The 56,728-nt window shown below is 63.5% G+C and carries 51 protein-coding genes (1 of these 51 cut by a window edge); 18 read left to right on the forward strand and 33 right to left on the reverse strand.

From position 1 onward, the window contains the following. The first annotated feature begins 191 nt into the window (after positions 1-191). A complete protein-coding gene (locus tag ACERIT_RS10960) occupies positions 192-2,882 on the forward strand; it encodes an AAA domain-containing protein (protein ID WP_373674897.1) in 2,691 nt (896 codons plus the stop codon). 94 nt (positions 2,883-2,976) lie between these two features. Continuing rightward, the gene (locus ACERIT_RS10965) at positions 2,977-3,915 is read left to right on the forward strand and encodes an alpha/beta hydrolase (protein WP_373674898.1); all 939 of its coding nucleotides are present in this window, start codon (positions 2,977-2,979) and stop codon (positions 3,913-3,915) included. 125 nt (positions 3,916-4,040) lie between these two features. Here ACERIT_RS10965 and ACERIT_RS10970 read toward each other — a convergent pair whose 3' ends face one another. The 4 genes from ACERIT_RS10970 to ACERIT_RS10985 all read right to left on the reverse strand — a co-directional run bounded on the left by ACERIT_RS10970 (position 4,041) and on the right by ACERIT_RS10985 (position 7,115). Next, a complete protein-coding gene (locus ACERIT_RS10970) occupies positions 4,041-4,682 on the reverse strand; it encodes a hypothetical protein (protein ID WP_373674899.1) in 642 nt (213 codons plus the stop codon). Positions 4,683-4,742: 60 nt separating this feature from the next. Then, a complete protein-coding gene (locus ACERIT_RS10975) occupies positions 4,743-6,104 on the reverse strand; it encodes an aspartate aminotransferase family protein (protein WP_373674900.1) in 1,362 nt (453 codons plus the stop codon). 233 nt (positions 6,105-6,337) lie between these two features. Beyond that, the gene (locus tag ACERIT_RS10980; protein WP_373674901.1) at positions 6,338-6,670 is read right to left on the reverse strand and encodes a hypothetical protein; all 333 of its coding nucleotides are present in this window, start codon (positions 6,668-6,670) and stop codon (positions 6,338-6,340) included. 160 nt (positions 6,671-6,830) lie between these two features. Next, entirely contained in the window at positions 6,831-7,115 is a 285-nt protein-coding gene (locus tag ACERIT_RS10985; protein WP_373674902.1) for a ubiquitin-like small modifier protein 1, read from the reverse strand. A 191-nt stretch (positions 7,116-7,306) separates the two neighbouring features. On the opposite strand from ACERIT_RS10985, the gene ACERIT_RS10990 reads away from it, so the two are divergent. Further along, entirely contained in the window at positions 7,307-7,873 is a 567-nt protein-coding gene (locus tag ACERIT_RS10990; protein ID WP_373674958.1) for a CinA family protein, read from the forward strand. A gap of 69 nt (positions 7,874-7,942) precedes the next feature. On the opposite strand, the gene ACERIT_RS10995 is transcribed toward ACERIT_RS10990, so the two are convergent. Genes ACERIT_RS10995 through ACERIT_RS11005 form a run of 3 tightly spaced genes read right to left on the reverse strand, consistent with a single transcriptional unit; the run spans position 7,943 to position 9,613 of the window. Beyond that, entirely contained in the window at positions 7,943-8,845 is a 903-nt protein-coding gene (locus ACERIT_RS10995) for a hypothetical protein (protein ID WP_373674903.1), read from the reverse strand. A gap of 50 nt (positions 8,846-8,895) precedes the next feature. Further along, positions 8,896-9,294 carry an LWR-salt protein gene (lwrS, locus tag ACERIT_RS11000; protein WP_373674904.1) on the reverse strand — a complete coding sequence of 133 codons (399 nt, stop codon included), beginning with the start codon at positions 9,292-9,294 and terminating at the stop codon, positions 8,896-8,898. A gap of 43 nt (positions 9,295-9,337) precedes the next feature. After that, the gene (locus ACERIT_RS11005; RefSeq protein ID WP_373674905.1) at positions 9,338-9,613 is read right to left on the reverse strand and encodes a 4a-hydroxytetrahydrobiopterin dehydratase; all 276 of its coding nucleotides are present in this window, start codon (positions 9,611-9,613) and stop codon (positions 9,338-9,340) included. A gap of 189 nt (positions 9,614-9,802) precedes the next feature. Here ACERIT_RS11005 and uppS point away from each other — a divergent pair, with 189 nt between their 5' ends. After that, complete coding sequence (gene uppS, locus ACERIT_RS11010) at positions 9,803-10,732, forward strand: polyprenyl diphosphate synthase (protein ID WP_373674906.1); 930 nt, start codon at positions 9,803-9,805, stop codon at positions 10,730-10,732. 101 nt (positions 10,733-10,833) lie between these two features. Then, positions 10,834-11,913, forward strand: a complete 1,080-nt coding sequence (locus ACERIT_RS11015) for an aminopeptidase (RefSeq protein WP_373674907.1) — start codon at positions 10,834-10,836, stop codon at positions 11,911-11,913. A 34-nt stretch (positions 11,914-11,947) separates the two neighbouring features. On the opposite strand, the gene ACERIT_RS11020 is transcribed toward ACERIT_RS11015, so the two are convergent. Continuing rightward, positions 11,948-13,225 (reverse strand): RNA-guided endonuclease InsQ/TnpB family protein, encoded by a 1,278-nt coding sequence (locus ACERIT_RS11020; protein ID WP_373674908.1) that lies wholly within the window; start codon positions 13,223-13,225, stop codon positions 11,948-11,950. Between the two features lie 215 nt (positions 13,226-13,440). Then, positions 13,441-13,905 carry an HTH-type transcriptional regulator Lrp gene (gene lrp / locus ACERIT_RS11025; protein WP_373674909.1) on the reverse strand — a complete coding sequence of 155 codons (465 nt, stop codon included), beginning with the start codon at positions 13,903-13,905 and terminating at the stop codon, positions 13,441-13,443. A gap of 126 nt (positions 13,906-14,031) precedes the next feature. Here lrp and glnA point away from each other — a divergent pair, with 126 nt between their 5' ends. Continuing rightward, on the forward strand, positions 14,032-15,399 hold the full coding sequence (gene glnA, locus ACERIT_RS11030) for a type I glutamate--ammonia ligase (RefSeq protein WP_373674910.1): 1,368 nt from the start codon (positions 14,032-14,034) through the stop codon (positions 15,397-15,399). A 377-nt stretch (positions 15,400-15,776) separates the two neighbouring features. Here glnA and ACERIT_RS11035 read toward each other — a convergent pair whose 3' ends face one another. Continuing rightward, complete coding sequence (locus ACERIT_RS11035) at positions 15,777-16,232, reverse strand: 30S ribosomal protein S19e (RefSeq protein ID WP_373674911.1); 456 nt, start codon at positions 16,230-16,232, stop codon at positions 15,777-15,779. Between the two features lie 138 nt (positions 16,233-16,370). Here ACERIT_RS11035 and thiL point away from each other — a divergent pair, with 138 nt between their 5' ends. Further along, on the forward strand, positions 16,371-17,327 hold the full coding sequence (gene thiL, locus ACERIT_RS11040; protein WP_373674912.1) for a thiamine-phosphate kinase: 957 nt from the start codon (positions 16,371-16,373) through the stop codon (positions 17,325-17,327). A 24-nt stretch (positions 17,328-17,351) separates the two neighbouring features. Here the strand turns inward: thiL and ACERIT_RS11045 are convergent, their stop codons facing one another. Continuing rightward, complete coding sequence (locus tag ACERIT_RS11045; protein WP_373674913.1) at positions 17,352-18,494, reverse strand: site-2 protease family protein; 1,143 nt, start codon at positions 18,492-18,494, stop codon at positions 17,352-17,354. Between the two features lie 47 nt (positions 18,495-18,541). Continuing rightward, positions 18,542-19,576 carry a succinylglutamate desuccinylase/aspartoacylase family protein gene (locus ACERIT_RS11050; RefSeq protein WP_373674914.1) on the reverse strand — a complete coding sequence of 345 codons (1,035 nt, stop codon included), beginning with the start codon at positions 19,574-19,576 and terminating at the stop codon, positions 18,542-18,544. Positions 19,577-19,795: 219 nt separating this feature from the next. Between ACERIT_RS11050 and ACERIT_RS11055 the strand changes: the two genes are divergently transcribed. Next, on the forward strand, positions 19,796-21,145 hold the full coding sequence (locus ACERIT_RS11055) for a RimK family alpha-L-glutamate ligase (RefSeq protein WP_373674915.1): 1,350 nt from the start codon (positions 19,796-19,798) through the stop codon (positions 21,143-21,145). Positions 21,146-21,178: 33 nt separating this feature from the next. Here ACERIT_RS11055 and ACERIT_RS11060 read toward each other — a convergent pair whose 3' ends face one another. After that, positions 21,179-21,946 carry an MBL fold metallo-hydrolase gene (locus ACERIT_RS11060; RefSeq protein WP_373674959.1) on the reverse strand — a complete coding sequence of 256 codons (768 nt, stop codon included), beginning with the start codon at positions 21,944-21,946 and terminating at the stop codon, positions 21,179-21,181. 174 nt (positions 21,947-22,120) lie between these two features. On the opposite strand from ACERIT_RS11060, the gene ACERIT_RS11065 reads away from it, so the two are divergent. Genes ACERIT_RS11065 through ACERIT_RS11075 form a run of 3 tightly spaced genes read left to right on the forward strand, consistent with a single transcriptional unit; the run spans position 22,121 to position 24,425 of the window. Beyond that, complete coding sequence (locus ACERIT_RS11065) at positions 22,121-22,969, forward strand: translation initiation factor eIF-2B (protein WP_373674916.1); 849 nt, start codon at positions 22,121-22,123, stop codon at positions 22,967-22,969. A 55-nt stretch (positions 22,970-23,024) separates the two neighbouring features. After that, positions 23,025-23,306: a hypothetical protein gene (locus ACERIT_RS11070; RefSeq protein ID WP_373674917.1), complete on the forward strand. Its 282-nt coding sequence runs from the start codon at positions 23,025-23,027 to the stop codon at positions 23,304-23,306. Then, the gene (locus tag ACERIT_RS11075) at positions 23,307-24,425 is read left to right on the forward strand and encodes a hypothetical protein (protein WP_373674918.1); all 1,119 of its coding nucleotides are present in this window, start codon (positions 23,307-23,309) and stop codon (positions 24,423-24,425) included. 79 nt (positions 24,426-24,504) lie between these two features. Here the strand turns inward: ACERIT_RS11075 and ACERIT_RS11080 are convergent, their stop codons facing one another. From ACERIT_RS11080 to ACERIT_RS11100, 5 genes are all read right to left on the reverse strand, one after another. After that, entirely contained in the window at positions 24,505-25,566 is a 1,062-nt protein-coding gene (locus ACERIT_RS11080) for an isocitrate/isopropylmalate dehydrogenase family protein (RefSeq protein WP_373674919.1), read from the reverse strand. Between the two features lie 55 nt (positions 25,567-25,621). Next, positions 25,622-26,770 (reverse strand): ABC transporter ATP-binding protein, encoded by a 1,149-nt coding sequence (locus ACERIT_RS11085; protein WP_373674920.1) that lies wholly within the window; start codon positions 26,768-26,770, stop codon positions 25,622-25,624. Between the two features lie 127 nt (positions 26,771-26,897). Further along, positions 26,898-27,740, reverse strand: a complete 843-nt coding sequence (locus ACERIT_RS11090; RefSeq protein WP_373674921.1) for a carbohydrate ABC transporter permease — start codon at positions 27,738-27,740, stop codon at positions 26,898-26,900. 11 nt (positions 27,741-27,751) lie between these two features. After that, complete coding sequence (locus ACERIT_RS11095) at positions 27,752-28,699, reverse strand: carbohydrate ABC transporter permease (RefSeq protein WP_373674922.1); 948 nt, start codon at positions 28,697-28,699, stop codon at positions 27,752-27,754. A 171-nt stretch (positions 28,700-28,870) separates the two neighbouring features. Then, entirely contained in the window at positions 28,871-30,484 is a 1,614-nt protein-coding gene (locus tag ACERIT_RS11100; RefSeq protein WP_373674923.1) for an ABC transporter substrate-binding protein, read from the reverse strand. A gap of 143 nt (positions 30,485-30,627) precedes the next feature. Here ACERIT_RS11100 and ACERIT_RS11105 point away from each other — a divergent pair, with 143 nt between their 5' ends. Next, positions 30,628-32,187: a TCP-1/cpn60 chaperonin family protein gene (locus tag ACERIT_RS11105; RefSeq protein ID WP_373674924.1), complete on the forward strand. Its 1,560-nt coding sequence runs from the start codon at positions 30,628-30,630 to the stop codon at positions 32,185-32,187. Positions 32,188-32,226: 39 nt separating this feature from the next. On the opposite strand, the gene ACERIT_RS11110 is transcribed toward ACERIT_RS11105, so the two are convergent. The 3 genes from ACERIT_RS11110 to ACERIT_RS11120 form a co-directional block, all read right to left on the reverse strand. Then, entirely contained in the window at positions 32,227-33,882 is a 1,656-nt protein-coding gene (locus ACERIT_RS11110) for a TCP-1/cpn60 chaperonin family protein (protein WP_373674925.1), read from the reverse strand. 51 nt (positions 33,883-33,933) lie between these two features. Further along, positions 33,934-34,179 (reverse strand): DUF5816 domain-containing protein, encoded by a 246-nt coding sequence (locus ACERIT_RS11115; RefSeq protein WP_373674926.1) that lies wholly within the window; start codon positions 34,177-34,179, stop codon positions 33,934-33,936. A 91-nt stretch (positions 34,180-34,270) separates the two neighbouring features. Then, positions 34,271-34,642 (reverse strand): HesB/IscA family protein, encoded by a 372-nt coding sequence (locus ACERIT_RS11120; protein ID WP_373674927.1) that lies wholly within the window; start codon positions 34,640-34,642, stop codon positions 34,271-34,273. Positions 34,643-34,783: 141 nt separating this feature from the next. Between ACERIT_RS11120 and ACERIT_RS11125 the strand changes: the two genes are divergently transcribed. Then, the gene (locus ACERIT_RS11125; protein WP_373674928.1) at positions 34,784-35,113 is read left to right on the forward strand and encodes a ferredoxin family protein; all 330 of its coding nucleotides are present in this window, start codon (positions 34,784-34,786) and stop codon (positions 35,111-35,113) included. Positions 35,114-35,138: 25 nt separating this feature from the next. Here the strand turns inward: ACERIT_RS11125 and ACERIT_RS11130 are convergent, their stop codons facing one another. Further along, positions 35,139-36,341 carry a cystathionine gamma-synthase gene (locus ACERIT_RS11130; RefSeq protein ID WP_373674929.1) on the reverse strand — a complete coding sequence of 401 codons (1,203 nt, stop codon included), beginning with the start codon at positions 36,339-36,341 and terminating at the stop codon, positions 35,139-35,141. 47 nt (positions 36,342-36,388) lie between these two features. Next, a complete protein-coding gene (gene rqcH, locus ACERIT_RS11135; RefSeq protein WP_373674930.1) occupies positions 36,389-38,533 on the reverse strand; it encodes a ribosome rescue protein RqcH in 2,145 nt (714 codons plus the stop codon). A gap of 496 nt (positions 38,534-39,029) precedes the next feature. Here rqcH and ACERIT_RS11140 point away from each other — a divergent pair, with 496 nt between their 5' ends. Both ACERIT_RS11140 and ACERIT_RS11145 read left to right on the forward strand, forming a co-directional pair. Next, positions 39,030-40,751 (forward strand): nitrite/sulfite reductase, encoded by a 1,722-nt coding sequence (locus ACERIT_RS11140; protein ID WP_373674931.1) that lies wholly within the window; start codon positions 39,030-39,032, stop codon positions 40,749-40,751. 16 nt (positions 40,752-40,767) lie between these two features. After that, positions 40,768-42,294, forward strand: coding sequence for a Coenzyme F420 hydrogenase/dehydrogenase, beta subunit C-terminal domain (locus ACERIT_RS11145; protein ID WP_373674960.1), 1,527 nt, complete (start codon positions 40,768-40,770; stop codon positions 42,292-42,294). A gap of 146 nt (positions 42,295-42,440) precedes the next feature. Here ACERIT_RS11145 and ACERIT_RS11150 read toward each other — a convergent pair whose 3' ends face one another. Further along, positions 42,441-44,144: a tRNA uridine(34) 5-carboxymethylaminomethyl modification radical SAM/GNAT enzyme Elp3 gene (locus ACERIT_RS11150; RefSeq protein ID WP_373674932.1), complete on the reverse strand. Its 1,704-nt coding sequence runs from the start codon at positions 44,142-44,144 to the stop codon at positions 42,441-42,443. 88 nt (positions 44,145-44,232) lie between these two features. After that, positions 44,233-46,311: a DHH family phosphoesterase gene (locus tag ACERIT_RS11155; RefSeq protein ID WP_373674933.1), complete on the reverse strand. Its 2,079-nt coding sequence runs from the start codon at positions 46,309-46,311 to the stop codon at positions 44,233-44,235. A gap of 137 nt (positions 46,312-46,448) precedes the next feature. Here ACERIT_RS11155 and ACERIT_RS11160 point away from each other — a divergent pair, with 137 nt between their 5' ends. Further along, positions 46,449-47,138, forward strand: a complete 690-nt coding sequence (locus tag ACERIT_RS11160) for an O-methyltransferase (RefSeq protein ID WP_373674934.1) — start codon at positions 46,449-46,451, stop codon at positions 47,136-47,138. A gap of 25 nt (positions 47,139-47,163) precedes the next feature. Here the strand turns inward: ACERIT_RS11160 and ACERIT_RS11165 are convergent, their stop codons facing one another. From ACERIT_RS11165 to ACERIT_RS11185, 5 genes are all read right to left on the reverse strand, one after another. Continuing rightward, positions 47,164-47,781, reverse strand: a complete 618-nt coding sequence (locus tag ACERIT_RS11165) for a YIP1 family protein (RefSeq protein ID WP_373674935.1) — start codon at positions 47,779-47,781, stop codon at positions 47,164-47,166. A gap of 76 nt (positions 47,782-47,857) precedes the next feature. Then, entirely contained in the window at positions 47,858-48,094 is a 237-nt protein-coding gene (locus ACERIT_RS11170; protein WP_373674936.1) for a hypothetical protein, read from the reverse strand. Positions 48,095-48,207: 113 nt separating this feature from the next. Continuing rightward, positions 48,208-49,188, reverse strand: a complete 981-nt coding sequence (fen, locus tag ACERIT_RS11175; RefSeq protein ID WP_373674937.1) for a flap endonuclease-1 — start codon at positions 49,186-49,188, stop codon at positions 48,208-48,210. A gap of 126 nt (positions 49,189-49,314) precedes the next feature. Next, positions 49,315-49,956 (reverse strand): GNAT family N-acetyltransferase, encoded by a 642-nt coding sequence (locus tag ACERIT_RS11180; protein ID WP_373674938.1) that lies wholly within the window; start codon positions 49,954-49,956, stop codon positions 49,315-49,317. A gap of 89 nt (positions 49,957-50,045) precedes the next feature. Then, the gene (locus ACERIT_RS11185) at positions 50,046-51,683 is read right to left on the reverse strand and encodes a spermidine synthase (protein WP_373674939.1); all 1,638 of its coding nucleotides are present in this window, start codon (positions 51,681-51,683) and stop codon (positions 50,046-50,048) included. 118 nt (positions 51,684-51,801) lie between these two features. Between ACERIT_RS11185 and hisD the strand changes: the two genes are divergently transcribed. Further along, positions 51,802-53,103, forward strand: coding sequence for a histidinol dehydrogenase (gene hisD, locus ACERIT_RS11190; RefSeq protein ID WP_373674940.1), 1,302 nt, complete (start codon positions 51,802-51,804; stop codon positions 53,101-53,103). Between the two features lie 104 nt (positions 53,104-53,207). Next, complete coding sequence (locus ACERIT_RS11195; RefSeq protein WP_373674941.1) at positions 53,208-54,596, forward strand: NAD(P)/FAD-dependent oxidoreductase; 1,389 nt, start codon at positions 53,208-53,210, stop codon at positions 54,594-54,596. Positions 54,597-54,796: 200 nt separating this feature from the next. Here the strand turns inward: ACERIT_RS11195 and rpl12p are convergent, their stop codons facing one another. The 3 genes in view from rpl12p to ACERIT_RS11210 are tightly spaced (at most 18 nt apart) and all read right to left on the reverse strand, a layout consistent with a single transcriptional unit that may run on beyond the window. After that, positions 54,797-55,129, reverse strand: a complete 333-nt coding sequence (gene rpl12p / locus ACERIT_RS11200; protein WP_373674942.1) for a 50S ribosomal protein P1 — start codon at positions 55,127-55,129, stop codon at positions 54,797-54,799. An 18-nt stretch (positions 55,130-55,147) separates the two neighbouring features. Continuing rightward, positions 55,148-56,194, reverse strand: coding sequence for a 50S ribosomal protein L10 (locus ACERIT_RS11205; RefSeq protein ID WP_373674943.1), 1,047 nt, complete (start codon positions 56,192-56,194; stop codon positions 55,148-55,150). Then, on the reverse strand, positions 56,191-56,728 hold the 3' portion of the coding sequence (locus ACERIT_RS11210) for a 50S ribosomal protein L1 (RefSeq protein ID WP_373674944.1). The gene runs 101 nt beyond the window's last position; only the last 538 of its 639 coding nucleotides appear in the window; the start codon falls outside the window, past its right edge — the gene reads right to left on this strand; it ends in the stop codon at positions 56,191-56,193. The genes ACERIT_RS11205 and ACERIT_RS11210 overlap by 4 nt, the downstream gene beginning before the upstream one ends.

The raw sequence follows: 56,728 nt of genomic DNA on the forward strand, positions 1-56,728 counted from the left end.
ATCAACTATTCCCCTTCCTTGTGTATCGTCAAGTCGCCGGAAATACCCGTCGATGGAACGGGCGAAACGCAGCCCGTATCCGCCAGTTCGACTCCGTCCGGCGAGGTCGTCACTCGCTGAGCGTCCGCGCCGTGCCGTGGGTCGTCTCGACGACCGACAGCGTTTTTCGCCGCCGTCACCCACACGCGGTCGTGAACCTTCGGGGACCGATCGTCGACGTGGGCGACGTCCGCTCCGTCTCGACGAAATACGGCGATCGCGACTGCTGTACGATCGAGGTTCGTCCGGACGGGGGGACTGGAGACCCGGTCCCAATCACGCTGTGGGGAAAGTGGACGCACACGGCTGACCACGCGGAGCCGGGAATGGAACTGCTCGTCACTGACGCCGATGAGGGCGAATACCGCGGCGAGACGACCTACTCGACGACCGGCGATTCCTCAGTCGTCCTCCAGCCGGAGTTCCTCGTCGACGTTACGGGGATCCGATCGTGGGTGCAATGCCCCAGAATGTACTATCTGAACAAGCTATCGGGAGTTCCGCTGAACTACCCCGTCGTCAAGGGAACGATCGTTCACGAGGTGTTCGGCGATCTGCTTCGCGGGGTCGACCTCGAGGAGTCGATCGCGGACCGCGTCGCGGAGGCAGGCCTCGAACTCGGCATTCTGGGGTACGAGTCGGAGGCAGTCCAAGACGAGGTTCGACGCAACGCGGCCGCGATCGACGGCTGGCTCGCACAGGGAACGCTCTCCGGCGAGGACGAGTGGCGATCCGAGCAGACGTTAATCTCGCCGACTTACGGACTGAAGGGACGTGCCGACGCGCTCCGTCGCGGGATGCCAGTCGAGTTGAAGACGGGGAAAAACACCAAACGGGAGCCGCGGTTTCACGACAAGATCCAGGCGGCCTGTTACGCCCTCATGCTTGCCGACCGCGGGGAACGCCCCGACACCGGTACCCTGCTGTACACGAAGAACACGGCGCTTGACCGTTCGGAGGCGACCGGCGATCTCTCGCCGGCCAAGGAGTTCTCGATCGGCGACGGGCTCCTCGCGTTCGTCATCCGCACGCGAAACGAACTCGCCGCCATGGAGTGGCGGGCGCTGAACGGAACGGGCGGTCAGCCGGGTATTCCAACCGGCTACGAGGCCGATGCGACCTGTGAGTACTGTTTCGAACAGGACACCTGCATGGTCGTTTCGGGGCGACTGGACCAGGAGTCGAAAGCCGGTTCGATCGGAACCGCGTTGCCCGCCGAGGAGCGCGAGTACGTCGACCGGCTCTACCGGGCCATCGAGGAGGAGCGCCGCCAGACCCACGCCGAATACCGGAAGCTGTGGGAGCAGTCGGCCGCCGAACGGGCCGACGACGATCGAGCGCTCGTCGACCTCGAACCGGTCTCACGGACCGAACTCGCGGGCGGCCGATGGTGTCTCGAAGCCCGAAAGCCCGACGACGCGGTCTCGAAGCTCCGGGAGGGCGACATCGCGCTCGTCTCCGCCGGGGATCCGATCGGTGGGCACGCGGAACTCGGACGGATCAAGACGCTTGGAGAGACGGTCGTCGTGGAGACCGACGAGCCGGTCGCGTGTCGGCGTATCGACGTCTATCCCTCGGAGATATCGGTCGATCGCATGCTCACCGCCGTCCACGACGCGATCCTGAAGGGCGACGAACGTCGCAAGGACGTGCTGTTTGGCCGTCGTGACCCGGCCTTTTCGGGTCCCGAGCGAGAGTACGTCGCCAACAACGACGGTCAAAACGAGGCGGTGAACCTCGCGACGACCGCCGAGGATCTGGCGTTGATCCACGGACCGCCGGGAACCGGGAAGACCCATACGATCGCGCGGACGATCCGTGCGCTCGTCGCCGACGGCGATCGCGTGCTGCTTGCCGCGTTCACGAACCGCGCGGTCGACAACGCGCTTTCGGCGCTCCGCGAACAGGGGCTTATGGGAAGCGACGACGAGGACGGGATCATCCGAGTCGGCACCGAGACGGGCGTCCACGGCGACATGATGGACCTCCGATTGGTTCGACGCGGCGACCCGAACGATCGCGCGGCTGAACTCGGATCCGCGTCCGTGGTGGCAGCCACCACCGCGGCGTGCGGATCGCGGGTGATGCGCGAACAGCAGTTCGACGTCGCCCTCGTCGACGAGGCCTCACAGCTCACCGAGCCGAGCACGCTCGCCGCGATCTCGCTTGCCGACCGATTCGTTCTCGTCGGCGATCACGAACAGCTCCCGCCGGTGGTGCGGGCCGAAAACGACCTCCAGCGATCGCTTTTCGAACGGCTCGTGGAGCAATATCCCGACGCCAGCGTGATGCTCGACCGGCAGTACCGAATGAGCCAGCGCATCCAGGCGTTCGCCTCCGCGGAGTTCTACGACGGTCGATTGCGCCCGGCGACCGCCGGGGTCGCGACGCGGACGGTGAGCGATCTCGTGGCGGATGTGACGGACCTGCCTGCTGCGCTACAAGCCGACGTGACGGTCATCGATCCGGACGGGAAACGCGACGGCAATCGAAACGTCCGCGAGGCCGAGCGGGTCGCAGAAATCGTCGACGCGTACCTCAAGGCAGGCGTCGCTCCCGACGACATCGGCGTGATCGCCCCGTTTCGGGCGCAGGTCGCCGAGATCGGCCGCCGGACCGACGTAACCGTCGACACGGTCGACCGGTTCCAAGGGTCGAGCAAGGAGATCATCGTGGTCTCGTTCGTCGCGACTGGCGATCTCGAAGGACCGATATTCGAGGACCATCGACGAGTCAATGTCGCGCTCACGCGAGCGAAACGGGGACTCGTGCTCGTCGGTGACGAGAGGGCGCTCGCCTCCGAACCGTTTTACGCCCGAATGCTGGCGTGGGCCGATCGATAGTCGTGGAGCGGGGCGAATTACCCGGGACGGATGACCCGCAATCTCAAGGAGTCCGGACGGTAGTTCTATATCGGATCGTGTTAAATCCTCCCGCGTGACACGGAAGCTCCATCCGGACGTGCGATCGCTTCTCGATCGGGTTGAGGCGCAGGGAAATCCGGACAATGCCGACCTCACGGTGGCGTGTGCGCGAGCGATGTTTCGGGAGTTCCTCTCGGTTCCGAGCGAGGATCTCGATCCGGTCGATCGAGTTCGCGATTTCGATATCCCGGGGCCGAACGGACCGATCCCGATCCGGGTCTACGATCCCGATACGTCGGGCCCGCGACCCGTCTTCGTCTACCTTCACGGCGGCGGCTGGGTCTTCGAGACCGTGGACGCCCACGATCAGACCTGTCGAGCGCTGGCGAACGCCGGCGAGTGCACAGTCGTCTCGGTCGACTATCGACTGGCTCCCGAACACCCATTTCCGGCACCGCTCGAAGACGCGTACGCGGCCACCGAATGGGTCGTGGACAACTGCGATTCGCTCTCGGGGGATCCCGACCGGATCGTGGTCGGCGGTGACAGCGCGGGCGGGAACCTGACCGCCGCGATCACCCTGCTGGCCCGTGAGCGGGACGGTCCCGAGATCGACCACCAGGTGCTCATCTATCCCGTCGTCGACCACTCCTTCGAGACGGACTCCTACGAGGAGAACGCGGAGGGATACCTGCTTACCCGCGAGAGCATGCGCTGGTTCTGGAACCATCACCTTGAGACGCCGATCGACGGTGCAAACCCCTACGCGTCACCGCTTCGTGCGCCGGATCTCTCGGGACTTCCGCCTGCGACGGTCGTCTCCGCGGAGTTCGATCCGCTACGCGACGAGGACCGTGCCTACGCCGAGCGGCTCGAATCCGCCGGCGTCGAGGTCGAACACCGACATTACGAGGACATGATCCATGGGTTCGTTCCGTTCCTGGCCGAGCCGGAACTCGATGCCGCACGCGAGGAGATCGAGGCGATCGGCGCGACCGTTCGAGAACTCTGACGGCGCTCGAATCAGGAGAGGGCATGCAGTCGACGTGAACGATCGATTCGGGCCGAGAACCGAGGCCGCAGTCTGAACACTCCCGGCCAAACTGATGTCGTGGCCGACAGACAGCAGTCGTCCGATTATCGCTGTGATTCCTCGACGGCCCGTTCTCGCGCCTGCTCGCTTTCGTTGACCCGGCGAACGAATTCGTCGACGTGTTCGGTTATCGATTCGCGCGTCTCGGTGGGGGAGAACGCATCGGACATCGACAACAGCCGGACGAACGCCCGAAGCTCCTCGTCGGTAAGCTGGGCAAACTCGTCGTTTTCGATCTTTGCCACGACCTCGTCGACGTCGATCTGGCCGACCGGATCGACGTTGAACTCGACGTTCACCATTCGGTAATCCGATCCGGCGAGCCGCTGTTCGGCCTTGCCCACGCCCTCCGAAAGCAGCTCGTTAAACGGGGTGTGATACCCCATCAAACCGAGATGCAGGAATCCGAGCATGTCGACGATCCCCTGGCTGTACGCCTCCCGGTCGTCGTCTGGATCGAAGATCGTCTCGCGATCACGGGATTCGAGATACTCGAAGAGGATGGAGAAATCGATGACCGCGTTTCGGACGCGGCGTCGGATCCGGTTTCGCTTCTGTTTTTTGGAGTGATCGGTGTAGTCGGTCTTCCGGCCAAGGAGGAACTCGCGGTCGGACGGCGTCAGGATTCCGCGCGGTCGATCGGAATCCGCGGCGGGCTCAAGCGCCTTCGGAACGTCCTCGCTCATACACGAATCAGGGGAACACCACGAATTAACGCTTGGGATGAGCGAAGTCGGGGGAGAATGTCAAGCTGCGTGTTCGTCGATGGCGTCCGCGATGATATCGAGAGCGGTCTCGGCGAGCTCCTGGGTCAACACGAGCGGTGGAATGATCCGAATGATGTTGTCGTGGCGGCCGGCCTTCCAGACGAGGACGCCATGTTCGAAACAGTACTCCTGGATGGCGTCAACGGCGTCGCCGTCGGGTGTACCCTCCTCGTCGTAGAACTCCACGCCGATGAACAGCCCCTTGCCCCGAACCTCGGCGATCGACTCGGTCGTCTCGGACATCTCGTAGAACCGCGCTCGGATGTCCTCGCCCAACTCGCGAGCGTGTGCGAGCAGGTCGGTGGCCTGAATGTATTCGATCGCGCGAATGCCCGCGCGCATCGCCACTACGTGCCCCCGGTAGGTTCCGGCGTGGTCGCCGGATCCCCACGTGTCGAGGTCCTCGTGGTACATCATGCCCGAAAGCGGGAAGCCGACGCCGCCGAGCGCCTTCGCCGTAGTCATCGCGTCGGGCGTGACGTCGTACCACTCGTTGGCCCACCACTCGCCCGTCCGGCCGAACCCGCTTTGGATCTCATCGAAGATCAGCGGGACGTCGTTGTCGGTCGCCAGGTCGCGAAGCCCCGTGAGGAATCCCTCCGGGGGGGTGATGACGCCGCCCTCGCCCTGAATGGGTTCGACGATGATCCCCGCGGGATTCGCAAGTCCACCGTAGGGATCCTCGAGGATGGCCTGAACCTCGCTCAAGGCGTGGTCGACGGCCTTCTCCGGCGATCGGTCCTGTCGGAGGGGATGCGGATAGGGCGCGTGGACGACGTCGCTCAAAAGCGGCGTGTAGTGACTCTTGAACTTCTTGCTGCCGGTGACGCTCATCGCACCGGAAGAGGTCCCGTGGTAGGCGCCACGGAAGGCAATGAGGCCATCGCCGTCCGTGTTGTACTTCGCCAACTTGATCGCTGCCTCGTTCGCGTCGCTACCGGTCGGCCCGCCGAAGACGAATCGATTCTCGTCTTTCAATCCGGGCGGTGCGATATCGTTGAGACGTTCGATCAGATCGAGGCGGGCCTCGGTGGGAAAGTCGATCGAGTGAACGAGTTTGTCTGCCTGTTCGTGGGCGGCCTCGAGCACGTACGGGTTCGAGTGCCCGACGTTCAACACGCTGATGCCGCCGAACAGATCGATGTAGGTGTTACCGTCGACGTCCCGGACGGTCGCCCCCTTGCCCGCCGCGGGGACGAGCGGGATGTCCTCGGGATAGGCGACCACGCTTGAGTCGATCCGTCGCTGTTTCTCGAGCAGTTCACGCGATCGGGGTCCGGGAACCGCATCCACGGACGGTGCATCCTCGAAGTGAAGCGTCTCGATCGGCGGAACGTCCATACGGACACCAACGGAGAACTCGACTAAAAGCCTTATCTACAAAATATGAATTGGTTATGAACAGTTTCTGATTCGGGATGCCGGTGGGCGGTTCACACCGCAGGTCGATTCATCCCAAGGATCTGACACTCGTTTCGAATCCTCAATGCCGACACCCAACGTCGAACTCGGAAGCCGCCGACGCCTGAACGCCGACGCCTGAACGCCGAAGCATGAACGCCGTCGATCGATCCTCAATCGGTGGATCCGCCAGCCGAGGATTCGTCCGAGTCTCCGGTCAAACGCCCAACCGAGCCACCGAGGATCCGACAGACGGAACACCGGCCTGAACCGTCAATTGATCCCTTTGACCCCTCGGATCGATCGGACGATCGATACAGCCCGAAAAGCGCGAGGAGAACGAAGGCGGCCCCCTCGATCCGAGCGGCGGTATAGACCCACTCGCGGATCTCAAGGGAGTCCGGAGCGCGATACGCGAGCCGGGTTGCAACCGCAACGACCGATCTCGGACAGAGGAGTTCGATCAGCCCGAAGAGGCCAACAACCAGTTGGACGTGTCGCTTCATACGTAAGGATAGGTTCCCGGAGGTCAAAAGAACGCGGGTCAAATCGGAACGTCGATTTCCGGGAGCCGGACGGAGCGCTGGCGAGCCGAGATGCTGACGAGTCGGAGCGCATAGCGAACGACGGCGACGGGGTTCGTCGGAAAAGTGAGACGGGAGGGGGTCAGCGGAGGGTTCCGCCTTGGATCGAAGGAGTCAGCCGGACCACATCGCCGTCCTCGACGACCGTCTCGAGACCGTCGATCTGACGGATGTTCCGTTTGTTTCGGGTCACCGAGACGTCCCCGGAGACCTCATCGTCCGCGAGGAGCCGCCCTTCGAGCTCCGGATAGGTACGTTCGAGTTCCGCGAGGAGGTCGCCGTAGGTTTCCGCGTCGGTCGAGAGCCGAACCGATCGCTGGCCGACGTCCTCACGAAACGGTCCGAAGAATCGGCATTCGACCTGCATGAAATGCGGTAGGCATGGGAGGGATTTTTACCCGTCGATCGCGGCGAACGTTTCACGACCCATCCGCTCCGACGAGTCATTCGTCTCGGGTCCGCGCAGCTCCCACACGTGGATGTACGTGGATGTTTAAGTTGGATGGCGAGGGAACGACCGATATGTACGAGACATCGGGCGACGAGACCAGTCCCGAAATGGCGCTTCCGGAACCGCTCGTCGATGGACGGTGGACGGGCGAGGAGCCGATCGAGGCGATCGTCGGGGAGTTGCTTCGCGAGCGAGAGGAGACGATCGCGACCGCGGAATCGTTGACCGGCGGCCTGATCGGCTCGACGATCACCGATGTTCCGGGGTCGAGCGACTACTTCGATCGGGGATTTGTGACCTACGCCTACGACGCGAAACGTGAGGAGTTGGCCGTTCCCCGCGAGATCCTCGACGCGCATGGATCCGTAAGTGAATCCGTTGCAGAGGCGATGGCCCGCGGAGCACGGGATCGGTCGGATACGACGTGGGGTGTCTCGTCGACCGGAATCGCCGGGCCCGGTGGCGGACGCGAGGGGAAACCCGTCGGACTCGTGTACGTCGGCGTGGCGTATGCAGCACCCTGGGGGAGCGAGGCATCGTACGCCAGAGCGCGCCGATTCGTTTTCGACGGCGATCGCGATGCGGTCAAACGCCGTACCGTGGACTCCACGCTCGCCCTGCTCTATGCAGCACTTCAGTCCCATGACTCGGGCTCGCGGAACGGGGAGCGTTGAGCACGAGTCCAGCCGGATGCTTCCCGGCGATCACGTGGCCCCTCCGCGGATCAGCCGACCAGCAGCAGATCAGTCGACTCCCTCCGCGGATCGGCCGACCACCAGCGGCGGTCGTACCTCCCTCGCGTCCTCACCCACGATCACGACGATCGTCGGCTCCTCTCGCGAGACGTCACAGTCGTCCCCGCGCTCGATCGCGAACGTCATCGATCCATCGTCCGTCGCGTTCGTCTGCACGGGAATCTCCACGTGGATCTCGTGTTCCAGTTCCTCGCCGCCGGCGAGCCGGTCGGCACGCTCGTAGCTTGGCGGCTGGTAGCGGAACCGAACCCTGACGTCATCGGAGACGGCATCCGTCCCGACGACGCAGCCACCGATCGAGGGAAGGGTGAGCGGTCGAGTGAAGACGCCCTCGTTTCTCGCGGTGAGCGTTCCGATACCGCCCTCAAGGGGGACCACCTCCGGTCCATCGGCGTCGAGCGCCCCCTCGGGAACCGTAAACGTCGCCTCGTCGTCCAGTTCCGCGGTATAGGTGACCTCGCCACTGACGACGTCAGCACCCACGAGAACGAGTCCGACGGCCACGAGTGTAAAGAGGACGTACCCGACCGTTCGATCCGGGATCGAGAGTTCCCCCTGGCGGACCACATATCCGAGCCCGACGAACAGGGCCGCCGAGACCGTAAACAGGAGGAATACGCCAGTCTCAGAGGGATCGTATCGGGTGATGATGTACGCCAGAAAGACGAAGTACGCGAGCGCCGCGAGCGCGTAGGCGACGACGTCAAGCGCGCCACGCTCGATCCAGAACCCGACGACGAGGAACGCGAGAAAGGTCACGAACAGCAGGGCAGCTTTCACCGTGATCGAGAGGCCAAACACCACATCGCGGACGAAGTAGGCGAACGCGCCGAGCGCGAAGGCGATACCCAGCGCGTAGAGGATCTTTCCGCCGTCGATGTCGAGATTCATGCGGGGATGGGTGAGGGATCATCGCCCATCCGCATCAGTATTGTGGCAGACTATCCACGAACGTGGATCGACGATCCGAGATACTTGTGCAGGGCTTCATCGACGTTCTCGGCGTTGTACGGCTCCAGGTCGTCGGCAATCGCCTCCCGAAGCGTCTCCAGGTAGGCCGGATCGGTCCGGAGTTCACGAAAGTCGACCGTGAGGACCTCAAGGCTTGAGGCTGAGTCAAATCCCAATCGCTCATTTGCAACCCGTCGAAATCGTGATTCGTCCGTGACCTCGCCGTGCCAGAGCCAGTCCCGAAAGAATCGCCATCCCTCGGATTCGGGAGGTTCTGCGGGGATCGCCATCGTGGTCTCGAACTGATCCGGCGAAACGTCGACGTCGACAGGGGCGAGCCGAAACGTGACGCCGAAGACGTATTCGGCGGAGCCCTCCGTGTCGGTCATTGATGATCAACGTCCATCGGGGATCGGGATCGGTCCATGGCGATCAGTACTCGTCGTTTACGAGGTGGGCTAGCCGAACGTCGCTGTCGGTGATCCCGCCGGCCTCGTGGGTCGTAAATCGAACCTCGACCTCCTCGTAGTCGATTCGCATCACCGGATGATGAAACTCCTCTTCGGCGACCTCGCCGACGGTGCTCGCGAAGGCGATCCCGTCGAGGTAGTCGTCGAACGTGTAGTGGCGAACTATCTCGTCGCCTTCCCGTTCCCATCCGTCCGGAAGCTTCCTGTCGATCTCCGCGTCGGATAGCGCGTCACCCATGATCGGATAGTCGTCCCCCTCTCTGTTAAGTGTTAGCGCGGTGAATGTGATCATTGAACGGATCATACGGTGATAGATCGAGGCCGTCGTCCGTCGGGAAGCAAGCAGGAGAGACGACAGGAACGCGACCTCCGCACTCGGCGACGCGCACGCAAAAGACACATATCACCGGCTCGCTTCATCCCGTACGTGTTGGAGAGAGCGAGATCGTGGTTCGAGTCCGCTTACGAGCGGTTGCTCCGCCGCGAGATCGGCGATCCGCCGACCCACGTAGCGATCATTCAGGACGGCAATCGTCGATACGCCCGCGAACACGGCGACGAGGCGCCGGAGGGTCACAAGGCGGGCGCCTCGACGACCGAGCAGGTACTCGAGTGGTGTGGCGATCTCGGGATCGAGGAGCTGACGCTTTATGCCTTCTCGACGGAGAACTTCGATCGCCCTGAATCGGAACTCGATCCCCTCTTCGATCTCCTCGCGGAGAAGCTCTACGAGTTCGCGGACGCGGAGCGGATCCACGAGGAGGGCGTTCGCATCCACGCGATCGGCGACGTTGAGCGCCTCCCCGAACGGGTACGCGAGGCGGTTCGATACGCCGAGGACCGGACCGCCGCGAACGACGCGTTCAGGCTCAACGTCGCGCTCGCCTACGGCGGTCGAAACGAACTCCTCACCGCAGCCCGCGAGGTCGCCGAGGACGTGGCCAACGGGGATCTCGATCCGGACGCCGTCGACGTCTCGGAGATCGAATCGCGACTCTACCGTCGGCCAGTCCGAGACGTCGACCTGATCGTCAGGACGGGCGGCGACGAGCGCACCTCGAACTTTCTGCCGTGGCACGCGAACGGCAACGAGGCGGCAGTATACTTCTGTGCGCCCTACTGGCCGGAGTTCTCCCGAATCGACTTTCTGCGGGCCGTCCGCACCTACGAGTCCCGTGAGGAGTCCTGGCAGCGCGCCCGAACCGATCGTGCGGTGGCGCTCGTTCGGGCCGTCGCCGAGATGGAACTCGTGGAGGCACGCGCGGTGACGGGACGCCTTACCGAGCAGCTTCCGGGTGTCGGAGCCGAGGAGCTCTCGGCAGAGGTCGCGCGTCAGGACCCGGAATCGGCGGATTAAGAGGGCTATCAGGCCCGGATTCGAGGTGTACGAGGACTACGAGATCGAACGGGAGCGAGCCGGTCCGAAACCGGTATTGATGCCGAGGAACTGCCCTCGGTATGGACCCACGGATCCGTGAGCACGCGGAAGTGATCGTCGACCATTCGACCGGGATCGAGTCGGGCGAGAACGTCATCATCCAACTGCCGCCAGCGGCAGAGGATCTCGCAGTCGCTCTCCACGAACTGTGCGGGGATCGGGGGGCAAACCCCGTCTGGATCTCGAATTCCGATCGTGCGAGCCGGGCGTTCAAACGCGCGACTGACTCCTTCGAGGAACCGGACCACGAACTCGCGTTCTACGAGGAGACGGACGCGTTCATCATCGCTCGCGGCGGCGCAAACGTCACTGAGGGCGCCGACGTTGCCCCCGAGACGAACGCGGCCTACAACCGGGCCAGACGGGACGTCAAAGAGGAGCGACTCTCGAAGACGTGGTGTCTCACGCAGGCACCGACCGCCGGCCACGCACAACTGGCCGGAATGAGTACGGAGGCCTACGAGAACTTCGTCTACGATGCGGTCTCGCTCGATTGGGACGCCCAACGGGAGTTCCAGGCACAACTCGTGGAGCGACTCGAGGACGCAGAGGAGGTTCGGATCCGATCGGGCGAGGAGACCGACGTACGGATGTCGATCGCCGGCAACACGGCATTGAACGACTACGGCGAGGCGAACCTTCCGGGCGGCGAGGTGTTCACGGCACCGGTTCGCGAAAGCGTGGCAGGGGAGGTGTACTTCGATCTGCCGCTGTATCGTTACGGCCGTGAGATCGAGGGCGTCCGGCTCCGGTTTGAGGACGGACGAGTCGTCGATCACTCCGCCGAACGCAACGAGGATCTGTTGGCGTCGATCCTCGATACCGACGAGGGATCGCGATATCTCGGCGAGTTGGGGATCGGGATGAACCGACAGATCGACCAGTTCACCTACAACATGCTCTTCGACGAGAAGATGAACGAGACGGTACACATGGCCGTCGGATCCGCATACGACGAGTGCGTCGGGGAGGAAAACGACCGCAACGAATCCGCAGAACACGTCGACATGATCGTCGACATGAGCGAGGACTCGGTCATCGAGATCGACGGCGAGGTCGTCCAGCGTGACGGCACCTTCGTCTTCGAGGACGACTTCTAGACGATCGAACCAGCGTCATGTAAACTACCCCACCCTACTCGCTCACGGCTTCGCCGTTCGCTTCGTTGAGGGTGGGGCTTTCGCGTGGACTCCCGCTCTGGCCGGAATCCCCGGCAGGAGGGTCATACTCTCCGTTTGCGTTCAACGTCCCGCGATTCAAGCGCACGCCTACGGGTGCGCCTCCGCCGTCCCCAGTTTGGTTCCGGCGGAGATACCGCAGTCCAATGTTCTTCGCGGCATTGTAGTCGGCGTGGTTCTCGTAGCCACATTTCAGGCACACGAAGTCCTCACCATTGCGGTTGTCGGGATGAGTGAACCCACACGTCGAACACCGCCGTGACGTGTTCTCCGGGTCCACCTGCGCTACGTCGATGCCATACAACTCGGCCTTGTATTCGACGTACTCGTACAACCGCTCGAAGGCCCACTTGTGGCCCCACCAGGCACTGGAGAGTCGGTCGCGGATGCCGGTCAACGCCTCGAAGCCGATGACCGTACAGCCGTTCTCGACGGCTTCCTCGATGATGCCGTTCGCAATCCGGTGGAGCATCATCTTGAACCGGCCCGTCTCTTTCCGACCAACTGCCTGTATATTCTCGTGGGCGTGACGGCTCCCACACTGTTGGAGCGAACCACGTCGGTTTCCGTACTCCCGTCGCCAGTGGTCGAACTCGTGACCACTCCAAAACGTGCCGGTCGAGGTGACGGCGAGTTGGTTCACGTTGAGGTCAACGCCGAGGACCGTCGGGTGCCCGGTCGTTGCCTGTTCCACCGTGTCAGTCTCCACCTCCGCCTTTGTGCGGAGATGAAGGAACCACTCGCAGTCCTTGTTGTGGAGTTCTGCCCCCGTCACTTCGTAGTCGTCGTTGTCGAGATATCTGCTGTGTGGTGTGTCGCGGTCGTCGTCGGGCAGGACGTACTCGACTTCGATACGTCCGTCAACGGTTGCCAGCGACACGTACTTGTCGTGGAAGGTCGCACACCGTTTGTCGTACACCACGGTCGGGTTCGAGAAGCGTGGTTTGCCAGCGTACTCGTCCTGCTTCCAGCGAGCGACGACTCCCTGCACGGCGTCGGCGGCCTTGTTGCGGGCGTTCTGGACGAGATTCGCGTGCAAGCGCGTCTGCTCACGCACGTCGTCGTAGGTTTCTTCCTGCAACTGGGCCTTACTCGTGGTCTTGTATTCGCCCTGCCATGCGTGGTCAACGACGTAGTTGGCGGCCCACAGAAACTCATCAACAGTCTCGCGGAGAAGTGCGGCGTCGTCGCTGTCTACGTCAAGTTTGACCGGAACAGTACGCCGCACTTCCATACGTCAGATGTATGCCCGATAGTTTATTAACGCTGGGGAGAAAAGACGGCTACAGTCCTGGCCTGTGGAGTAGTTGTCGGCTTCCTCTCCGGCCTACTCGCGTCGTGCGTCCGACTGGGCGTCGAAATCCCTCGCTCCTTGAGGCCGGAGGCTCCGCCTTGAAGACGCTGATCGTCCGTCCACAAGATATCGTTCGGCTACCCGTCCGAAATCGACTACTCGTCGGGGTCGAGTTCGAGTTCGAACTGTTCGTTCTCCGTCACGGCGTTCAACACGACGGAGGTGTTCGACTCGCGAATGTTCGCGTCGGTGAGAAGCGACTTGATCTGGTCGTTCATGTCGTCGGTGTCCTCGAACTTTCCGACCGCGATCACGTCGTAATCACCCGTCACCTCGTAGACGGTGATCATCCGTTTTTCGTCTTGGAGCCGATCGGTGATGTCGGGAAGCGACTCACCCTCGACCTTGAGTTGAATGATGGCCGTGACGTCGTACCCGAGTTCGCCGTAATCGACGGTTGGGGTGTATCCGCGAATGACACCCTCCTCCTCCAGATCCCGGAGATGATTGGAGACGGTCGTTACGGAGACGTCAAGCTCCTCGCCGAGGCTGCGGAGACTCTCGCGTCCGTTTCCCAACAGCGCGTTTATCAGCTTGGCATCCAGGTTTTCGTACGTCATTACACTGACCCACGTCCTTGGGGGTGAATAACTTTACGAACATCCAGTTTCGAAACCTCCTTGGCGTCTTATGCACCAATCGACAAGGCCTTTATACTAGGGATATTCGAATGGGATGTCCAGAACATGACGGACGAACACAGCATATCGGACGGCGGCCTTACGGCCGAAGACCAGGCAGTTCTCGACCGCATCGAGAAGGAGAACATCGACTTTCTCCGCCTTCAGTTCACCGACATCCTCGGAGTCGTCAAAAACGTCTCCATTCCGGCCCACCAGGCCGAGAAGGCGTTAACTGAAGGGATCTACTTCGACGGCTCCTCGATCGAGGGATTCGTCCGGATCCAGGAGTCGGACATGCGACTCATTCCCGATCCGGAGACGTTCGCCGTGCTCCCGTGGCGCGGCGACGACGAGGGCGGAGCCGCTCGCGTCGTCTGTGACATTGTCGATATCAACGGCGATCCGTTCGTCGGCGGCCCGCGGCAGGTCCTCAAATCGGTACTCGAGAAGGCTCACGAGATGGGATATACCGTCTCGATCGGCCCCGAGCCGGAGTTCTTCCTCTTCGAGAAGGACGAGAACGGTAACGCGACGACGATCCCCCACGACAACGGCGGCTACTTCGATCTGGCGCCGAAGGATCTCGCCTCCGACGTCCGCAAGGAGATCATCTTCACGCTCGAGAAGATGGGCTTCGAGATCGAGGCCAGTCACCACGAGGTCGCCGAGGGGCAACACGAGATCAACTTCAAATACGACGACGCGCTCTCGACGGCCGACAACATCGTGACGTTCCGCGCGGTCGTTCGTGCGGTCGCCGAACAACACGACCTTCACGCGACGTTCATGCCCAAACCGATCGCCGAGATCAACGGCTCGGGCATGCACAGCCACATCTCGCTTTTCGACGAGGACGGCAACAACGCCTTCGCGGACGACGCGGACGAGTTCAACCTGAGCGAGACGGCCTACCAGTTCATGGGCGGCGTATTGAACCACGCGCCCGCGTTCACGGCCGTCACCAACCCCACCGTGAACTCCTACAAGCGACTCGTTCCCGGCTACGAGGCGCCGATCTACGTCGCGTGGTCCGACACCAACCGCTCGGCGCTGATCCGGGTTCCGGACGCCGCGGGCGTCTCCGCGCGCTTCGAGGTCCGCAGTCCCGATCCGTCGTGTAACCCCTACCTCGCGCTGGCAACCCTCATTGCCTCCGGTCTCGACGGCATCGAGAACGAGGCGGATCCGGGCGAACCGGTTCGTGAAGACATCTACGAGTTCGACGAGGAGAAACGCCAGGAGTACGGCATCGAGACGCTCCCGCCGAACCTCGGCCGGGCCGTCGACGCTCTCACGGACGACGACGTCGTCCTTGACGCGCTTGGTCCCCACACCGCAGAGAAGTTCCCCCAGGCGAAATCCCAGGAGTTCAGCGACTACCTCACCCAGGTCTCGGAGTGGGAAGAGGATCGCTACCTCGAGACGTTCTAAGAAGGAATCGACCGCTGGCGGCTCGGTGCCGCATCTACGAAGGTCGTCTTCTTATCCGTTTTTTGCCTCCCGTCTTTCGAGTAGCACTGGATCGACGGCTCCGCCCGGTTCGTGTCACCACGTTCACACCGCTCTTCAAGCGATGTCACCGCAATCGGCATGTTCGACGCGACGTTTCAGCCTCACGGAACGAACGAAGCGATGTCGTCAGCCCGAGCGAAGAAGGGGGCGTAGTTTATGGCCAAAACGCAAGCACGAACGCTGCAACTATCACTAACGCCAACCAGACTCCGGAGATGATCCCCATCTGTCGCGGCGTGAGCGATTCTCCTTCGAGTAGTTCTCCGAGTTTCATTATGCGCTCGTCTCGTGGTTGGTTACGCGTAGCGCTCGAGTTCGGGACGGTCGATCGCTTCGAAGGTGGCCTCCGCGGCCTCGTTCAGGAAGGTGTGGCCCGTCTCAGTGATACGGCGGCCCTCGCCCTGGGCGGTCTCGACGAGGTCCTCCTCCTCAAGCGCCTGAAGCGCTGCGCGGATGATCTTTCTCGAACCGGGGGCGTGGGATCCCGGAGCGACGCTATAACGGTTCGATCCACTCTTTTTGCCGCCGTATTCGGTCGCCAATCGTTCGAGACCGATCGGCTGGTTCTGTGCGACCTTTCGAAGCACGCTTGCCGTTCGGACGTGCCAGAAGTCGTCCTGTTCGGGAGGAAGTTCTCGGTTCGAGCCGCTTTTCGTGAATTCGACCCACTCGGGCTCGTCGATCCGCTCGGCGAGTCGCTCGGCGATCTCCTCAATGAGGGCGTCCGCCGGGACGTCGTAGATGTTTACCATTGGAGACGAATTCTCCCCTGTGAGGGTTAAAGGCATCGTCTTGGAGAAATCGCCGTGCGGCGTGCTGTCAAATCGCCAGCCCCCTCGCCGTTTCGTCGGTCTCGATGTTTTTTATCCGGTGGACTCGAACGACGCCCGATGGACGAACTCGAGGCGCTCGCACGGATCGCCGCGGACCTGCCACACGCCGGTGACGACGCGGCGATCGTGGACACCACGGTGATCACGACCGACATGCTCCACGACCGAAGTGATTTCCCGACCGGAACCACGCGCTATACTGCCGGTTGGCGCTCCGTCGGCGCCTCGCTTTCCGACGTGGCGGCGATGGGGGCCGAGGCGACCGCAGCCGTGGCAGTCTATGCGGACATCGAGTTCGAACCCGATGCGCTTGAGGCGTTCATCCGCGGCGCCGACGACGTCTGTAAGTCGGTCGGCACGTCCTACGTCGGCGGCGATCTCGATCAGCACTCGGAGTTCACCGTGGCGACGACGGCGATCGGCGAGACCGACGACCCGGTTTTGCGGTCCGGGGCGAACGCGGGCGAGGCGGTCTGTGTGACCGGAACCGTCGGTCGAACCGCAGCGGCGATCCGACTCTTCGAACGCGCGAACGAGGCGACTGGAGAGGGCGTCGCCAGAACGGACATCGATGAGGGCGATACGGAAGACGCCGAAGAGGACGTCGAGCGGGCGAACGACCTCTTCCGATTCCCGCCACGCGTGGCGACCGGTCGGCAGCTCCGACCGTACGCGACCGCGATGATGGACTCCTCGGACGGGCTCGCACGCTCGCTCCACCAACTCGCGGAGGCAAGTGACGTGGGATTCGCGATCGATCGGAGAGCGGTCCCGGTCGATTCGGCGGTCGAGTCGGTCGCGACTGACCCCGACGACCGATGGGATCTGGCGGCACACTTCGGAGAGGACTTCGAACTCGTGGTCACGATCCCTGAGGCGAAACTCGAGAATGCCCGTCGACGGTCACCAGTATCGATCACCCGTATCGGATCGGTCGTTCCGGCCGATCAGGGCGTTACGGCCGACGGCGATCCTCTTGCGGATCGGGGATACACGCACGGGAGAACCGAGTGAGTCGTCTCGACGCCGCGATCGGATTCATGCCCCAACTATTTGGACCGGAACGAGCATGAAACACGTCGCCCCCAGAAGGAACGTGAGAATACCGATGAGCAGCCGGGGGCAGCCGAGCTCGGATTCATCGAGTGGGCTTGCCGGGCCGTTGACCGCGATGAACGCGGCGAACACGCCCCAGAACGCCCACAGTCCGACGGACTCGTTGAGTCCGTAATCGAGGACCCAGTAGAGGTAGCCGGCGAACACGAAGAGCACGCCGGGGACGATCGAGGCGAGCGTTTCCTGGCGTCGCCCGATCATCGCTCGCATCATGTGTCCGCCGTCGAGTTGGCCGACCGGGAGGAGGTTCAACAGGGTGAAGAACATGCCGACCCAGCCGCCGATCACGACCGGATGAACCGACTGATTCGGGTCCCCGTACTCGGTCGGTCGACCGAGCGCCTCGGCGATCCACGTGAGAAGCGGCGGATCGTTAAAGACGATCATTTCGCTCGATCCCTGGATCACGCGTTCAGGAACGGTGATCGGATCGAGAGACAGTCCGATGATCGTCACGATAACGGTCGCGATCAGCCCCGCGATCGGGCCAGCCGCCCCGATGTCGAAGAGTGCCCGTCTCGAAGGCATCTGTCCTCGCATCCGGATGATCGCCCCGAGCGTCCCGAACGGGAAGATGAAGGGGATCACGTAGGGTAACGAGACGTTCACCCCGTAGTAGCGTCCGGCGACGTAGTGGCCCAGTTCGTGGGTCATCAACACGCCGAGGACCGCGGCGGTGAACGGCCAGGCCTGCAGGAGAACGAGCGGGTTCGATCGGATCGCGGAGATCGGAACGTAGTACCACCCGTAGGCACCCACGAACAGCGTCGAGACGATCGTCGCGAGGAACATCGCGACGTTGAGCCAGGGGATCCCGGACGGCCGGGTCCCGATCGGCCGTGCCACGAGGACGTCGCCGTCCCGATTCCTCCGAAGATCGACCTCATAACCGGCCTCATAAAACGCGGGAGTGACCTGCTGCAACAGCGCCCGTTCCGGCACGAGCGACTCGCCGAGATATCGGATCGTCTCGCCGTCGGTCTGAACGTCGACGAGATAAAAGAAGGACTCAAGCGCCTCCGGTCGTGGGACGGAGGTGGGCGTTTCGTCCTCGATTTCTGCCATCGACAGAGGTACGCCGTCGGGTCGTATAAATCCCGCGTCGTCGGATCTCAGGACAGTTCCGAATCGTAAAGCGCATCCGTGGACTGCTCGCGTTCGAGAATCCGGCGGGTCTCGGCGTCAAGTTCGAGCAGGTGACAAAGCGGGTTTCCGGGATAGACTACCGGATTTTCCAACACGCCGACGAGAAGCCCGGTAAAGGGTGCCTCAACCAGGGTGTCATCGTTTTTGAACGGATTCGTGATCGTTGCGATCCGGTCGCCCTCGTGGACGAGCGCGCCCCGCTCGTGAAGCATATCGACTATCCCGCCGGTGTCCGCGCGAATCCACGTCTTTTCGCTGGATCCGGTGATGATCGTGCGCCAGCCGGGCCATCGAACGGCCGTTTCGTCGGTCAATTCGTACTCGGCGAACGACGATCGCACGCCCGCAAGCGCCTCGTCGATCAGCCCCCGCTGGAATCGGTGTGCTTCGCCCATCTCGATCGTGATCGTCGGAATACCGTCGTCGGTCGCCTCGCCCCGGAGCGTCCCGCTCGGTCCCTCGCTGTCGATCACCACGTTCGATCCGAACGAGAGTGCCAGCCGATGGGCCTCCGGGTCGGTCATATCCGCACGGACGTGGAGCATGTTCGTTCGTCCGCGGGTGGAGGTGTGGAAATCCAGTCCGAAATCGCACGGTTCGATGAAGTTCGTGTAGATCTGGTGGGCCATCCGCTTGGAACTCGTCGAGCCCTCCTTGCCCGGGAACGACCGATTGAGATCGCGGTCGTAGACCGGGAGGTACCGCTGTTGGGCCAAGAACCCGGGAACGTTCAACACCGGTAAACAGATGAGCGTTCCGGCAAGTTCCGAAAGATCCCACTCGTGGGCGACCTCCCGGACGACCTCGATTCCGTTGAGTTCGTCGCCGTGGGCCGCAGCGGAGAGGAACGCCGTCGGACCGGGGTGCTCGCCGTTGATGATCGTAACCGGGATGCGTACGGGATCGCCGAGATACGTCTCACTGATACCGTATCGAACGTTCTGTCGCTCTCCGGGACCAACCCGGCCCCCGTTGTAGGTGAACGCCTCCCCGTCTCCCATACCCCACCGAGCGTCGGCGGGTGTATATATATGCCGACGCGCACTCGAGTTCGAGGCGTCATGATCCGGACGTTCACAAGTCGATCCACTGTGGTCGCCTTGAGTTGGACGATCGGCAGGGAAAATCAATGATCGGGAGCGATATTCAACAGCGTTATCGATCGTGGTATCGGGATCGATATCGGACGTTTTTACCCGCACCGGATGGATCATCGAACGATGACCGAGGACACCGCACGGGTGGGCGTGTTGTCGCTACACAACAGCAAGGAAACGAAGGCGATCCTGAACGCGATCGAGGACCTGGGCCATGAGCCCTCCTGGTTGCGCCGGGAGAACGCAGCGATCGAGATCGAAGACGGTGAGGTACGCATGGAGCCCAACGTCGACGTCGTCGTCAACCGGCTGTTGGTCTCGAATACCGACCAGCCGGCGGAGCTGCTCGGGTTGGCGGCCACCTTCGAGCGTATCCGACCGATGTTGAACGATCCCGACGCCGTCCTCACAGCGATACACAAATTCGCCGCGGCCGCCACGCTCGCCGACTGGAACATCCGCGTCCCCGACGCGCTGCTTGCCCTGTCGAACGACCGGCTCAATCAGGGACGGGAGCGGTTCGGCGACGTCGGTGTGTACAAGACCGCGATCGGAACCCACGGTGGCGGGACCTGGAAGGTCGATCTCACGGAACCGGTCAACCCGAAGGTCGGAAACCGGCAGGCGTTCTTACAGAAGCTGATCGAACGCGACTCCGAGGAGCATCGGGACCTCCGCGTCTACGTCGTCGGCGATTCGATCGTCGGCGCGATGTACCGCTATGCGCCCGATGGCGACTGGCGGACGAACGTGGCTCTCGGGGGTGCCGTCGAGAACGCGCTCGACGACATGCCCGAGGAGGCGGCCGAGACCGCGCTGTATGCCGCCGAAGTGATGAACCTCGATTACGCCGGCGTCGATCTGGTGGAGGGCTACGACGGCTGGTACGTCCTGGAGGTGAACCCGACCGCCGGGTTCAAGGGACTCTTCGAGGCGACCGGCGTTTCGCCTGCCCCACACATCGCCAAACTCGCGATCGAGGAGGCCGGCGGCGAGGTCGACGACGACCGTGTGGCCAAACTCGCCGGGACGCTCGACGATACGCGTCCGGCGTGTGCCCCCGATCTCCGACGTCCGGCCATGGAGGACACGCCGATCATCGGCTACATCGAGGAGGTCGTCGCGACCGGAACGTCCGGTTCGGTTCAGGCGCTCGCGAAATCCGATACCGGCGCGACCCGGACCAGCATCGACACGAAACTCGCCGCGGAGATCGGTGCGGGTCCGATAAAGAGCATGACACGGGTGAAATCCGGCAGCGTCAAATCCGGGAAGGCGAGACCGGTCGTCGATCTCGTCATCGGGATCGGCGGCACCCAACACACCGTGACCGCGAGCGTCGAGGACCGAAGCCACATGGAGTATCCCCTGCTTTTGGGTCGGGACATCCTGGAGGACTACCGTGTCGACGTGCGGAAACGGGTCGACGAGGAGAGAGAGGAACGTGAGAACGGCGAAATCCTCGAAGAGTAGACCCACCAGGGTCCACGCGATCGACGCGATGGATCAGATCGAGACCCGCAACCCATCCTGAGCGATCGCGACCTCGCCGTCAAAGCCGGCCTCCCGAACCGCGCGTTTCATCTCGGATTCCCTGCCGCGGGTGTGTGGATAGAGGTGGGTGAGGTAAAGTCGCCCGACGTCGACGTTCGCCAACGTGGCACCCAGCTGTGTGGGGGTGGGATGATTCGAGACGTCAACGTCGTCGGGGAACGAACAGTCGTGAACGAGGATGCTGGCGCCGTCGGCGAACCGGGCCATCCCCTCGAATGCCTCCGTATCCCCCGAGAAGGCGATCGGCCCATTCTCGGCGTCGATCTCGTCTTCTGCAGGGGCAAACCGGTAGGCGTGGCCGTCCATCGAGTGACGCGTCTCGATCGCCGCCACGTCGAAGCCGCCGACGGAGAACGACCGCTCCGGGCCCACCTCCCGAACCGCCAGATCGATGCGACCATCGAGGTATTCGTGGACGTCATGGAGGTCGTCGAGGAGGGATTTCGTCCCCGGTGGACCGACGATCTCCAGGTGTTCCCTGCCGGCGAGCCAGCGGGCCTTGATCAGCGCCATCAGGTCGGAGACGTGATCGAGGTGGTGATGAGTCAAAAGGACCGATCCGACTCCCTCGTACCCGACGTCGGTCCCCGAGAGGCGACCGAGAACGCCGCTTCCACAGTCGACGAGCAGCGATCGATCGTCGGTTTCCAACAGCAGCCCGGTCTGTGCACGGTCCGGAACCGCCATCGCGCTGCCGGAGCCGAGGATCGTCAGCCGCATCGACCGGCCGGTATCGGACATGACCGGATCGATGGGTGCCGATGATTTATAAGTCGTGGACCCGGCTCCCCCTGTCATCCGCCGACAGCGAGGGCGACGGCCGCCCGGTGCTATGGGGATGAATCGGACTGGCGCCCCGGAACCCCTTTTTGATCGGCCGTCGACCGATCGAACATGATCGACGAGACCGTCGCCGAGATACGGGAGATGCAAACCCACAGCTCATCGGTCGTCGCGGTGAAAGCGACCGAGGCGCTCGCCGAGTTGCTCGATCGCGAGTACGTCTCCCTCGAGGAGTTCGAACGGGATCTCGAACAGAACGCGGGGGTGCTCCGTCGATCGGACACCTCACACGCGAGCCTTCACAACGCGATCCGAGAGGTCGAACGCTCCGTCGTCGGGGAGGCGACCTCGATCGAGGAGGCAAAACGACTCCTGAAAGAGACGATCGATCGAGTCGTTACGGAGGTGGAATCCGGCAAACGAAAAGCGGCCTCGAAGGCCGCAGAGACGTTTTCCGACGGGGAGACGATCCTGACACACGACTACTCCACGACGGTCCTCAAGGCGATCGAGACTGCGACTGCCGAGGACATCTCCCTTTCCGTGTACGTCACGGAGGCGCGCCCGCGGTTCCTCGGCCGACGGGCGGCCCGAGTGCTTGCCGACAACCCCCACGTCGAGACGACGATCGTCGTCGACGGGGCGATGGGTCACGTCCTCCGACACTGCGACCGGATCGTCCTGGGAATGACCTGTATCAGCGATCGGACCTACTACAACCGTATCGGAACGTTCCCGCTTGCGGCCACCGCGAACCATCTCGACGTTCCCGTCACCGTGGTCGGATCGAGCAGCAAGATCATCGACGAGTTCCACTTCGAGAACGACGATCGCGCGCCGGTCGAGGTGATGCGCGAGCCGATCGAAGACGTGGCCGTTGAAAACCCCGCCTACGACGCGACGCCGATCGAACTCATCGACCAAGTAGTTACTGACGAGGGCGTCCAGTCGTTCGAATGACCGTTCGCGACGGCGTGACGATGTCTTTATGCGTTCGGATACCTGTCGTGAGAACATGAACTACGGGCCCGACGCGGTGCACGAACTCATCGTCGAGTCCGGGTGGTCGTATCCGGTATCGACGCGACGGCTGGAGCGATCGATGCCGATGGAGAACGTCGTCATCGACGAGGACGGGAACTCGATGATGCTCTCGGAGCTCCTCCAGAAGGCGGACGTCGAGCGATTCGAGGACCGTGAGGACCTCGAACGGAAGCTCGGGCCCGTCTGTCGAAGCGAGAGTGATGCCCGCCATATCGGCATCCTCGGGCGGGTTAAACGGACCTTTTTCGGCTAAATGAACAAACTTCGAGCGCTCTCGTGGGGCGGTGGCGCCGCGGTGATCCTGTTTGCGGTCTGGGCGATGGTTCACTATGGCACCCCGTCCCGGTTTTTCGCGGCGATCGCGACCGGGATCGTGGCTGCGGGACTCCCGTACGGCATCGCACGATTTAACCAGGCGATCATCTCGCTTCGATACCGACTCGGCGATCCGGAGAGCGGAATAAGCGACGAAAAGGGGTCCATATTCGTCTCGCAGTCGTCGATCGACGATCCGCTCGAGACTCTCGAGACGGTCCTCGACAGGGTCACGAGCGACGAGGCGTATGACGAGGTCCAACGGGAGGCTTTCGAGGAAGGGCCGGGACTGTCGATCCGACACGGCGGATTTCACAACTCGTTCGTCCGGATCACCGGCGCAGGACGCGTCGTCGTCACCGGCGCCTCCGAGCGGACCGCGGATATCTGTGAAACCGTCGCCGATGCTTGCTCGCTCTCCTTCGAGCGAACGCGCGAGAACCCGTTTCGCGGGATCCAGCCGATCAAAGGCGCTCCCCGCGTATTTCTCGGCGTGTTCGTGTTCACGCTTCTGATCGCCGGGACTGCCGCCGTCGGCGCCGGCGCGTATCCGTCCGACGCGTACAACCCCGCAGAGCGGCTCGTGCTCGTCGGGATCGACGCCCAAGGCGACCTCGATCCGAACGTCTCCCAAACCGACGTCAAGTTATCGAAGGCGTCCTTCCTCGTGTCGGTCGTCGACGAGGGCTCCATGGAGGTCCGGTGGGCCAAAAATGACAGCGGCCGGGTCACAGAACAGGGGCGAAACGCATTACGGGCCTCCAGTGACGCCAGATGGCTGCTCGCGTCGGCTCGTGCTGACGACTCGATGACGCCGGAGCAGGCCGCTCGTGCCGACCGGATCGAACGGCGGCTGATCGAGGCCGAACGCTCCGTCAGCGAGGCGCTCTCGGAGCGAGCCACGGATGGATCGATCGACGAGGAGAACACCACGGAACTCTCACGGCTCGGAGAGCGGTTCGAATCCGTGGAGAAGGACGACGATCAGAATGCGACGGCGAGCGTCGACCCCTCGGATCCCTTGTCACCGGGAAGCGGTCGATCGATCGCTAGCTGACCGGATCACGAATTCTCGCGACGTCTCGGGGCTATCGAGTTATCGAGCGGGCGGTTCCGGCCGGGTCACGACGGGGTGATCACTCTCCGAGACGATTCCGGAGGTCCGCCACCACCGCTTCAGTTCCGGAATCGCCGCCGAGATCGGGAGTTCGCGGCGCGTCCGGGTCGGCGAGTTGGGTGCGAACGACTCGCCGAAGCCGGTCGCCCACGGCGGATTCCCCGATATCGTCGAAGAGCATCGCGCCCGAGAGGACGGTCGCAAGCGGGTTCGCGATCCCCTCGCCCACGATGTCGGGTGCGCTACCGTGTACTGGCTCGAACATCGAGGGTGCATCGCCGTCGACACAGAGGTTCGCCGACGGCGCAAGGCCCATGCTCCCGGCGATGATCGCGCCGACATCGGTGAGAATGTCGCCAAAGAGGTTCGAGGCGACCACGACATCGAACGTCTCGGGTCGACGGATGAAGTCCATCGCGGCGGCATCCACGAGCAGCCGTTCGACCTCCACGCTTGGATATTCCTCGCTCAGTTCCTCGACGACCTCATCCCAAAGCACCATGCCGTACGCCTGGGCGTTGGATTTGGTCACGTTCGTCAGCTTGCCGTCGCGTTCTTTGGCGGCCTCGAAGGCGGCCCGAACCACGGTCTCGGTTCCCTCCCGGGTGAACACCGCGCTTTGAACCGCGAGTTCGTGATCGAACCCTTGGTGTTCGCGTCCGCCGACGTCGGCGTATTCCCCTTCGGTGTTCTCCCGGAAGACGACGAGATCGATATCGCCGCCAGCGTAGCCGCGAAGCGGGCTCTCGACGCCCTCGTACAGGAACGATGGGCGTTTGCAGATCTGCTGGTTGAGCCGCTTTCGGATCGGCAACATCAACCCGCGAAGCGTCACGTGATCGGGGATTTCGGGGTGACCGACTGCACCGAGGAGGATGGCATCATGGCCGCGAAGCTGATCGACGCCATCGTCGGGCATCATCGCTCCCTGCTCGAGATAGCGCTCGCTTCCCCAGTCGAACTCCGTGTACTCGAGTGAGACATCCTCGCGATCAGCCGCCGCATCTAAAAGAGGACGTGAAGCGTCAACGACCGTTTGTCCGATTCCATCCCCCGGGATCAACGCGATCTCATAGGACATTGGTTCCGATCGTCGATCCGGCACCAAAAGCGTTGCGTCGGAGTCGTCTCGGACGCTACTGGCCGGCCGGCGCGGTCAGATCCACGTCGGAGTAGCCGTGGACGACAGACTCTCCAGAGCGGGCGTCGAACAGGTGGACGTCCTCCTCATTGAAGCTCATCGTGACGATCTCCCCTTCCGCCGGTTCGATCTCGGTAGGCGTTCGAGCTCGGAACTCCTGGTCGGCGAGATCGAGATAGATGAAGTTGTCCGATCCGACTACCTCGACGACGTCGACTTCGGCATCGATCCCCTTCTCTTCGGGGACGTCGGCGTTGACCGCGACGCTTTCGGGCCGGATCCCCAAGACGAGATCGGACGGGGCGTCCCCGACTCCCTTGAGGAACCGCTCGCTCAACTCGTAGTTGAATCCGTCGCCGACGAGCGTCCCCGTGCCGTCGTCGTTGCGTTCGAGGGTGACGTCCCGGAAGTTCATGCTCGGACTGCCGATGAAGTTCGCGACGAACCGGTTGGCCGGCTCGTGATACACCTCCTTCGGCGTTCCGACCTGCTGGAGGGTCCCCGACTCCAGGATAACGATCCGGTCCGCCATCGTCATCGCCTCCTCCTGGTCGTGGGTCACGTACACCGTCGTGATGCCGACCTCCGAGTGGATCCGGGACAGTTCGGTCCGCATGTGCTTTCGCAGCTTCGCATCGAGGTTCGAAAGCGGCTCGTCGAACAGGAACACGGAGGGCTCACGGACGATCGCGCGCCCCGTGGCGACCCGCTGTTGCTGACCCCCGGATAGCGAGCCGGGCTTCTTCTCCAGGAGATCCTCGATCCCCATCATCTCGGCCGCGTTCTCGACGCGGCGGTCGATCTCCTCTTGGTCGAGGTCCGTACTCAACTGGAGGCCGTAGGCCATGTTGCCCCGGACCGTCTTGTGGGGATACAGCGCGTAGGACTGAAACACCATCGCGATGTCTCGGTCCTTCGGGGCCTTCTCGTTTATCCGCTCGTTCCCGATCCGGATCTCTCCGTCCGTGATCGACTCGAGTCCGGAGATCATCCGTAGCGTCGTCGATTTGCCACAGCCGGAGGGACCGACGACGACGATGAACTCGCCGTCCTTAATGTCGAGGTCGAGTTCCTCGACCGCGACGATCGTTTCGGCCTGCGTATCGTACACCTTCGTTACGTTGTCGAGTTCCAGTCGTGCCATGGTTATGCCTGATGTTCGGTCGTGTGTTCGGTCGTTCGTCGTGCGTTCGGTCGTTCGTCGTGTTTCATCGTACGTGTATCATTGATCCGGAATCGGTTCGACCAGGCTGATAGCATACTGATCGCCATTATCCGCCCGGTGACCCTCCTAGCCCGGCGCCGATGTACCGGCGCGACAGGCCGTAGAATATCACCGGCGGGGCGACGAGCAGGACGAGCGACGCCATCAGCACGTTCCACTCACGGAGCACGTCGCTTCCGATGATGTAGTAGATGGCGACCGTCGCGGTTCGGACGTTCTCGTCGCTCGTCAACACGAACACCCACAGGAAGTTGTTCCAGGCGGTGAGGAACGCGAACAGCGCGGCGGCCGCGACCGCGGGCAGGCTCAACGGCAGGACGATCCGCAGGAATGCCGTGAACTCGTTGTGCCCGTCTATCAACGCCGCCTCCTCGATGTTCTCCGGGATCCCCTGTCTAAAGAACCCCTGGAGCAGCCAGATGTTCTGTGGCAACACGAAGATCGACAGTGCGATGATGATCCCCGGGAGGGTGTTCACGATCCCGACGAAGTAGAACACCTCGTAGACCGGGATCGTCAAGACGATCCAGGGGAACATGATCGTGAACACGGCGGTGTAAAACAGCGCCTGTCGACCCGGGAAGTCGAGACGCGCGAAGGCGTATGCTCCCGGAATCGCGAAGAACAGCGAGATGACCGTCGCCGCGATGGAGACGATGATGCTGTTCCCGAAGTAGGTTGCAAAGGCGAACCGGTCCCAGATCTGCATATACGATTCGATGGTGAGCAGTTCGAACGCCGGGATGAACCCCGTATCGGGGCTGATCGCGGCGATGTTGGTCAGAATCGAGGTCCGGATCACCCAGTAGTAGGGGACGATCGCCCAAATCATGAAGGCGATCAGCCCAGCGTACAAGAGCGCGCGTGAACGTTTGTTGTCGTTTAACATTAGTAGTCACCTCAGACGTAGAGGTCCTCCTCCTGATCGATCGCCTTCACGTACACCACCGCGGCCGACATCGACAACAGCACCATCGCAAGCCCGACCGTGTACGCCCGCGCGAAGTTGTTGTTGACGAAGGCGACTCGATAAGTGAGGATACTGAGAAGCATCGTTCGCGTCCCGGGACCGCCGCCGGTCAGCGCGAAGGGCTGGTCGAACTCCGCGATGTTCCAGGCGGTCCGAAGTGCCAGGATGACGATCGTAGGGATCGTCAACCGAGGAACCACCACGTCGCGGAATCGCCTGAGCCGTCCCGCACCGGCCTGTGCGGCCGCCTCGTACTGTTCCGTGGGAATGCTGGAGAGTGCGGCCGCGTAGATGATCGCGGAGTAGGCGTAGTCGTGCCACGTCTGGGCGACGATCAGCGAGACGAACGGCCAAAGCCCCGTCGCAAGGAACGACGGCCCATCGACCCCGACGACGCCGAGCAGTTTGTGGATGAACCCGAAGTTGGTGTCGAGGAACCACATCCAGATGATACCGCCCGCAAGCGGTGCGGAGAAGTACGGCGACATGATCAATGCGCCGACCCAGTCTTTCGCCGCATCCCGAAGCTCGTTCAACAGGAGTGCGGCGACCAGTCCCATCCCGAGCTGGAGGAACGTAGTTCCGGCGACGAAGACGATCGTCCAGCCGAACGCGAAGACGAACAGGTCGTTCGTCACGAGCCACTGGTAGTTCGCCAATCCGATGAACTGCCCCGGCTCCCCGATCCGGGTGTCCGTGAACGTCATCGTGATGCCACGAACGATCGGATAGTAAAACAGGCCAGTGAATGCGATGAACGTCGGCAGGATGAAGAAATATCCTGCCCAGTTTTCTTTGAGACGATCCGTGAGTGTCCGTTCGTTGAGCCCGTACTCCTCACGGATCGCCTCATCGGAGCGGGCTTCCTGTTGTGCCATAGTACAACGTGGTGGAATAATTCCGGTAAAATAAATGTTTGTACATAGCTACCACGAGACGCGATTTCGCCACGCGGTGCTAGTGAGGCAGGGTCGGTCGAATTCTCGACCCTCGTCAATAGACGCTACTTCTGTACCGCCCATCGAACGGGCGGACGGGAAACGGGACCTCTAGGAGGGAACCTCGCCTTCGTTCTCTTCCTCGAGGCGGGCGAGGACCCGTTCGCGAACGAGTCCGGGCGTTTCCTCCGCGGTGTGTTGCCCGGCGATCGCTTCGCTGATCGTCTCGTTGATGTCGGTCCAGCGAATCGGGTCGCTGGGCCAGACGTCCCACGGGCCACCAGTGTTGGAGTACTGAGCGCCGTACTCGTTCATGTTGGTGATCGCCTGCTCGAAGTTTTGTGCCAGGTCGTAGTTCTCGAGTATGGGTTCCTGCATGGTGGCCATGCCAGGGATGGACTCGTAGTTTTCACCCCACGCGGGGAGCACGAAGTCCTCATCCTCCATGACGTACTGTGCGAGCGCCCAGGCGCCGTCCTGTTGTTCGCTTGGCACATCGCTGAACATGCAGTGTGCCTGCTCGAGCCCCCAGACGTGACCGCCGTGTTCGCCCGAGTGACCGCTGAGGTCGTCGATGCCGATCGCGTCGCCGAAGTCCTCGTCGAGTTTCGGGTTCGGCAGCAGCATGAAGTCGCCATCCCCGTCGTGCCAGCCGATCTGGGCGCTCTCGTCGACGGAGTACCACCGGTTCGCCGTCGGCGTCGCGTAGGTGAACGAGGCGACCTGGCCGCTGATCATCAGCGCCGGGATCGCCTCGTCGCCGCGCTGTGCGGACTCGTCGCTACTGAATTCGTCGGCGAGGTTGACGCAGGCCTTGATCATCCCGTCGGTCTTCTGACGGTCCTCCTCCATGTCCTCGTTGTTGATGACCACATCGGGATCGTCCCCCGGACCGCGGATCCACGGGTCGGTGCCGCCCTCGTAGGCGGTCCGCGCGTAGCCCCAGTAGGACTCGAGGTCGCCCGGAACTCCAGTCTCCTCGTAGGGGATGATATCCTGTTCCTCGTTGATCTGCTGGAGCGTCTCGTAGAACTGGCTCCACGTCTCGAGGTCCGCGAAGGGATCGTCGACGCCGGCCTGCGAGAACGTCTTCGGACGAATGCCGAGGTTGCTGTTGGTGTGACGGATCGCGCCCACGGACCAGAAGTAGTCGCGGAAGTTCGCGACCTGCTTGCTGGCAGCCGTGAGGTCGTCGGGGAACGAATCGCTCTCCTCCATGAAGGAGGCGTGATCGACGAGTCGTCCTTCCTTGAGGTACTGAATCCCGAGCCCACCGGCCTCCGCGAAGGCCGGCACGTTACCGGCGGAGACCGACGAGGTGAGCGTGTTCGCGATGTCACCGTAGGAGGCCGTCTGGAGGTCGACTTCGTAGCCCTCGTTCTTCGAGGCGAAATCCTCCATCGAGCTCTGGAAGTGTTCCTGGATGTCGGCGTTCTCGGCGCCGTTAGCGGAGAGGAAGGTGAACGTGACGGTGTCGGTGCCGCCACCGTTGCCGTTGCCGTCGCCGTTACCGTTTCCGTTTCCGTTACCGTTTCCGTTTCCGTTACCGTTTCCGTTTCCGTTTCCGTCGCCGTTACCGTTTCCAGTACATCCTGCAAGCGCCCCCATCGCGCCGGCGCTTGCGACGCCGGCGGTGAACTTCACGAAGTCCCGGCGTGAGGACCCCTCATCCTCTGCATGCATTTCATCCGTCGTCGTTCCGTCTCTACTGTCACGTTGTGACATACGAGAAGGTCTTACACCGTGGGTGGTAAATAATTATCCATATTTGTTCATGGATTATCCGGAGAGAGATCACCACGTCCTACACAACACATCACCACGTCCCACACAACACATATTTATTCGGGCGAGAGCCACGATTGTGTGTGACTACCGATGACCTCGTCGCCGGCGTTCAAACGGTGTGTGACGTCGTTCAGGGATCGCTTGGTCCGTTCGGGGCCACTCGGCTATTGATCCAAAAAGAGGGAAACGTCACCGCGACCGCTTCCTCGCGCGAACTACTCGAGCGCCTCGACGTCGACGATCCCGCAGTAACGCTCCTGGAGACGACCGCCGAGGGATTCGGTGATCGCCACGGCGACGGGAGCGGAACCGTCCTCACGCTCGTTGGCGCACTCTTGAACGAGGCCCAGACGCTCACAGACCTCGGGCTTCATCCGACGACGATCGAACGAGGATATCGCGAGGGGCTGGAAACGGCCCTCCAGACGCTCGATCGAACGTCGCGTCCGCTCTCCTCGGTCGGACCGGCGGCGGTCGCACGGACCGCGATGACCGGAACGCGAGACCCCCAGGTTCGACGGTTGGTGGCTGACCGGATCGCGGAGGCCGTCGAGACGATCGGACCGCGAGCGCACACCGACCTCACCGTCTTCTCACAAACCGGTGGAGCATCCGCCGAGACTGAGCTCGTCCGCGGCGTCGTTTCCGAACGTGGACCCATTCTCGATACGATGCCACGGTCGGCAACGGACGGGATCGCGGTGTTGTCCGACTCGGTCGATGTTCCTCACATCGGCAGCGTGGCCGGCCGGGTCAGCAAGCGGGTCGTCCTCGAGACGGACTCCTACGAGGACCGCCGTCGGATCGCGGACCGGGAAACGGAGGCGTTCACTGAACAGTTGGAGGCCGCAATCGATGCCGGCTGTCGGGTCATCTTCACCGAAGATTCGATCAACGAACGCGTACAGTCCGCGCTCGCGGCACACGGCGTTCTCGGGATCCAGCGGGTCGACGAGGACGATCTCGCACGGATCGCACGCGCGACCGGCGCGACGAGCGTCCCCTCGCTCAAACAGATCGAGGAGGAGGCACTCGGCTCCGGAACCGTCGAGGTTCAGCGGAAGGCGGGCCGCGACGTGACCGTCGTCTCCTCGACGGCCGGAGAGGCGGTCTACACCCTGTTTTGTCGCGCACCCGATCCCCGAAGCGTCACCGCGTTCGAGGACTCCCTCGAGGCGGCGATCGCCGCCACCGCGACGGCAGTCGAGGACGAACGCGTCGTTCCCGGGGGCGGCGCCGTCGAGGCCACCGCGGCCCGGTCGGTCGAGGAGGCCGCTCGATCGATCGACGACCGACACCAACTCGCGGCCGAAGCGTTCGGCCGCGCACTCATCTCCGTTCCCCGAGCGCTCGCGGCGACCGCCGGAGTCGATGCTGGACGAGCCGTGATCCGAATGCGCGTCGCTCGGACGGAGGGACGTGACGCGGTCGGGGTCGACGCGCTCGCCGGCGAGGTCACGAACGTGCTCGTCGAGGATCCGATCGTCGAGCCGACCGCACTCAAAAAGGCAGTGTTCTCCGCGGCCACCGACGCGGCCGTCCAGCTGATCCGCATCGACGAGCAGCTTCCCGCGATCGATCTCTCCGAGGAGGAGATCGACCCGCCCGAGGATATCGACATGCCGACACCGGAGAACTGACGCGCGACCCGACCGAAGCGACGCCTCGATCGTCGGCGATTACTTGTTTTCCGGACGCGGCGTGTACCCCTGCAGTCGAACGTTCGGATACAACACCGCATCGACGGTCAGGAGTCGTTCGACGGCCGCAGCGGCCGTCTCGATCGCCTGTGAGAACACCCGCCGTGGCTCAAGCACGCCCGCCACGACGGCGTCCATCGGCATTCCAGTGGCGGGATCGACGCCCGCTTCGGAGCGGCCCTCGCCCGTGTGGGCGTTCCGAAGCGACGTCACCGCAGTAATGGGGTCGTGACCGGCGTTTCTCGCCAGCGTTCGCGGCAGGCGTTCGAGCGCGTCGGCGAAGGCCACGAGCGCGAGCCGTTCGTGTCCCTCGACTGACCGCGCGCTCTCGCGGACCGCCGTGGCGACCGCCATGGCCGAAGCGCCAGCCCCGGGAAGGACCTGTCCGTCGATCGCGGCGGTTCCGGCGGTCTCGATGGCGTCCTCAAGTGCCTGCTCCCGTCGCGTCGTCTCGGCCGCGGTCTCGCCGCCGGTCGTCAGGGTACGGACGGGCCCCGGACAGTCCTCGAAGGCGGTCCAGACAGATTCGCCCACGTGGCGTTGGGTGACGCGACCGGCACGCCCGAGTCGGTCGTCGCTCAGATCGGCGACGTTCGAGACGACGGCCCCGCCGGTCGCACGGGCGAGACGGTGGACGTCCTCCTTCGGATATTTCGCCTTGTCCACGACGACGATGCCTGCCTGCTCGAGAGGTCGAGCCACCGACTCGTCGAGTGCATCCTGACAGACCATCACGTCGACGCCCCGAGCGCGAAGGCCCTCCGCGATCGACTCGATATGGGCCGCGAGTTCCGACGTGTACCGATTCGTGCCCTCGGCCGAGGACAACTGTACGTCGTCGATCACGCTCGCGGTCTCCTCGAGGTTGATCTCCGAATCGAGGATGGCGACGCGCGCGTCCTCGATCGGTTCCTCGAGTTCCCGTCCGGTCGGATCGGCGTCCTCCGGACGGGCGAGGACGAGCCCGTCGTGAATGGCCGGATCGACGCCCCGGCTTGCAAGCACCTTCGCGTCGTCGGTATTGATCCATCCGTCATCACGCACCGCGGCGAGTTCCCCGATCGCCGTCGCAACGTGGTCAGCGAGCCGCTCGCGCACCGCCGGATCGAGTTCCGTCGTCATGGTCGTCGCGGCGACGTTCGCGATTGCCGCATGATCCTCCGGTTCGATCGGTCGAGCGAGGTCATCGAGGACTTCGCCTGCCTGTGACCGCGCGATCGCGTATCCGACGACGACGCTGCTCGGCGCGACGCCGCGTTCGACGAGTTCGAATCCCTCGTCTAAGAGCGCGCCGGCCAACAGCACGGCGGTCGTCGTTCCGTCATGAAGTCCGCCGTACATATCGGCGACCGAATCGACGAACAGCGCGGCGATCGGATGGGTGAATCCCTCGCCCCGTTCGATGGCCTCGAGGAGACGACCTGCATCGTCGAGTCGAATCTCCTCGGGCCGGTTCTGGAGGTCCTCGGTGACCACGAGCTTCTCCATCCCGCGCGGCCCGAACGTCGATTCGACGAGCCCGACGGTGGCGTCAACGGCTCGATGGACGTAGCGGCGTGCGTCCTCGTCCTGAAGCGTCCACTCGTTGCGGTCGCCCTCCGACAGGCGTGCGTCATCGGTGTGCTCGACAGCCATGGACGTTCCTCACGTGGCACCGCGTTTAAACCTTTATCGACCCGTATCGGATCAGGCGTGAGCCGCGTCCCACTCGTCCGGCTTTCGGACGTTTCCACACACGGTACACTGGATGCGCCCCATCGTGTCCATCGCGGTGTTGAGACTACCGCAGTTACCACATCGATAGCCCCACCGCTCCGGACCCTGCTCGCTCACGTAGACCACGAAGAACGGTCCCTTGCTGCCCCCCTCGCGCTCAGTCCGATCGACGTAGACCCGCTCGCCGTCCGGCGACGTTACGACCTCACGTTCCATGTCCGAGACTAGCCCGGAACGGTATATAAACGATGGCGTCTGCCGTTGATGGCCTCATGTCCGGTCGGTTCTTCCCACCCGGGAATCGGCCTCACGTCCGGAAGGATTCACCACACCCACACTCGGAGACCACGTTCGGGTTCTCGACGTGGAAACCGGCCGCCTGCAGGCCGTCCTCGTAATCGATCGTGCTGCCGCCGACGTAGCTCTCGCTTGCCGGATCGACGAACACGCGCAGTCCGTGTCGTTCGACGACGACGTCGTCCTCCTCGGGTTCGGTATCGAAGCGCATCCCGTAGGACAGTCCGGCACACCCCCCCTGCTGGACGAATAGCCGAAGTCCGCCGACGTCGATGTCCATCCCCTCCGATCGCATCAATGAGAGTGCCTCCTCGGCGGCACTCGGGGTCACCTCGATCGTGGAACCGGGGTCGCTGTCGGAGTCCGCCGTGTTCGTGCTCATGCGAACGTATTCGCGTTCAATGATAAAAACCCTGGCGCCGACGCTCCGGACACGTTCCCGGTCGTTCGGAGGCACGCCCCACGCTCGAACCGGCACCATCTCCCAGCAGTTTATATGCCGAGGAGCACTCGATCAAGGCAAATGGGCATCGATCCGAACTTCGAGACCAACAAGGAGGACGTGGGCGAGGAACACGGCGTCACGGTGTGGGGACCGACCGACCCCCCCGAGGAACTCGGCGTTCGCGGCACCCACGTCGCGGTCGATTTCGACATCTGTCTGGCCGACGGTGCCTGTCTGGAGGACTGTCCGGTTGACGTCTTCGAGTGGGTGGACACGCCCGGCCATCCCGAAAGCGAGCGAAAGGCGAACCCGACCGACGAGGACCAGTGTATCGACTGCATGCTCTGTGTGGACGTCTGTCCGGTCGATGCGATCGACGTCGACCCGGGGCGCGAGAACCGCACCTAGCCCCATCTCGACGATGGGTGAGGAGCTAGCGTGCAGCGTCGAACGCCTGCTGGAGGTCGGCTTTCATGTCCTCGACGTGTTCGATACCCACCGAGACTCGGATGAGGCCGTCGGAGAGGCCGGCGGCGATCCGTTCCTCGCGGGGGATCGCTGCGTGGGTCATCGCCGCCGGCTGTTCGATCAGGCTCTCGACGCCGCCAAGTGATTCCGCGAGCGTGAACACCTCCGTCTCGGAGACGACCGTCGATCCCTGCTCGAGGGTACCGTCGAGTTCGAACGAGAGCATACCGCCAAAGTCGTCCATCTGCTCGCTTGCGAGGTCGTGTTGGGGATGGCTCTCCAGACCGGGGTAGTAGACCCGATCGACCGCCTCGTGCTCGTCGAGCCAGCGTGCCAACTCGCGAGCGTTCTCACAATGGCGATCCATCCGAACCGGCAGAGTCTTCGTCCCCCGAAGGACGAGAAAGCTATCGAAGGGGCCGGGCGTCGCGCCGACCGAGTTCTGGTAGAACCCGAGCTTCTCGTCGAGTCCCTTCCCGTCGGTGATGAGCGCGCCGCCGATCGTATCGGAATGGCCGCCGAGATACTTCGTCAACGACTGACAGACGATGTCGGCACCGAGTTCAAGCGGGCGCTGGAGATACGGCGTCGCAAAGGTGTTGTCGACCACACACAGGGCGTCCCCCTCGTGAGCGATGGCCGACAGCGCCGCGATGTCGTTGACGTTCATGAGGGGGTTCGTCGGCGTCTCGACCCACACGAGTTCGGTCTCGGGACGCATCGCGTCGGCGACGGCCTCGTGGTCGGTCGTATCCACGAAGCTGGTCTCGACGTCGTACTGCTCGTAGACCTGCGTGAGGATGCGGTGGGTACCGCCGTAAACGTCGTCGCCGGCCACGACGTGATCGCCGGATTCGAGCAGGTTGAGAACCGTGTTGATCGCGGCCATTCCCGAGGCGAAACACCGGGCATGGGTCCCCGACTCGAGGTCAGCGAGGTTCGCCTCCAGATCGGTCCGGGTCGGATTTGCCGTTCGGGAGTACTCATAGCCGCGATGCTCGCCCGGCACGTCCTGTTCGTAGGTGGAGTTGGCGTGGATCGGCGTCATCAACGCGCCGGTTTCCGGATCCGGCTCCTGACCCGCATGGATCGCCCGGGTCTCGAACCGGAACGGGCTGTCGGCCTCGTGCCCATCGCGTTCGGCGTCTCGATCGGTCTCGTCGCTCATACGGACCCATGGCCGGGCGGGAGTGTGACTCTTGTCCTTCCGGATCCTCACTCGATGATATCGGATCCGCCCGGCGGGAGGAACTCCTGAATGAGGTCCGCGCTCGCGACCTTGCGGACGAACGACTGATCCGTGAACCGTTCTTTGAGCTCACGATAGACCATCATCGCGGCGTCGTTTTGGGCGTACATTCCCGGCTCCAGTTTGATGCTCGTCGCCACTCGATCGCGGATGGCGGAGGGAGGCCCGCCGATAACGCGCGTGACCGGCTCACACTGAACGCCGACGGCGACCTGACAGGGAACGTCCTCGAAGTAGGTCCGATCGCCGCGGATCACGAATCCGCCTTTTTCGATGTATTCGCCGCTTTCAGGCGTCTTCGAGACCTGATCCGGGTCGACCATATAGGCGTCGCCCGCACCGCGACCCTCCTTCCAGGTCGAGGAGTACGACACCGCGAACTGTGCGGCCTCCTCGAGACTCGAGTCCGGGAACTCGATCGCCTCGGATGGCTCGGAGGGACCGGATGCCTTCAACAGCGTGACCGGCCCGCCGTGGGCCTGCGTGTGGAAGAACCGGTCGTGACGGTCCATGTACTTTTTGACGATCTCCTCGTTTTGATCCGCGTTTCGCCCACCAATGACGAGGTAGTCGTTGGAGGTACGGAACCAGCGAAAGCGCTCGTACCATTCGTCGGTCGTTCGGAGGGGGATCGACGTCCGGGAGAGCCAGTCGATCGCACGCTCCTCGTCGGCACCCTCCTCGCCGCCCTCCTCGGTGCCTCCGGTCTCGGGCGCACCGTCGGCGGCCTCCCAGTCGGCCTTGCGCTCGCGGACCGCCTCGAGTTCCTCGCGGGTGGATTCGATCGCCTTCTTGGCGCCCTCCTTTTTCCCTTCGATGCGTTTCGCTTCCTGGTAGAGTTGGTCGGCGTTCACCTCGATGCTCGTCGTCGCATCGAGTTCGATGGGGGTATCGTCGATCCGAATCGTGACGGTTCCCTCGCTGCCGTCGAGGTCCTCGACCGCCTCCGCCGCCGAAATTCCCCTCTCGGCGCCCTCCGCAAGCGTCTCCGCGATCGCTTCCCAGCCGAGACCGTTCTCACGAGCCGACTGCACCGTTGAAAGCACCTCATCGACCAGATCGTAGTTGGCATACAGGAGTTCGGCACGTTCACGGGTGGCTTCGGCCTGCTCCTCGAACTCCTCGATCGCGTTCTCCTGCTGTTCGATGATGCGTTCCTGTTTTGCGATCTCCGTCCCGAAATCGGGCTTCGAGGGCTCGACGGCGCCGGTTCCCGATCCGGACTCGCCGGCTCCCTCCTCGTCGCCTCGCTCAAATCGCCGGAAGTACTCATCGAGGGCCGCGTTAAACGAGTCGAACCCCTCACTCGACAGGTCCTCGTGCTCCGTAAGCGGGAACGGCGTCACGTCGACGACGTGGCCGTCCTCCTCGTAAACGCGCGGATCGACCCGTCCGGATCGAAGCCGCTCGTCGATCCGGGCGATCGCGTCGTGGAGGTCGCGGTATTCGTCCTCGCCGGCCTCCTCGATCGGCATGGTCTTCTCGACGCCCGCGCGAGAGCAGACCTCCTCGGCGTAGAGCCCGCCGAGGTTCAACTGCGTCGCCAAGGTGCGAACGACGTCGGTATCTGACTCGTTCATGTGGCGGGTGAACGCATCGAAGGAGACTTCGAGAGGGTTGAGACGCGATGCCGGGTATTCGTACTGTGCCCCCGGCGCGACCGTTCGCGATTTTAGCCGGACCGTCGAGAGCGCTTGAACCACCTCGCCGGTCTCGTCGAGTACCGCGATGTTCCCCTGTCCGAACAGCTCGGCGACGATCCGGGTGTCCTCGTCGCCCCGCTCGAACTCAAAAGTGAGGATCCGGTCGAACTCGTACTGCTCAACCCCGACGAAGTCGGCTCCAGACAGCCGGTTTCGGAGCATCTTCGCGAAGTTCGGCGGGCGACCAGGCGCGTCCGGGACGTTCTCGGGGTCGGCGACGTGGGCGCGTTTGCACTCGTCGGCCTCGATCAGTAGTTCGACTCGTCCGCGATCGAAGTCACGAAGCTTGAGCCGCAGTAGGCTCTCGGGATAGAGGTACGCCTTGTCGACCTTTGCACCCGTATACCGCCCGAGTTCGGTGACGAGCGCACGAAGGTCGATGCTCGAAAGTTCCCGTTTCGGTTCCATGGGTATCCAACACGCGGCGGCCGAAAAGGCGTGTCGTTCCGGGCCCCGATCCGGATCGACTCGATCTGTCCGGCTCCTGATCCCTTCGATCGGTTCGGTTCCCAATTCTCGGCGAGTGAATCACGAACACGTGAACGTTCCGGACCGAATCCTTCTGGAGGGGGCTTCAGCTCCGATTCGGCGTCATTCAGATAGACGAGTTCACCAGCCCGATCGAGCCACTCGATGCCCCACGTGACGGTCGGCGGGACGAGCGTCGTCGTGAAGATGGCTGTGAAGACGAAAAGCTAATCGATCACCGACCACCGCCGCCGACGTATCGACCCGGGCGAATCCACGTCATACGTTCCGGCAAGATACGTTGACACATCGGAACGGAGGCAGAGTTGACCGTCACAGGTAAAGACACCCCCTCAGAGAAACTCGACAGTATTGATCATGAGTAATAGCGCCGACATCCGTACTGACGGAGCGAACGAGGGATCGAGGTGCCCCGATGAATACCGTTGAACGGTGGAAACAGGAGAAACATCCGCTTGCGGTTATCGAAGACGTAAAACGCTACGCCGAGGAGGGGTTGAGCTTCGAGGAGATCGAGACGGAGGCCGGAGACGGCGAGTGGGAACGACTCAAGTGGGCCGGCATGTACGCCCACGGAAACCACGACGACTACTTCATGATGCGAACGAAGGTCCCCGGCGGCCACCTGACGCCCGAGCAGGCCGAGGTGATCGGCGAGGTCGCCGCGGAGTTCGCGACCGCTCCCGAGGAGTTCGGGGGTGCCGAACAGAATGACATCTGGGGCGACGGCTTCCTCGACATTACCACCCGGCAGGACATCCAGACCCACTGGATCGAGATCGAGGACGTCCCCGAGATCTGGGCCCGATACGACGAGGTCGGCCTGACGACCATCCAGGGCTGTGGGGATTCGGCTCGAAACGTGCTCGGCTGTCCCGCTGCCGGCCTGACGGACCACGAGGCGTTCGACGCCCAGCCAGTCATCGAGGCGGTCTCCGAGTTCTTCACTGAGAACCGCGAATACGCGAATCTGCCCCGGAAATTCAAGATGACGATCACCGGCTGTCGCCACGATTGCGGCCAGTCCCAGATCAACGACGTCGGCCTCGTTCCGGCACACAAGGCGGTCGACGGGAGGGAGTACTACGGCTTTCACGCCCGAGTCGGCGGCGGTCTCTCGGATGGTCCCCGGATGGCCTCGCCACTGGACGTCTTCGTGCCCCCGGAGGATACCGTCGAGTTCGCCCGCGCCGTCGCCCAGACGTTCAAGGAACTCGGCGACCGCACCAACCGCGGCGTCTGTCGGATGCGGTATCTCGTCGAACAGATGGGTCCCGAAGCGTTCGAGGAGGCAGTCCGGGATCGCTGTTCGATCGACCTCCCGGGGCGCGGAACCGACCTCACCGAGGGATACACTGGTGACCACGTCGGCGTTCACGACCAGAAACACGACGGGCTGAAATACGTCGGGTTCAACGTCATCGCGGGACGGATGGGCGGCGAGGAGTTCGCGGCGGCCGCTCGTGCCGCCGAGCAATACGGCACCGACGATGCCTCGGTGCGATTAGCGACGGACCAAAACGTCCTCGTCACTCACGTCCCGACGGAAAACGTCGGCAACGTTCTGGATGAACCCGTCGCTCGGAAGTACCGTCCCGACCCCGGCCCCTTCTCGCGAGGCGCAGTTGGGTGTACCGGCTCGGAGTTCTGCAACTACGGCATCATCGAGACGAAAAACCGCGTCCGTCGGTGGGCAAAGGCACTCGACCGTCGCATCGACACGCCCGAGGACCTCGAAGTCGTCCGGATGCATATGTCCGGCTGTTCGGCCTCCTGTGCCCAACCGCAGATAGCCGACATCGGCTTTCGCGGCGAAACCGTCGCGATCGATGATCCCGAGGGAACGACGAACGAGGAGGGCGACAACATCGTCGAAGGGATGGATTTCGGCCTCGGTGGCTCGCTGGGAGTGGACAACGAGTTCATCGATTGGGTCGAACACGCCGTCCCGGCCGACGCCGTCATCCCCGCCCTCGAGAAGCTGTTCGACGCCTACACGAGCGAACGAGCTGACGATGAACGGTTCTACGAGTGGTGTCGCCGTGTCGACAACGACCGGCTCCGCGAGGTCATGCGGCGGGCCGACGCCGACGTTGCCGGCGGTGTGCCCCACGGGGAGGTGACGAGCGGTGACTGACCGCGAACCGACCGAGATGCCACCGGGGGAGCAACCGGATGCCGACGATCGATCCGACGCTCCCGACTCTCCGCTACCCGGCATCCCCAGGGTCAACGGAAGCACCGAGAACGGGTGTGGCGATGAGTGTGGTTGCGTTGGGGTCGAGACGGGAACGATCGCCGACAGCGGCGGGGCGGGAACGGTTACCGACGGCGGCACGACCCCGGCCAACGTCGATGGTGAGGGTCACCTCGTCGACACCGAGTTCACCGCACCTGCGAAAGGGGTGAGCCAGAACGTCGACGACGGAGCGCCGGACGAGCGCGTCGGTGTTCCCGACGGTGTCGACCTCGAGACCCCCGGAGACGGCATCCGTTCTCGGATGAACGATATCGAGGAACCCGACGACAAGACGTGGTTCATGGAACTGGACGGGGCGGTCATCGACGATGGGCGCTGTATCCAGTGTGGGACGTGTGTGGCCGCCTGTCCGTCGGACTCCATCGGCATCGACGAGGAGGGGCTACCCGAACTCGTAAAGATGTGTACCGGCTGTTCGCTCTGTTGGGACTTTTGTCCCCGCGGCGGTCTCCGGTACGAGCGCCAATGGAAGATCACTGGCGGCGACGACAACGTAAAGGGAGCCGGCGACCCGATAACGGAGTTCTCCGCGAAGGTAACCGAGGAGTGGCACGAATCCGCACAGGACGGCGGTGTCGTGACTGCGTTGCTGTCGAAACTCCTTGAGGCGGGCGAAATCGACGGCGCGCTCGTCGCCACCGAAAGCGACGAGGAGCCCTGGAAGGCCGAATCCTTCCTCGCGACCAGCCACGAGGAACTCGTCGCGAACGCCGGGTCGTGGTACAATCAGACGATGGCACTCGGAAATCTCGACCTCGAGCAGTGGTCAGGGAAACTCGACGTGCCGATCGAGGAGGCGTCGATCGCGCTCGTCGGCACTCCCTGTGAGATCGAGGGCATCCGCGCGTTGCAGGACTTCGAATGGGAGTACGGCAGCCAGGAACGGGGCGTTCGGTCGATAGAATACACCATCGCGCTGATGTGTACGAAGAACTTCAACTATTACCGTCTTCTCGGCGAGCAACTCGAGGAGAAACGCGGCATCGATCCCGCCGACATCGGAAAGATGGATGTCCTCCACGGGAAGCTAATGGTCTATGACGATGACGGCGAACTGCTCGTCGAAGAGGACGTCGAACGTTTTCACGACGCTGCGTTGAAAGGCTGTGATGAGTGTGCCGACTTCACGGGATTCTGTGCGGACGTCACGGTCGGGTCGGTCGGCTCGAGCGAGGAATTCTCGAGCGTCATCGTCCGCACTGAACAGGGGCTTCAAGCGTGGGACCTCCTCAAAGACGACCTCGAATATCACGACCTTGAGGACCGAAGCGCAGTCGGGAAGCTACAGGGATGGGATAAAAAGAACGCGTTCGAATCGCTCCAACGTCCCTTCGACCCCGACGCGCCACGGTTCATCGACTACGTCGACCACGCCGCCAACTACGATACGGAACCGAATCCCCACGAGGTCGACCACTGAGCGTGCATCGACGAGAGAATCGATTTCCTCCGGTCGGCTTCCGGAGCGAGAGGAAACGGCGACGTCGATCGACGACACCGCCAGGCGGGAGAGCCGTCCGGTGCTCCGCGTGGACGGGACTGAAACCGAAAGACGCTCCCGGAAGTTCACAGTCGCTTCGAGACGTACGGTCCGTCCTGGTGGTAGCCGAGTTTCTGGCGGTAATACTGTCGGGCGCCGATCCCGGAGATGACCGCCAGCTTCCGGAAGCCGGCATCGCGGGCGCGCTCCTCGGCGTGTTCGAGAAGTCGCGTTCCGTATCCCCGATGTTGCCAGTCGCCGTCGGAGTCCCCGATCGTCGCCTCGTTGCCGTAGACGTGGAGTTCACGGACGATCGCCGCGTCCTCCAACTCGCGGCGAACGACGTCGGAGTCCGTCCCGGGCGTTCCCGGCTGGCCCGCCGCGTAGGAGGGGAATCGGAGCCGACAGAAACCGACGAGCAGATCGCGAATCGGATCCTCGTAGGCGATGAACTGTTCGGTCCCGCCGGCGACCTCGTACTCGGTGACCTGCAACTCGATCGCGTCGGGATCGGGGTCGGCGTCGTTCATTCCGACCTCCCGCGATCGGATATCCCGGATCTCGATGCCCCGATCGGCGGCGCGCTCCTCGGCCAACTGGCGCAGATTCGACTTCCAGACGCCGGCGTCGATGAAGTCGGCAGGGATGTCACGCTGTACGCGCTGGAGACGCGTGTATTCGGGAATCTCGCCCATGATCTCCGCGATCAGGTCCGCGGCCTCCTCGTTTTCGAGCGGATCGTACTCGTCGTCGTACCACTGATCGTAGACGCGCGTCCCGCGGACGACGAGCGTCGGGTAGATCTTCAGGTAGTCGGGCCGCCAGTCCGGGTTCCCGAAGAGCTGTCGAAAGTCCTCGAGACACATCTCGTGGGTCATGCCTGGCTGACCGGGCATCATGTGGAACCCGACCTTGAAGCCGGCATCGCGTAACCGTCGATTGGCGTCCTTCGAAGCCTGATTGCCGTGTCCTCGATGCATCTCGCGGTTGATACGCTCGTAGGTCGTCTGGACGCCGACCTCGACTTTCGTGCCGCCCAACTCGAGCATTCGGTCTATCTGTTCGGGATCACACCAGTCCGGCTTCGTCTCGAAGGTGGTCCCGATGTTGCGGATCTCGTTCGTTTCGTTTTCGGCGATCACGTCCTCGAGATACCGGAACTCGTACTCGTCCGGATCCTGTGCGAACGACTCGCCCTCAGCAGGATTCGGTTTCGACTCGAGATCGTAGTCGTTCATCGCCTCCAGCGCGCGTTTGACGAACCACTCCTGATAGTCGTGTGAGCGGGCCGTCATCGTGCCGCCCATCAGGATTAATTCGACCTTGTCGACCGGGTGGCCGATCTGGCGAAGCTGTTCGAGTCGGAGGGTGACCTGTCCGTACGGGTCATAGTCGTTCTGTTTGCCCCGTGCCGCGGCCGGCTCGTGGCCGGTGTAGGACTGCGCGGAGGAGAACTCCGAGGCGGGTCCGCCGGGACAGTAGAGACATTTCCCGTGAGGACACAGCTTCGGAGAGGTCATGATCGCGACCGGCGAGACGCCGGAGGCGGTCCGAACCGGCTTGCGGCGAACGACCTCCATGACCTCCTCGCGTCGGTCCTCGGGCGCGTATTCGAGGATGTCCGTGTTCTTCGGGACCTTCGGCGAGGAGACCGATCCGCAGACGTCGAGTTTCGCGGACTCGAGATTCTCTCGGTCGATCTCGCCGTCGACGATCCGATCTACGAGCTCCCGGCAGGCGGCGGTGAACGCCTCCGAGTCCGCCTCCTCGCCGGGTGCATCGGTGCTCATCGTCCGTCGATCGTCGCGTTTCGAGGATAAGGGTGTCGTTCCGGGGGACGCCCGGGTCGCGCCGACGTCAATTCGGGGTCGGCCCGAGTTACGCCTGATCCGCGATCGCGGCGATCACGGCGTTCTCGACGGCGTCGCGAGCTCCCGAGAGGAACTCGAGTTTCCCATCGCGAACGCTCGCGGTGGTGATGTCGGCCTGCGGGGCGATCTCGTCGGCCGCGTCGGCGATCTCTCGGAGGGAAAGATCCATCGTCGAGCGCACGTACAGCTCGTCGGTTCCGATCCCGAGCGTCACCGATCGGTCACCGCGAACGCGACGGTGCAGCGAATCCAAAAGCAGCGTCTCCGGCGGGAAATCGTACTGGTGGCTGTAGGCGTCCGTATCGAGGACCGCGAACTCGGTCCCGTCGACGTTCTCCGTTTTGAGGTTCGCTTGCGCGGTCGAAAGCTCCGTCTCTAGCTTCTCGCGGAACTGCTCGGAGACGTGCGCCGCGAGATCGCCGCCGTCCTCGAAGAGGAGGTCAGTGATGAGTTCGCGTTTTTCCTCGTAGGATTGGTAGTACGCCTCGAGTTCGATGGCCTCACGCAGCTCCGTGACCCGTTCGGCGTCGTAGCCTGCCTCCTGTGCAAGCTCCACGTAGGCGTCCGGCGTCTCCTCCCAGTAACTAACCGCTGGGAGGTGAGTGAGATCCGACCGAACCTCGGTGTTGACCGTGGCGGCCAGCGACGAGACGAGCGCGCCCGTCGAGAGCGTCCCATCGACGTCGGCGAGCTCCGGTGAGACGAGCGTGTCGACCGACTCACGCGTTTCGGGGTCGGCGACTGCGGCATCGATCACGACGGAAGCAGCGTCATAGACGTCGAGCAACCCGATCCCGTCGGCCGACTCGACGGTCGATCCCGTTCCGACCAGCAGAAACAGCGGGAGCTTCTCGTCGTGTCGGTCGCGGTCCTGGAGCATCCGAGTGACGTCGTTCGTCGCGTCGTCCATTTCGTAGACGGACCCTTCCAGCGGTCGGCGGGTGAAGTAGTGATACACCGCGTCGCGTTTCGAGTGTTCCTCGCGGATGAGCGGGAGCGTCGCGCGCTCGATCGCAGCACCCGCGACGTATCCGTCCGCAGTGGCGGGGTGGCGAACGACGATCGGCCGCGACTCGAAGACGGCACGTCGGATCGCCTCCGCCGCATCGAGGAGCGGCATCGAAAGCGCCTCCACGGTCGAATCCTCAGCAAGCGCGTCGATCTCGTCCGGGCGCGCACGCTCGGAGAGTGCGTTCGCGAGGCGCCGCTCGACCGTCTCGGCCGCCTCACCGTCGAGGACGGCAAGCGCCTCCGTCTCGATCTGGATCTCCTCTCGGCGGCGCTCGACGTCGCCGTGGATTCGGACGACGTCCCCCAACTCGACCGCCGGGTACGCGCGGACGCCGGGCTCGACGAAGGCGGCGACGTCGACGACGCCGGTCTCGTCACGAACCTCGAAAACGGTCGGACCGCCGGTCTGTTGGACGCCGACGATCTCGCCTTCGATCCGAACCGACTCGCCGGTCCGATCCTCGAGGCTTCCGATCTCGATACGATCACGCTCGCCCTCGATCGCCTCCGTCTCTGCTTCTTCTGCTTCTTCGGCTTCTTCGGCTTCTTCTGCTTCTTCGGCTTCTTCTGCTTCTTCGACTACTTCCGCTTCTTCGGCTTCTTCTGCTTCTTCGACTACTTCCGCTTCTTCCACTTCCTCTGCTTCTTCGGCTTCTTCTGCTTCTTCGGCTTCCTTCTCCTCCGGCTCCGGCTCCTCCTCCGGGAGTCGGGAGGTTTCGCCTTCCTGGATGAGGGTACCGCGGAACTCACGGTCGGACTGGCGGATCGACCAGCCGAGATCGACGTTTCCGTTGTCCCGGACGTTCTTGACGCGAACGTAGACCGTGTCTCCGGGCTCCCACGGGAGCGACTCGAGGCGGCGGTCGAGTTCGGAACGGTGCAACAGTCCGGTCACGCCGGGCGCGAGATCGACGAAGACCCCGAAGTCGGCGTACCCATCGACGGTACCACGATAAAACCGGTTCGAAACGAGTTGATGCGGGTCGTCCCCGCGGAAGTCGAATACGACGTCCTCTTGGTGTGACTCACAGATGTGGCCGTCCACGGAGGCGCCGCAAATGATACAGGACCCCATTTGTTCGCATAGAATCCCTCCCGCCTAAAACGGTTGTCGAAAGCCCGCTGGTGTCGGAGGCGGAGATCGATCGAGTCACCACGCCGTTCGGAGCGGCGAAACGATCAAGCCCGTGCGGGACCGACAGCGCACGTTCCATGTCCATTCTTCACGCGGAGTCGGTCGATCGGATCCTCGCCATGACCGCCCCCGAGCCCGACGCGATCCTTGAGGAGATGGAGACGCAAGCCGACCGGGATGGGTTTCCGACGGTCGGTCACGAAGTCGGCGCGTTTCTCCGAATGTGCGTTCGAATGCGTGGCGTCTCCTCGGCGATCGAGTTCGGATCCGGGTTCGGCTATTCGGCCTATTGGATGGCGTCGGCGATGGATCCCGACGGACGGATCGTCCTCACCGAGATCGACGCGCACGAACTCGCGCAGGCGCGAGACTACTTCGAACGCGGCGGCCATGCCGACCGCGCCGTCTTCGAGCAGGGGGACGCTCTCGACATCGTCGACCGGTACGACGGCCCCTTCGATCTCGTTTTGCTCGATCACGAGACGCATCGATACGTCGAGGGGTTCGAGGCCGTCAGGGGAAAACTCTCCGAGAACGCCGTCGTGATCGCCGACAACGTTCTCCATACGGGGGTGATCAAACCCGGCGATCTGGTGGACGCCATCGAGGCTAACGCATCCAATTCGGGCGATCGGTCGATCGGCGTCGAGTCACACTCCTCACTCGAAGGAGCGATCGCATATCTCGAGCACGTCCGATCGGATCCCGACTTCGAGACCGCGGTCATGCCGCTCGGAGACGGCCTCGTCGTCTCCGTTCGGACCTGATTGCTGGCTCCGCGTCGAGAGGGGATTACAGCAGAGTCCGGAGGGACGCGAGCGCGCGATACCCGACCCAGAAGCCGATCAGCGCCGGCGGGAGCGCGGCGATCGCCGCACGCACCCACGAAAGATCGTGAATTGCTCGAAATCCCACGACCAGTAGCCCCGTCGCGTAGACCGCACACGCGATCCGCACCGCAGGGATCGGTGGGCCGGCCAGCGCGAACGGCGCGGACGCGTAGGCGATGACTTGGACGGTCTCGCTCACTCCACCCCGATCACCGAGGCCGATCGATCCCGAATCGGTCCGCCGAAGGCTCGCGAGAATCACCGAAAGGACCGCAGTGACCGCCGTCAGATGCAACCCGACGGGTGCAGCAAGCACGCCCACGATGAACAGCGTGACCGCTGCCGAGGCAATAATCGAGTCCGATATCGCCGGGATCACGGACGGGTCAACGACCGTCCATCCGACCGTAAATACCGTCGCGACGGCGATCGCGAAGGTCAATCCCGGGGCCTGATCGCCAGGACTTACGCCGTTTCGGAAGAATCGCCCGGGCCGCACGAGCACCTCGAACCACGCTCGAATGAGTCCGCGGGGGCCTCGTTCGCGCCCGCCTTCGGGGTTTTCGATCCACGTCGTCACGTCCGATCGTCGAAGGGACGCACGGAGAACGATTTCGGTTCGAATGCCGTGTCAGCCACCAGCCGTCCACGAGACGTTATCGGTCGGTCGGGGTGCCGTCGGCGGCTCCGCTTTCACTTCCGCCAGGCGTGAGATCGCGTATCGTCTCGCCGAGTCCGCCATCACCGCCGGTAAACGACCGAATGGCCTCGTGGATGTCGCCCACGAAGTCGGGGGCGGCTGCGGGCAGGTCCGAGGGCGGTCCCGCGAGGGCGACCGTATCAACGAGAGAACGACTCCACGACATCAGTAACGTCGGGTCCGTTTCGAACATGGTATTCGATCAATACGGCCGGGGGATAATGAGTGGGCACGTTCCTCAATCCGATTTTAGCCGAATACACGCGTTTCAAGGCCTCTTCTCCGCGTTTAAATCCGACTTAATCGTCAGGTCCACCGGTCGAGTCCAGTCTGGGCGATCGACTCCTCGATCCGCTCGAAGCCGCGTTCGACCTCAGCGGGATCGACTTCCCACTCGTCCACGACGTATCGCCGGGCCGCCTCGATGTCGGGGACCAGGTCGGTGTCGATCTCGTAGTCCTCGAGGACGGGTGGATCGAGAAACAGATCTCTGAGAGCCTCCGCGTTCGGCATCGTCTCCCCGCGAGCATCGAGGACGCCCCAGAGATCGCCGTGTTCGGAGACCGCCGAGACCGCCGTCTTCGGACCGATCCCCGAGATGCCCTCGTTAAAATCGGTCCCACAGAGCAACGCGACGTCGACGAGCTGTTCGCGCGTGAGATCGAGTTCCTCGAGCGTCGCTTCCAGATCCATCAGCTCGGGGCTCCCCTTGCTCGTCAACTGTCGTAGCGTGGCGGGCGCGCCGAAAAGCAGCGTGTCGTAGTCCTCGCTTCCCGCGTAGTCAACGTCGCCGACCACGTTCATGTATGCACACTGTGCTTCTCCCTCCGCGGGCGCCTCGATCACGGGGACGTCAAGGCGTTCGAGGAGGCCACGGGTCGTCTTCTGGATGACGTCGGTCAGCCGCTGTGTGCGCGCCTCCAGTCGTGCGGCTTCGACTGCATCACCGCGTTTTTCGGCTGCCTCCCGGCGTTTTTCGGCCGCCTCCCGTTTCTCACGCCGGTCGGCGATCTCCGCGTGCTTGAACTCGGTCACTTCGCCGTCGAAGACGAGGATCGGGATCAGGTCGTGTTCGAAGAACTTGGGGAGCCCCTGGACGATCCCCACGAGGTTGGGGACCTCGGTCCCGTCTGCCGTCGTATACACCTCTTCACGCGTCCACTTGACGGTCGTCGTCAGATATCGGTACAGCCAGTTGTGCGCGTCCACGGCAACGACGCTCCCCTCGATCTCCGCGAACTCGATCTCGCGGATCGACGCCAGCGAACGCAGGTCGGCGTTTCCCATTTCCTGAACGAAATCGCCGAGACGACTTAAACGTCCGAGACGTGAACGTTCCCGTGTTCCCACGCTCCGCCGACGAGGGACAGTCCGATTCCCACACATTCCGCCGACGGAGAGCAGTCTACCCCCTCACACGCCGTCGACGAGGGGTGGAGGATCAACTCCTGCACGGGCTTCGAGGAACGATGCCTCGGGGTCGCCGCGGTCGCGCTTGCGGTAGCTGTCCAGCCCCGATCGATACGTTTCCGCGTCGCGATCTGCCGGCGCGTCCGTCGGTCGTTCGAGGACCAACTCCGCAACGCCGGTCTCCCGTCCGGTGAACGCGAAGCCGGCCTTATAAAGCGCCTCGTAGGCAAAGGGGTTGTTCACTCCGATCCGAAGTCGATCGTACGTGCGCGTCCGATCGCGTGCGCGATCGACGAGAAACGCGATGAGTCCGGGAGCATGACCCTCCCCGCGTCGGGCAGCGTGAACCGTCACGTATCGGATCCATAGCGTGGTCGGATCCGTCCGATCGGCATTGAACGCGATGGCGGCAACGACGTCGTCGGCACGGGTGGAGGGATTCCCGGACTCCCCGGCCGGGTGCGGGGCGGGCTCGGGAAGCGACGGATCCGGCTTCCAGTCAGGGGCGACAGCCGATGACGATCGGCCACGCAGGACGGCGACGCCCGTGTTCGACGTGGCGAACTTTCCCGCGTAGCTGAACGCCCGGTAGTCGAGCCGGAGCGTGGGACCGTCCTCGGGCCAGCCGAGTAGCTCGTGTTCCATCGCGTAAGCGAGGTTGGGACGGGGGACCCTTGAGCGTGATCGTCGTCCGGTCGCGACGATCACGCCGACCGGAGAATCACGACCTCATGTCACTCTGCGGGACGCACTCGCGGCTCCGCAGGCGACGGAGCGACCGCGATCCGCAACGGATCGTCCCCACCGCCGGATCGATTTTCGACGGTTCCGGTCTCGTCGATCACGTATCGTTGGCCCACCATCGGATCGAGAAGTGTGTCGACGGGGGCATACTCGTCCCGAAGCACGGGAGCGTCCCCGACGTCATCCTCGATCCGGTAGTCGTCGATCTCCGCGGAGAGATCGATCCCGATGTCACGTCGGGTATTTCGCTCGCGGAGGGTTGCCTCCGTGACGACCGTGTCGTTTTTCGTGGCCATCATCTCGATGTTCTGGATAGCGCTTGCCCCGGCAGTGGGGAACGAGTACACGTTCGGGTAGACCGCATCCATGGTGGCGTACTCGGCGCGGTAGAACCGCGAGGCCGGGCCGCTCGGGGCGGAGATGACGTTGGCGAAGACCATCCCATCCTCGCTCAGCCGATCGTCGGCCAACTCCATGAACTCCACCGTGGTGAGTTGGAAGGGCACTTTATCCTTCTTGTAGGCATCGAGGACGATCAGGTCGTAGGTCTCAGTCGACTCCCGAAGGAACTGCCGGCCATCGTCGTTGTGTATCCGCAACTGCTCGGATTCCTCGACCGCGAAGTACTCCTCCGCGACGCCGATCACCTCCGGGTCGATCTCGACGACGTCGACGGTCGCATCGTACTCCTCGGCGAATCGCTTTGGCCCGGTGAAGCCGCCGCCACCGATGAACAGAACCCGATCGATGTCGTCCGGGTCCTCGGCAAAGAGGTACGGCAGATGGAAATATCGGGTGTATTCGAAGACGTGTCGGGTCGGATCCGATCGGTCCATCGCGCTGTGGCGTTGCCCGTCGAGATACAGGGTTCGTGTGTCGCCGCTGTCGATGACCTCGAGTTCCTGATAGGGCGTCTGGGTCTGGTAGACGACCGTCCCCTCCGGGGCCACCCCGGCCGCGCCGGTGGCGACCGAGGCGACGAGAAGGACGAGAACGCCCCCGATCGCGACGATCGAATCCCGTGAGGGCGATGGCAGCACCAATACCGCGGCGGTCGCAACGAGAAGGACTCCGAAGACGAATCCGATCGCGTCGACGCCGAGGCTGGGAACGAGCAGGTAGGTCGTCCCGAACGCCCCGACGATGCTGCCGATCGTCCCCACCGCATAGACGTGACCGGACGCCTCGCCGAGTCCCTCCTTTCGTGATAGCTCGGCCCCGTATGGACTGATGAACCCGAGCAGGTACGTCGGGGGACCGAAAAGCAAAACGACGGCGGGTAGTGAGGCGGCCCGGCTCGGCAGGGGAAACGCCACCGTCGAGCGCAACAGGAGGTCGCCGGCGAAGACGAGCAGCGCGACCCAAACGGCCGTCCACAACAGCAACCGCGCCAGCCGTTTCGGGTCCGCGCGCCGATCAGCGAGTTTTCCGCCGCGGAGGTAGCCCGCGCTCAACGCCGCGAGGAACACCCCGATGATCGTCCCCCAGGTGTAGATGCTGCTACCGAACTGCGGAGCCACGATCCGCCCGGCGAGGATCTCGAGTCCCATGCTCGCGACTCCGGAGACGAAGACGGCCAGATCGGGGCTTCTCACGCGCCCGTCGAGGAATCCGGCGGGGGCTCCCATCGTTGATCGATCGGTCATGATCGGTGTTAAGCGTTGGTTCCGGGTCACCCCCAGGCGTTCGCGCCGACGGCACCCAGCCATCCGGAACGCCTTTTTCCGCGCGTCCCCCAACGGCAGTATGAACGACTCCGAGAACCGGACGGTGGCCGTCCGTGAGGTCTCCGAGCTATCGCCCGACGAGCGGCGGGCATTCTTCGATCGTGATGCCGGCGTCGAGGCGGTTCGCGACGACGTCCGTGGAATCGTCGATCGGGTTCGCGAGGAGGGTGACGTCGCCCTCCGGGAGTTCGCCGAGAAATTCGACGATGTCGCCGTCGGCAACCTCGACATCACCGACGCGATCGAACGCGCACACGACGAGCTTGCGGACGCCAACGATCCCCGGTTGGAAGCGATCCAGGAGGCGGCCGCGAACGTCCGCGAGTTCCACGAGCGGCAACTCCCCGAGGACTACCGGGAGACGGTCGACGGCCGTGAACTCGGTCGACGATTCCGGCCGATCGAATACGCCGGCGTCTACGTCCCCGGCGGCACGGCCGCGTACCCCTCAAGTGCGATCATGGGCGTGGTTCCCGCGAAGGTCGCTGGCGTCGACCACGTCGCAGTCGCGACGCCCCCGGCCGACGATATCAACCCGGTCACGCTCGCGGCCATCCACGAGGCCGGCGCGGACGCAGTCTACCAGGTCGGCGGGGCCCAGGGGATCGCCGCGCTCGCATACGGCACCGAAACGGTGACTCCCGTCCAGAAGATCGTCGGACCAGGCAATCGATGGGTCACGGCCGCCAAAGCCGAGGTGCGCGGTGATGTCGAGATCGACTTCCTGGCCGGACCAAGCGAGGTGCTCGTGCTCGCCGACGAGACGGCCGACCCCGAGTTCGTCGCCGCCGACCTGCTCGCGCAGGCGGAACACGATCCGAACACGTCAGTGGTTGCGGTGACCGACGACGCCGACACGGCCGAAGCGATCACGGACGCAGTCGAGTCGTCGATCGACGGGCGCGAGCGCGCGGAAACGATCCGCGAGGCCCTTTCGGCCGACGCCTCGGGCGTTCTTCTCGCCCGTTCGATGTCGGAAGCGGTGCTCTTCGCCGAGGAGTACGCCGCAGAGCACCTGTCGATCCAGGCGGAAAACGACGAGGCGCTTCTCGATCGGATCACCAACGCCGGATCGGCGTTCCTGGGTCCCTACTCGCCCGTCGCAGCCGGCGATTACGCGGCCGGTCCAAATCACGTCCTTCCGACGAACGGCGGTGCGAAACGCTACGGGGGGCTCTCGACGGAGACGTTCCTCCGTTCCTCGACCGTCCAGCGACTCGACCAAGAGGCGCTTTCGACGCTCTCGGAGACGATCACGACCCTCGCGGAGGCGGAGGGGCTCGAGGCGCACGCCGAGAGTGTCCGTCGACGCTTCGAGTGACCGCGTTCCGCCATCGCGTCCCGTCGCCGATCTCCCATCGTGTCCTCGTTCAGTCGTCGGATTCCCTCCGGTGATTTAATAGCCTGAGCGTGTCCCCAACGAGTATGGAACGCGTAGACGTGGCGATCGTCGGTGGCGGACCCGCTGGCGCCTCGGCGGCACACGCGGCCGCGAGCGCCGGTGCCGACGCGCTCGTGCTCGAAAAGGGCGTCCCGCGCGCCGATCGCGAGGGGCTCGGCCCTGACTCGACGGACGCGGCCGGCATTCTCGACTACTGGGTCGACATCATGGGGATCCATCCCGACGAGTTCCCCGACGGCGTCGTCCAGAGTGAACTCGAACGGGCGGATTTTCGCGGTCCCGACACGAGTTGTACGCTGTACAGTACCGGGATCGACTCCTCGTACGACGGCTTCGGATACACCTTCCACCGGGCCCGATTTGACGACTTTCTCAGGGAGCGCGCCGAGGAGGCGGGCGCGACCTATCGCGTGAAGGCGTCCGTTCGCGACGTCGAAACCGACCGTTCGGAAGGGCCCTCGGATGACGATCCTCGACACGTCGTCCGGCTTGCCACCGGCGAACCCGTCGGTGCCGACTTCCTGATCCTCGCGGACGGCCCCCAGCGAACGGTCACGAATCGGGTGCTCGATCGATACCTCCCGGAGGATTCTGCGGCCTCCACCCGACTCGCATCCAGGGATGCAAACCATATCGCCTACCAGGAGTATCGTCGATTCCCCGAGGAGATCTACGAGGAGATTCGGGACGCGATCGTCTTCTGGTGGGGCGTGATGCCCGGCGAGACGGCCTATCCCTGGGTGTTCCCCAACCAGGATCGAGTCTGTCGCGTCGGGCTCACGATGCCGATCGGTCTCGATATCGACGCGATTCCCGATCGCGAGGACTACGAGCTACTTCGCCCCGGGGACGAGTCGATTCCAAAAGGATCGGAGTACGTCGAGCGGCTTCTGGAGTGGCAGTACGGCGATGAGTACGATCTCGAGGACTTCCCGCTCGTCGAGGACGCCGGCAAACACGACGGCACGGAGACGTATGCGATCTCCTCGACGCGGCCGATCGACTCGCCGACGAAGGCCGGGATCGCCGTCGCCGGTGGTGCGATGGGTACCACCTCCGCGTTCCACGAGGGCGGCGATCACGTCGCGGTCCGCACGGGCGCGATCGCTGGCGAGCTCGCTGGGACCGGCGATCTGTCGGCGTATAACCGCCGCTGGAAGGAGGCGATCGGCGACGAGGTGTTGCGAAACGTCACGATGGCCGAGATGGTAAGCGAGTACACCCCGAGCGACTGGAACCGGATCATCGAGATCGCCGACGTCATGCTCGCCGCCGAGACCGGAAGCGACCTCCTGAAGCGGACGTACTCCGCCGGCTGGGGCGCCACGAAGTTACTGCTCGCCTACAGGTGGAACAAACGCAAGCTCCGCGGGAACTACACCCAGATCACCGCCGACGAGTACGTGTACTGATCGGCTCCCTTTTATCCCTGAACTGATCGCCAGCCGAAAGGCCCTCGATCGCCAGCCGGGAGACCCTTGATCGCCAGCCGAGGGATCCTCGATCGTCGACGCCGTCGCTTTCCGATCAACGTCATAAAAAATCGCGTTTCGAGAGGAACGAGCCGTACGTTCGGGCGCCCACGAGGGCGCGAACTCCGGAATCGCGGAGATCAGCCGAACAGCTCGCCGAGGCCTTCGCCGCCGTCGCCTTCTTCCTCGTCTTCTTCCTCGGCTTCCTCTTCGGCTTCCTCTTCGGCCTCGGATTCTTCCTCCTCGGCTTCCTCAGCTTCCGCGGCGGCACCTGCGGCAGCACCCGCAGCGGGTGCGGCTGCGGCCGTCTCGATAGCGTCCTCGATATCGACGTCCTCGAGGGCCGCGACGAGTGCTTTGACGCGGGATTCCTCGACATCGACGCCGGCGGCATCGAGTACCGACGTGATGTTGTCTTCGTTGATCTCTTCGCCCGTTTCGTTCAGGATGAGCGCAGCGTAAACGTATTCCATTATCGTGTTCTCCGTGTGTTATCCGAACATGGCGCCGAGACCCTCGCCTCCGTCCTCGTCCTCGTCGTCGCCGTCTTCGTCCTCGGCGGCGGCGGACTCGTCGGTGGCCTCCTCGGCGTCCGATCCTTCATCAGCCTGTTCCTCCTCGGCGGCGTCCGCGGCGGCTGCGGGGGCATCGACGCCCTGCAGTTCCTCGGGAAGCGCCTCCTCGTCGTCGATCTGGGCCGCAAGCGAGCGCAACTGGGCGTCGGCTTTCCCGATCAGGTCGGGAACGACGTCCGGGCTCTCGATCTCGGCGTGTAGCGCGACGGACTTTGCCTCGCCGGTTGCCTTCGAAAGAAGGGTGCCGGCGGTGCGGGCCGTCGGATACGTCGCGTTGATGGAGAGGTTGCGGGCGGCGGCAGCCGCCGACTGGATGTCTGCTTCGTACTCGTCGACGTCGATCGCGAGTTCGTCGGGGGCAAAGAGCACACCCTCGGAGTAGACGGACTTCAGATCGAGTCCGACCTCCTTCGGCTCGATGCCGAGTTCGACGAGCACGTTCGCGAGGTCATCGGAGACGACCTCGCCGGCCTCGAGAACGGTCGAGTCCTCGGTGACCTGGATCGACCCTTCCATGATGCGTGCGGACGCACCGACCGTCTGAAGCTCGCCGACGAACGGACCGGGATCGACGCCCGTGTCACCCTCGGGGATGACGATATCGTTCGGGGCGACCTCTCCGGCGTTGATCGGCGCCGGCGTCTTCGAGGCCTCGAGCTGTTTGTACAGCCCGAAGGGGTTGTCGTTCGTGCCCACGAGCGCGACCTGTCCGCTCACGTGCTCGGTGAGCTGTTCGACACCCTCGTCGATCTCTTCGAGGGCGCGCACGAGGAGCGTGTTGCGGCTCATCCGCAGATCGGCGGAGCCGTGTAGCTCGCGGCGCATTGCCTGAAGCTGTCGACTCGGGATGCCGGCGACGCCGACGATCCCGATGGAGGCGAACGAGTCGATGAACTCGACGAGCTCGTCGACCTCCGCCTTCTTCCACTCGGGGATGGTTTCCGTTTGACGAACCGTGCTCATACGGGAACCTCCTGGGCGGGACCCATCGTCGTCTTGACGTAGACCCCATCAATGTTGAGCGGTCCCTTCTCGAGGTCAGCCTCGAGACGGCGGATGATGACGTCCACGTTGTCCGCGATCTCCTCGGCGCCCATGTCCTCTGCACCCACGCGGGTGTGGAAGGTACGTCGGTCGCCGGACCGCAGCTGTACCGTGTTCTTCATCCGATTTACTGTTTCGACGACATCGTCGTCCGGCTGCAGTGGGGTAGGCATCTTGCCGCGAGGACCAAGGACGGTACCAAGGTACCGACCGATGTCCTGCATCAGGCTTGCCTCGGCGATGAAGAAGTCGGTTTCATCGGCGAGGTCCTTTGCGGCGTCGTCGTCGTCTCCGAGGTCTTCGAGGTCCTCGCCGTCGAGAACCTCGTCTGCAACCTCGGCTGCGCGGACGGCGGTTTCACCCTCCGCGAAGACGACGATCTGTGTCTCCTGCCCCGTTCCAGCCGGCAGCACGATGGACTCGTCGACGCGATTCGACGGATCGTTGAGGTCA

The sequence above is a fragment of the Halopenitus sp. H-Gu1 genome, from assembly GCF_041821145.1.
GTDB lineage: Archaea > Halobacteriota > Halobacteria > Halobacteriales > Haloferacaceae > Halopenitus.

Excerpts from the sequence above, each read along its gene's own strand:
- ACERIT_RS11020 (WP_373674908.1), bottom strand. The coding sequence starts at position 13,225 with ATGGAAGTGCGGCGTACTGTTCCGGTCAAACTTGACGTAGACAGCGAC.
- ACERIT_RS10970 (WP_373674899.1), bottom strand. The coding sequence starts at position 4,682 with ATGAGCGAGGACGTTCCGAAGGCGCTTGAGCCCGCCGCGGATTCCGAT.
- glnA (WP_373674910.1), top strand. The coding sequence starts at position 14,032 with ATGACGGACGAACACAGCATATCGGACGGCGGCCTTACGGCCGAAGAC.
- ACERIT_RS11145 (WP_373674960.1), top strand. The coding sequence starts at position 40,768 with ATGCCACCGGGGGAGCAACCGGATGCCGACGATCGATCCGACGCTCCC.
- ACERIT_RS11140 (WP_373674931.1), top strand. The coding sequence starts at position 39,030 with ATGAATACCGTTGAACGGTGGAAACAGGAGAAACATCCGCTTGCGGTT.
- ACERIT_RS11070 (WP_373674917.1), top strand. The coding sequence starts at position 23,025 with ATGAACTACGGGCCCGACGCGGTGCACGAACTCATCGTCGAGTCCGGG.
- ACERIT_RS10995 (WP_373674903.1), bottom strand. The coding sequence starts at position 8,845 with ATGAATCTCGACATCGACGGCGGAAAGATCCTCTACGCGCTGGGTATC.
- ACERIT_RS11085 (WP_373674920.1), bottom strand. The coding sequence starts at position 26,770 with ATGGCACGACTGGAACTCGACAACGTAACGAAGGTGTACGATACGCAG.
- ACERIT_RS11170 (WP_373674936.1), bottom strand. The coding sequence starts at position 48,094 with ATGTTCGAAACGGACCCGACGTTACTGATGTCGTGGAGTCGTTCTCTC.
- ACERIT_RS11160 (WP_373674934.1), top strand. The coding sequence starts at position 46,449 with ATGTCCATTCTTCACGCGGAGTCGGTCGATCGGATCCTCGCCATGACC.
- ACERIT_RS11185 (WP_373674939.1), bottom strand. The coding sequence starts at position 51,683 with ATGGGAGCCCCCGCCGGATTCCTCGACGGGCGCGTGAGAAGCCCCGAT.
- ACERIT_RS11045 (WP_373674913.1), bottom strand. The coding sequence starts at position 18,494 with ATGGCAGAAATCGAGGACGAAACGCCCACCTCCGTCCCACGACCGGAG.
- lrp (WP_373674909.1), bottom strand. The coding sequence starts at position 13,905 with ATGACGTACGAAAACCTGGATGCCAAGCTGATAAACGCGCTGTTGGGA.
- fen (WP_373674937.1), bottom strand. The coding sequence starts at position 49,188 with ATGGGAAACGCCGACCTGCGTTCGCTGGCGTCGATCCGCGAGATCGAG.
- ACERIT_RS10990 (WP_373674958.1), top strand. The coding sequence starts at position 7,307 with ATGGCGCTTCCGGAACCGCTCGTCGATGGACGGTGGACGGGCGAGGAG.
- ACERIT_RS11065 (WP_373674916.1), top strand. The coding sequence starts at position 22,121 with ATGATCGACGAGACCGTCGCCGAGATACGGGAGATGCAAACCCACAGC.
- ACERIT_RS11005 (WP_373674905.1), bottom strand. The coding sequence starts at position 9,613 with ATGGGTGACGCGCTATCCGACGCGGAGATCGACAGGAAGCTTCCGGAC.
- ACERIT_RS10980 (WP_373674901.1), bottom strand. The coding sequence starts at position 6,670 with ATGAAGCGACACGTCCAACTGGTTGTTGGCCTCTTCGGGCTGATCGAA.
- ACERIT_RS11050 (WP_373674914.1), bottom strand. The coding sequence starts at position 19,576 with ATGGGAGACGGGGAGGCGTTCACCTACAACGGGGGCCGGGTTGGTCCC.
- ACERIT_RS11075 (WP_373674918.1), top strand. The coding sequence starts at position 23,307 with ATGAACAAACTTCGAGCGCTCTCGTGGGGCGGTGGCGCCGCGGTGATC.
- ACERIT_RS11080 (WP_373674919.1), bottom strand. The coding sequence starts at position 25,566 with ATGTCCTATGAGATCGCGTTGATCCCGGGGGATGGAATCGGACAAACG.
- thiL (WP_373674912.1), top strand. The coding sequence starts at position 16,371 with ATGGACGAACTCGAGGCGCTCGCACGGATCGCCGCGGACCTGCCACAC.
- ACERIT_RS11090 (WP_373674921.1), bottom strand. The coding sequence starts at position 27,740 with ATGTTAAACGACAACAAACGTTCACGCGCGCTCTTGTACGCTGGGCTG.
- ACERIT_RS11205 (WP_373674943.1), bottom strand. The coding sequence starts at position 56,194 with ATGAGCACGGTTCGTCAAACGGAAACCATCCCCGAGTGGAAGAAGGCG.
- ACERIT_RS11150 (WP_373674932.1), bottom strand. The coding sequence starts at position 44,144 with ATGAGCACCGATGCACCCGGCGAGGAGGCGGACTCGGAGGCGTTCACC.
- ACERIT_RS11095 (WP_373674922.1), bottom strand. The coding sequence starts at position 28,699 with ATGGCACAACAGGAAGCCCGCTCCGATGAGGCGATCCGTGAGGAGTAC.
- ACERIT_RS11110 (WP_373674925.1), bottom strand. The coding sequence starts at position 33,882 with ATGGCTGTCGAGCACACCGATGACGCACGCCTGTCGGAGGGCGACCGC.
- ACERIT_RS11155 (WP_373674933.1), bottom strand. The coding sequence starts at position 46,311 with ATGGGGTCCTGTATCATTTGCGGCGCCTCCGTGGACGGCCACATCTGT.
- ACERIT_RS11195 (WP_373674941.1), top strand. The coding sequence starts at position 53,208 with ATGGAACGCGTAGACGTGGCGATCGTCGGTGGCGGACCCGCTGGCGCC.
- ACERIT_RS11060 (WP_373674959.1), bottom strand. The coding sequence starts at position 21,946 with ATGCGGCTGACGATCCTCGGCTCCGGCAGCGCGATGGCGGTTCCGGAC.
- rpl12p (WP_373674942.1), bottom strand. The coding sequence starts at position 55,129 with ATGGAATACGTTTACGCTGCGCTCATCCTGAACGAAACGGGCGAAGAG.
- lwrS (WP_373674904.1), bottom strand. The coding sequence starts at position 9,294 with ATGACCGACACGGAGGGCTCCGCCGAATACGTCTTCGGCGTCACGTTT.
- ACERIT_RS11120 (WP_373674927.1), bottom strand. The coding sequence starts at position 34,642 with ATGAGCACGAACACGGCGGACTCCGACAGCGACCCCGGTTCCACGATC.
- ACERIT_RS11115 (WP_373674926.1), bottom strand. The coding sequence starts at position 34,179 with ATGGAACGTGAGGTCGTAACGTCGCCGGACGGCGAGCGGGTCTACGTC.
- ACERIT_RS11035 (WP_373674911.1), bottom strand. The coding sequence starts at position 16,232 with ATGGTAAACATCTACGACGTCCCGGCGGACGCCCTCATTGAGGAGATC.
- rqcH (WP_373674930.1), bottom strand. The coding sequence starts at position 38,533 with ATGGAACCGAAACGGGAACTTTCGAGCATCGACCTTCGTGCGCTCGTC.
- hisD (WP_373674940.1), top strand. The coding sequence starts at position 51,802 with ATGAACGACTCCGAGAACCGGACGGTGGCCGTCCGTGAGGTCTCCGAG.
- ACERIT_RS11130 (WP_373674929.1), bottom strand. The coding sequence starts at position 36,341 with ATGAGCGACGAGACCGATCGAGACGCCGAACGCGATGGGCACGAGGCC.
- ACERIT_RS11100 (WP_373674923.1), bottom strand. The coding sequence starts at position 30,484 with ATGTCACAACGTGACAGTAGAGACGGAACGACGACGGATGAAATGCAT.
- ACERIT_RS11180 (WP_373674938.1), bottom strand. The coding sequence starts at position 49,956 with ATGGAACACGAGCTACTCGGCTGGCCCGAGGACGGTCCCACGCTCCGG.
- ACERIT_RS10975 (WP_373674900.1), bottom strand. The coding sequence starts at position 6,104 with ATGGACGTTCCGCCGATCGAGACGCTTCACTTCGAGGATGCACCGTCC.
- ACERIT_RS10985 (WP_373674902.1), bottom strand. The coding sequence starts at position 7,115 with ATGCAGGTCGAATGCCGATTCTTCGGACCGTTTCGTGAGGACGTCGGC.
- ACERIT_RS11055 (WP_373674915.1), top strand. The coding sequence starts at position 19,796 with ATGACCGAGGACACCGCACGGGTGGGCGTGTTGTCGCTACACAACAGC.
- ACERIT_RS11015 (WP_373674907.1), top strand. The coding sequence starts at position 10,834 with ATGGACCCACGGATCCGTGAGCACGCGGAAGTGATCGTCGACCATTCG.
- ACERIT_RS11125 (WP_373674928.1), top strand. The coding sequence starts at position 34,784 with ATGGGCATCGATCCGAACTTCGAGACCAACAAGGAGGACGTGGGCGAG.